This window comes from Exiguobacterium sp. MH3, from assembly GCF_000496635.1.
GTDB lineage: Bacteria > Bacillota > Bacilli > Exiguobacteriales > Exiguobacteriaceae > Exiguobacterium_A > Exiguobacterium_A indicum.
Genome location: NC_022794.1, coordinates 519044 through 576044 on the forward strand (window position 1 = coordinate 519044; position 57001 = coordinate 576044).

At 44.3% G+C, this 57001-nt stretch carries 63 protein-coding genes, 2 tRNA genes and 1 riboswitch (2 of these 66 cut by a window edge); of the genes, 41 read left to right on the forward strand and 24 right to left on the reverse strand.

From position 1 onward, the window contains the following. The 4 genes from U719_RS02605 to yhfH form a co-directional block, all read right to left on the reverse strand. On the reverse strand, positions 1-715 hold the 5' portion of the coding sequence (locus tag U719_RS02605; protein WP_023467141.1) for a DMT family transporter. 188 nt of this gene lie to the left of the window's left edge; only the first 715 of its 903 coding nucleotides appear in the window; it begins with the start codon at positions 713-715; its stop codon lies beyond the left edge, outside the window. Between the two features lie 100 nt (positions 716-815). Beyond that, positions 816-1457, reverse strand: a complete 642-nt coding sequence (locus tag U719_RS02610) for a YkyA family protein (protein WP_023467142.1) — start codon at positions 1455-1457, stop codon at positions 816-818. 15 nt (positions 1458-1472) lie between these two features. Then, positions 1473-2180, reverse strand: a complete 708-nt coding sequence (locus U719_RS02615; protein ID WP_235147618.1) for a polysaccharide deacetylase family protein — start codon at positions 2178-2180, stop codon at positions 1473-1475. A 329-nt stretch (positions 2181-2509) separates the two neighbouring features. After that, positions 2510-2656, reverse strand: coding sequence for a protein YhfH (gene yhfH / locus U719_RS16575; protein WP_064505459.1), 147 nt, complete (start codon positions 2654-2656; stop codon positions 2510-2512). 185 nt (positions 2657-2841) lie between these two features. Here yhfH and U719_RS02620 point away from each other — a divergent pair, with 185 nt between their 5' ends. Further along, complete coding sequence (locus U719_RS02620; RefSeq protein WP_023467145.1) at positions 2842-3468, forward strand: nitroreductase family protein; 627 nt, start codon at positions 2842-2844, stop codon at positions 3466-3468. Positions 3469-3607: 139 nt separating this feature from the next. Then, a tRNA-Val gene (locus tag U719_RS02625) sits at positions 3608-3680 on the forward strand. 46 nt (positions 3681-3726) lie between these two features. Here the strand turns inward: U719_RS02625 and U719_RS02630 are convergent. Next, positions 3727-4281 (reverse strand): YdhK family protein, encoded by a 555-nt coding sequence (locus tag U719_RS02630; RefSeq protein ID WP_023467146.1) that lies wholly within the window; start codon positions 4279-4281, stop codon positions 3727-3729. Positions 4282-4434: 153 nt separating this feature from the next. Here U719_RS02630 and U719_RS02635 point away from each other — a divergent pair, with 153 nt between their 5' ends. Genes U719_RS02635 through U719_RS02645 form a run of 3 tightly spaced genes read left to right on the forward strand, consistent with a single transcriptional unit; the run spans position 4435 to position 7019 of the window. Further along, a complete protein-coding gene (locus U719_RS02635) occupies positions 4435-5784 on the forward strand; it encodes a HAMP domain-containing sensor histidine kinase (RefSeq protein WP_023467147.1) in 1350 nt (449 codons plus the stop codon). 1 nt (position 5785) lies between these two features. Beyond that, entirely contained in the window at positions 5786-6436 is a 651-nt protein-coding gene (locus tag U719_RS02640; protein ID WP_023467148.1) for a response regulator transcription factor, read from the forward strand. Positions 6437-6452: 16 nt separating this feature from the next. Further along, positions 6453-7019 carry a histidine phosphatase family protein gene (locus tag U719_RS02645; RefSeq protein ID WP_023467149.1) on the forward strand — a complete coding sequence of 189 codons (567 nt, stop codon included), beginning with the start codon at positions 6453-6455 and terminating at the stop codon, positions 7017-7019. Between the two features lie 59 nt (positions 7020-7078). Here U719_RS02645 and U719_RS02650 read toward each other — a convergent pair whose 3' ends face one another. After that, the gene (locus U719_RS02650) at positions 7079-8566 is read right to left on the reverse strand and encodes an NAD(P)/FAD-dependent oxidoreductase (RefSeq protein WP_023467150.1); all 1488 of its coding nucleotides are present in this window, start codon (positions 8564-8566) and stop codon (positions 7079-7081) included. A 16-nt stretch (positions 8567-8582) separates the two neighbouring features. Next, entirely contained in the window at positions 8583-9128 is a 546-nt protein-coding gene (locus U719_RS02655) for an isoprenylcysteine carboxylmethyltransferase family protein (RefSeq protein WP_023467151.1), read from the reverse strand. A 237-nt stretch (positions 9129-9365) separates the two neighbouring features. Between U719_RS02655 and U719_RS02660 the strand changes: the two genes are divergently transcribed. After that, positions 9366-10175 (forward strand): M15 family metallopeptidase, encoded by an 810-nt coding sequence (locus U719_RS02660; RefSeq protein WP_144080714.1) that lies wholly within the window; start codon positions 9366-9368, stop codon positions 10173-10175. Positions 10176-10240: 65 nt separating this feature from the next. After that, on the forward strand, positions 10241-10717 hold the full coding sequence (locus U719_RS02665; protein ID WP_023467153.1) for a hypothetical protein: 477 nt from the start codon (positions 10241-10243) through the stop codon (positions 10715-10717). A gap of 62 nt (positions 10718-10779) precedes the next feature. On the opposite strand, the gene U719_RS02670 is transcribed toward U719_RS02665, so the two are convergent. Then, positions 10780-13920 (reverse strand): efflux RND transporter permease subunit, encoded by a 3141-nt coding sequence (locus tag U719_RS02670; protein ID WP_023467154.1) that lies wholly within the window; start codon positions 13918-13920, stop codon positions 10780-10782. A 185-nt stretch (positions 13921-14105) separates the two neighbouring features. On the opposite strand from U719_RS02670, the gene U719_RS02675 reads away from it, so the two are divergent. Further along, a tRNA-Val gene (locus tag U719_RS02675) sits at positions 14106-14178 on the forward strand. Between the two features lie 97 nt (positions 14179-14275). Here the strand turns inward: U719_RS02675 and U719_RS02680 are convergent. Next, a complete protein-coding gene (locus U719_RS02680) occupies positions 14276-15298 on the reverse strand; it encodes a PTS transporter subunit IIC (RefSeq protein WP_029340800.1) in 1023 nt (340 codons plus the stop codon). A gap of 360 nt (positions 15299-15658) precedes the next feature. On the opposite strand from U719_RS02680, the gene U719_RS02685 reads away from it, so the two are divergent. Then, entirely contained in the window at positions 15659-16393 is a 735-nt protein-coding gene (locus tag U719_RS02685) for a metallophosphoesterase (RefSeq protein WP_023467157.1), read from the forward strand. A gap of 35 nt (positions 16394-16428) precedes the next feature. On the opposite strand, the gene U719_RS02690 is transcribed toward U719_RS02685, so the two are convergent. After that, on the reverse strand, positions 16429-16707 hold the full coding sequence (locus U719_RS02690; protein ID WP_023467158.1) for a hypothetical protein: 279 nt from the start codon (positions 16705-16707) through the stop codon (positions 16429-16431). A gap of 125 nt (positions 16708-16832) precedes the next feature. Here U719_RS02690 and U719_RS02695 point away from each other — a divergent pair, with 125 nt between their 5' ends. After that, a complete protein-coding gene (locus U719_RS02695) occupies positions 16833-17468 on the forward strand; it encodes a sterol desaturase family protein (RefSeq protein ID WP_023467160.1) in 636 nt (211 codons plus the stop codon). A gap of 16 nt (positions 17469-17484) precedes the next feature. Here the strand turns inward: U719_RS02695 and U719_RS02700 are convergent, their stop codons facing one another. The 3 genes from U719_RS02700 to U719_RS02710 all read right to left on the reverse strand — a co-directional run bounded on the left by U719_RS02700 (position 17485) and on the right by U719_RS02710 (position 21462). Next, on the reverse strand, positions 17485-18039 hold the full coding sequence (locus U719_RS02700) for a TetR/AcrR family transcriptional regulator (protein WP_023467163.1): 555 nt from the start codon (positions 18037-18039) through the stop codon (positions 17485-17487). Next, the gene (locus tag U719_RS02705; protein ID WP_023467164.1) at positions 18026-20344 is read right to left on the reverse strand and encodes a YhgE/Pip domain-containing protein; all 2319 of its coding nucleotides are present in this window, start codon (positions 20342-20344) and stop codon (positions 18026-18028) included. Before U719_RS02705 ends, U719_RS02700 begins: the two co-directional genes overlap by 14 nt. Positions 20345-20496: 152 nt before the next feature. After that, a complete protein-coding gene (locus U719_RS02710; RefSeq protein ID WP_023467165.1) occupies positions 20497-21462 on the reverse strand; it encodes a quinone oxidoreductase in 966 nt (321 codons plus the stop codon). A 104-nt stretch (positions 21463-21566) separates the two neighbouring features. Here U719_RS02710 and yidD point away from each other — a divergent pair, with 104 nt between their 5' ends. Continuing rightward, positions 21567-21851 carry a membrane protein insertion efficiency factor YidD gene (gene yidD, locus U719_RS02715; protein WP_023467166.1) on the forward strand — a complete coding sequence of 95 codons (285 nt, stop codon included), beginning with the start codon at positions 21567-21569 and terminating at the stop codon, positions 21849-21851. 108 nt (positions 21852-21959) lie between these two features. On the opposite strand, the gene U719_RS02720 is transcribed toward yidD, so the two are convergent. Both U719_RS02720 and U719_RS02725 read right to left on the reverse strand, forming a co-directional pair. Continuing rightward, positions 21960-22349, reverse strand: coding sequence for a tautomerase family protein (locus tag U719_RS02720; protein ID WP_023467167.1), 390 nt, complete (start codon positions 22347-22349; stop codon positions 21960-21962). A gap of 56 nt (positions 22350-22405) precedes the next feature. Continuing rightward, complete coding sequence (locus tag U719_RS02725) at positions 22406-23890, reverse strand: aldehyde dehydrogenase family protein (RefSeq protein WP_023467170.1); 1485 nt, start codon at positions 23888-23890, stop codon at positions 22406-22408. A gap of 181 nt (positions 23891-24071) precedes the next feature. On the opposite strand from U719_RS02725, the gene U719_RS02730 reads away from it, so the two are divergent. The 6 genes from U719_RS02730 to U719_RS02750 all read left to right on the forward strand — a co-directional run bounded on the left by U719_RS02730 (position 24072) and on the right by U719_RS02750 (position 28707). Further along, entirely contained in the window at positions 24072-25301 is a 1230-nt protein-coding gene (locus tag U719_RS02730) for a DUF2254 domain-containing protein (RefSeq protein ID WP_023467172.1), read from the forward strand. 37 nt (positions 25302-25338) lie between these two features. Then, positions 25339-25821, forward strand: coding sequence for a DUF456 domain-containing protein (locus U719_RS02735; RefSeq protein WP_023467174.1), 483 nt, complete (start codon positions 25339-25341; stop codon positions 25819-25821). A gap of 192 nt (positions 25822-26013) precedes the next feature. Continuing rightward, a complete protein-coding gene (locus tag U719_RS02740; RefSeq protein WP_023467176.1) occupies positions 26014-27351 on the forward strand; it encodes a hemolysin family protein in 1338 nt (445 codons plus the stop codon). A gap of 176 nt (positions 27352-27527) precedes the next feature. Beyond that, the gene (locus tag U719_RS02745) at positions 27528-27962 is read left to right on the forward strand and encodes an organic hydroperoxide resistance protein (protein ID WP_023467178.1); all 435 of its coding nucleotides are present in this window, start codon (positions 27528-27530) and stop codon (positions 27960-27962) included. Between the two features lie 32 nt (positions 27963-27994). After that, positions 27995-28168, forward strand: coding sequence for a hypothetical protein (locus U719_RS16905; protein ID WP_023467179.1), 174 nt, complete (start codon positions 27995-27997; stop codon positions 28166-28168). A 26-nt stretch (positions 28169-28194) separates the two neighbouring features. Continuing rightward, a complete protein-coding gene (locus tag U719_RS02750; protein WP_023467181.1) occupies positions 28195-28707 on the forward strand; it encodes a type 1 glutamine amidotransferase domain-containing protein in 513 nt (170 codons plus the stop codon). 61 nt (positions 28708-28768) lie between these two features. Here U719_RS02750 and mce read toward each other — a convergent pair whose 3' ends face one another. After that, complete coding sequence (mce, locus tag U719_RS02755) at positions 28769-29179, reverse strand: methylmalonyl-CoA epimerase (RefSeq protein WP_023467183.1); 411 nt, start codon at positions 29177-29179, stop codon at positions 28769-28771. Positions 29180-29442: 263 nt separating this feature from the next. Between mce and U719_RS02760 the strand changes: the two genes are divergently transcribed. From U719_RS02760 to U719_RS02790, 7 genes are all read left to right on the forward strand, one after another. After that, positions 29443-30882: a murein hydrolase activator EnvC gene (locus tag U719_RS02760; protein ID WP_023467184.1), complete on the forward strand. Its 1440-nt coding sequence runs from the start codon at positions 29443-29445 to the stop codon at positions 30880-30882. 200 nt (positions 30883-31082) lie between these two features. Then, positions 31083-32360 carry a murein hydrolase activator EnvC gene (locus U719_RS02765; protein WP_023467186.1) on the forward strand — a complete coding sequence of 426 codons (1278 nt, stop codon included), beginning with the start codon at positions 31083-31085 and terminating at the stop codon, positions 32358-32360. A gap of 65 nt (positions 32361-32425) precedes the next feature. Next, positions 32426-32536, forward strand: a riboswitch (TPP riboswitch). 115 nt (positions 32537-32651) lie between these two features. Further along, positions 32652-33455 (forward strand): bifunctional hydroxymethylpyrimidine kinase/phosphomethylpyrimidine kinase, encoded by an 804-nt coding sequence (gene thiD / locus U719_RS02770; protein ID WP_023467188.1) that lies wholly within the window; start codon positions 32652-32654, stop codon positions 33453-33455. Continuing rightward, positions 33436-34203, forward strand: coding sequence for a hydroxyethylthiazole kinase (thiM, locus tag U719_RS02775; RefSeq protein WP_023467190.1), 768 nt, complete (start codon positions 33436-33438; stop codon positions 34201-34203). Before thiD ends, thiM begins: the two co-directional genes overlap by 20 nt. Continuing rightward, positions 34193-34831, forward strand: a complete 639-nt coding sequence (gene thiE / locus U719_RS02780) for a thiamine phosphate synthase (protein WP_023467191.1) — start codon at positions 34193-34195, stop codon at positions 34829-34831. The genes thiM and thiE overlap by 11 nt, the downstream gene beginning before the upstream one ends. An 11-nt stretch (positions 34832-34842) precedes the next feature. Then, entirely contained in the window at positions 34843-35286 is a 444-nt protein-coding gene (locus U719_RS02785; RefSeq protein WP_235147619.1) for a hypothetical protein, read from the forward strand. A gap of 55 nt (positions 35287-35341) precedes the next feature. Next, positions 35342-35710, forward strand: coding sequence for a metalloregulator ArsR/SmtB family transcription factor (locus tag U719_RS02790; RefSeq protein WP_041254995.1), 369 nt, complete (start codon positions 35342-35344; stop codon positions 35708-35710). A gap of 370 nt (positions 35711-36080) precedes the next feature. Here the strand turns inward: U719_RS02790 and U719_RS02795 are convergent, their stop codons facing one another. Beyond that, positions 36081-36719: a hypothetical protein gene (locus U719_RS02795; RefSeq protein ID WP_023467194.1), complete on the reverse strand. Its 639-nt coding sequence runs from the start codon at positions 36717-36719 to the stop codon at positions 36081-36083. A gap of 191 nt (positions 36720-36910) precedes the next feature. Then, positions 36911-37777: a YitT family protein gene (locus U719_RS02800; protein WP_023467195.1), complete on the reverse strand. Its 867-nt coding sequence runs from the start codon at positions 37775-37777 to the stop codon at positions 36911-36913. A gap of 136 nt (positions 37778-37913) precedes the next feature. Here U719_RS02800 and U719_RS02805 point away from each other — a divergent pair, with 136 nt between their 5' ends. Next, complete coding sequence (locus U719_RS02805) at positions 37914-38516, forward strand: hypothetical protein (protein ID WP_023467196.1); 603 nt, start codon at positions 37914-37916, stop codon at positions 38514-38516. A 183-nt stretch (positions 38517-38699) separates the two neighbouring features. Continuing rightward, positions 38700-39536 (forward strand): formate/nitrite transporter family protein, encoded by an 837-nt coding sequence (locus U719_RS02810; protein WP_023467197.1) that lies wholly within the window; start codon positions 38700-38702, stop codon positions 39534-39536. Positions 39537-39571: 35 nt separating this feature from the next. Here the strand turns inward: U719_RS02810 and U719_RS02815 are convergent, their stop codons facing one another. Further along, entirely contained in the window at positions 39572-39991 is a 420-nt protein-coding gene (locus U719_RS02815; protein ID WP_023467198.1) for a YkvA family protein, read from the reverse strand. A gap of 98 nt (positions 39992-40089) precedes the next feature. Here U719_RS02815 and U719_RS02820 point away from each other — a divergent pair, with 98 nt between their 5' ends. Further along, a complete protein-coding gene (locus U719_RS02820; RefSeq protein ID WP_023467199.1) occupies positions 40090-41313 on the forward strand; it encodes an aminopeptidase in 1224 nt (407 codons plus the stop codon). 55 nt (positions 41314-41368) lie between these two features. On the opposite strand, the gene murB is transcribed toward U719_RS02820, so the two are convergent. Continuing rightward, positions 41369-42280, reverse strand: coding sequence for a UDP-N-acetylmuramate dehydrogenase (murB, locus tag U719_RS02825; RefSeq protein WP_035398835.1), 912 nt, complete (start codon positions 42278-42280; stop codon positions 41369-41371). A gap of 247 nt (positions 42281-42527) precedes the next feature. Between murB and U719_RS02830 the strand changes: the two genes are divergently transcribed. From U719_RS02830 to U719_RS02845, 4 genes are all read left to right on the forward strand, one after another. Further along, a complete protein-coding gene (locus tag U719_RS02830; protein WP_023467201.1) occupies positions 42528-43043 on the forward strand; it encodes a GNAT family N-acetyltransferase in 516 nt (171 codons plus the stop codon). Between the two features lie 47 nt (positions 43044-43090). Continuing rightward, positions 43091-43543, forward strand: coding sequence for a GNAT family N-acetyltransferase (locus tag U719_RS02835; RefSeq protein WP_235147620.1), 453 nt, complete (start codon positions 43091-43093; stop codon positions 43541-43543). A 28-nt stretch (positions 43544-43571) separates the two neighbouring features. Then, a complete protein-coding gene (locus U719_RS02840) occupies positions 43572-43931 on the forward strand; it encodes a hypothetical protein (protein WP_023467203.1) in 360 nt (119 codons plus the stop codon). A 112-nt stretch (positions 43932-44043) separates the two neighbouring features. Next, a complete protein-coding gene (locus U719_RS02845) occupies positions 44044-44979 on the forward strand; it encodes a hypothetical protein (RefSeq protein WP_023467204.1) in 936 nt (311 codons plus the stop codon). Here U719_RS02845 and U719_RS02850 read toward each other — a convergent pair. Beyond that, complete coding sequence (locus U719_RS02850; protein WP_041255290.1) at positions 44968-45807, reverse strand: GNAT family N-acetyltransferase; 840 nt, start codon at positions 45805-45807, stop codon at positions 44968-44970. The two genes, U719_RS02845 and U719_RS02850, sit on opposite strands and share 12 nt — an antisense overlap. A 128-nt stretch (positions 45808-45935) precedes the next feature. Here U719_RS02850 and U719_RS02855 point away from each other — a divergent pair, with 128 nt between their 5' ends. Continuing rightward, entirely contained in the window at positions 45936-46199 is a 264-nt protein-coding gene (locus U719_RS02855; RefSeq protein WP_023467206.1) for a hypothetical protein, read from the forward strand. A gap of 88 nt (positions 46200-46287) precedes the next feature. On the opposite strand, the gene U719_RS02860 is transcribed toward U719_RS02855, so the two are convergent. Then, positions 46288-47199, reverse strand: a complete 912-nt coding sequence (locus U719_RS02860) for a hypothetical protein (protein WP_023467207.1) — start codon at positions 47197-47199, stop codon at positions 46288-46290. Between the two features lie 144 nt (positions 47200-47343). Here U719_RS02860 and nfsA point away from each other — a divergent pair, with 144 nt between their 5' ends. The 5 genes from nfsA (at position 47344) to U719_RS02885 (ending at position 51362) form a co-directional block, all read left to right on the forward strand. Continuing rightward, positions 47344-48090, forward strand: coding sequence for an oxygen-insensitive NADPH nitroreductase (gene nfsA / locus U719_RS02865; RefSeq protein ID WP_023467208.1), 747 nt, complete (start codon positions 47344-47346; stop codon positions 48088-48090). A gap of 15 nt (positions 48091-48105) precedes the next feature. Next, entirely contained in the window at positions 48106-49347 is a 1242-nt protein-coding gene (locus U719_RS02870; RefSeq protein WP_023467209.1) for an LCP family protein, read from the forward strand. A gap of 155 nt (positions 49348-49502) precedes the next feature. Next, positions 49503-50213 (forward strand): NAD(P)H-binding protein, encoded by a 711-nt coding sequence (locus U719_RS02875; protein WP_023467211.1) that lies wholly within the window; start codon positions 49503-49505, stop codon positions 50211-50213. Positions 50214-50361: 148 nt separating this feature from the next. Continuing rightward, positions 50362-50907: a TlpA disulfide reductase family protein gene (locus U719_RS02880; RefSeq protein ID WP_023467212.1), complete on the forward strand. Its 546-nt coding sequence runs from the start codon at positions 50362-50364 to the stop codon at positions 50905-50907. Between the two features lie 2 nt (positions 50908-50909). Beyond that, positions 50910-51362: a hypothetical protein gene (locus tag U719_RS02885; protein ID WP_023467213.1), complete on the forward strand. Its 453-nt coding sequence runs from the start codon at positions 50910-50912 to the stop codon at positions 51360-51362. Between the two features lie 91 nt (positions 51363-51453). On the opposite strand, the gene U719_RS02890 is transcribed toward U719_RS02885, so the two are convergent. Continuing rightward, positions 51454-51663 (reverse strand): DUF3006 domain-containing protein, encoded by a 210-nt coding sequence (locus tag U719_RS02890; RefSeq protein WP_023467214.1) that lies wholly within the window; start codon positions 51661-51663, stop codon positions 51454-51456. Positions 51664-51922: 259 nt separating this feature from the next. Beyond that, positions 51923-53299 carry a Na+/H+ antiporter NhaC gene (gene nhaC, locus U719_RS02895; RefSeq protein WP_023467215.1) on the reverse strand — a complete coding sequence of 459 codons (1377 nt, stop codon included), beginning with the start codon at positions 53297-53299 and terminating at the stop codon, positions 51923-51925. A 507-nt stretch (positions 53300-53806) separates the two neighbouring features. On the opposite strand from nhaC, the gene argC reads away from it, so the two are divergent. The 4 genes in view from argC to U719_RS02915 are tightly spaced (at most 30 nt apart) and all read left to right on the forward strand, a layout consistent with a single transcriptional unit that may run on beyond the window. Continuing rightward, positions 53807-54838, forward strand: a complete 1032-nt coding sequence (argC, locus tag U719_RS02900; protein WP_023467217.1) for an N-acetyl-gamma-glutamyl-phosphate reductase — start codon at positions 53807-53809, stop codon at positions 54836-54838. 30 nt (positions 54839-54868) lie between these two features. Next, a complete protein-coding gene (gene argJ / locus U719_RS02905; protein WP_023467218.1) occupies positions 54869-56086 on the forward strand; it encodes a bifunctional glutamate N-acetyltransferase/amino-acid acetyltransferase ArgJ in 1218 nt (405 codons plus the stop codon). Continuing rightward, positions 56083-56856, forward strand: coding sequence for an acetylglutamate kinase (argB, locus tag U719_RS02910; RefSeq protein WP_023467220.1), 774 nt, complete (start codon positions 56083-56085; stop codon positions 56854-56856). Before argJ ends, argB begins: the two co-directional genes overlap by 4 nt. Next, positions 56822-57001, forward strand: partial view of an acetylornithine transaminase gene (locus U719_RS02915; protein ID WP_023467221.1) — the beginning only. Its footprint extends 966 nt past the window's final position; the window shows 180 of its 1146 coding nt (coding positions 1-180); the start codon lies at positions 56822-56824; the stop codon falls past the right edge of the window. The genes argB and U719_RS02915 overlap by 35 nt, the downstream gene beginning before the upstream one ends.

Here is a 57001-nt window from a genome sequence, read left to right on the forward strand (position 1 = left end):
TGGCTGGGGAGAGATGAGGCGCGCCAGCAGCAAATAAGAGCGGTGGTAAAATCAATGCGAACAGACCGAGCGGAATCGCGTATAACAGAAGTCCATTTTCGAAGTTCGCAGAGGACAAGAACGTTGTCGGTGGATACATCGTCATGACGAAAGCAAGACCACCTGTCATCATGTAAAAACTTTTCTTAATGACGGGTAAATGATTGGCGATGCGTCCGCTGGCGAGTAAGAAAATCGAGAAGCTGACAGCCGCTCCAAGACCGAATAATGTTCCACGCAGGTCGAGTGGACTCGAGTAAGCCGCACTCGCAAGAATGGCTCCACCAATCAATAGAATCGCAGACAAGAAGTGTGCGCGAGATGGTAAGCGTCTGAATGCGAGCGCATCGATGATGACTCCGATCCAAGTAAATTGGAATAAGAGAATAATTGCAACGGACGCGGATACGGTTTGAAGACTTTGATAGTACAGATAACCAGTTGTACCACTTGAGATACCGATCAGCATGAGAAGACCAGCTGTTTTGAGATCGAGACGAAGATTTTTCGTAAATAAGGCAAGTCCGAAAATCATCAGCCAGCCGAAGAAAAATTGACTACCTGAAACGGCTGCTGAGTTGAATCCAGCAGCATAAGCGAGTTTGACGATCGTTGAGAGGACACCATAACTGATAGCGCCGATGAGAACGAATAAAGTGGCTTTTGAGCGATGCATGAATAATTTCCCTCCATTTTTAGTAAAAACCACACAAAAAAGGTTGCAACGGGGCCTTGTCCAGGTTTTTTGGACAGGGTTTGGTTGCAACCTGTGTGATTTATTGAGTTGATGTGTCGAGCAAACGATACAGCCGGGTTTTCGTTTGATTATACTGAACGGTCAGCGCATTCCACTTCTTTAATGACGCGGTAGCTTTCCGTGTTAAACGATTTAAATCCGCTGTTGACTCATCAATCTTAACGAAATCCGGTTTTTTCGTCAAGCGTGAAAGCACTTTCTTTTCAGCGTCCATCGCTTGTCGATACGTTTTCGAGAACGTTTGAAATGTCTGCTCGCGTTCCTTGATGATTGTCACTAAGGCAGTTCCCTCTGTTTTTGCTTTACCATCAAGTTTGTTGACAGCATCCTTCAATTCTTCAAGATCGAGTGCAGCGTACGTTTCCTTACGTAACGTTTCTTCTTGTTTCAATAAAGCAAGCCGTTCGTCATTTAAGGCTTCTAATTCCTCTCGTTCATTTTGAGAGCGTTTGATTTCTTCAGCACCTGCATCAAGAACGGCTTGGTACGTATTAACTGAAATTTCATCCTTACGAGCACGTTGATCAGCTAGCGTGAATGCTTTCTCTTCACCTTTCACTTGTTGCTCTAGCTGTTCATGAAGAGAGGCTGGTGAATCGTTGGAACAGGCAGCGAGTCCAAAGCTCGACAGGAACAGTACTGCTACGAATGTTTTTTTCATCTGGATAGTAACTCCTTATAAATTCGAGTGTTGCGTGAAGTTGTACGGAATATGGAAATCTTCATCATAAATCGCGAATTGATAGCCTTTTTTCTGAAGTCCGGCAACAATGGCTGGAAGTGCTTTGATGGCTTGTGGTTGTTCATGTAAGAGAATGATTTCAAATGGACGCTCTGCTCGCCGAATGACCGTATTCGCTACTTCTTTTGCACTATCTTTGTAATACCAGTCCATTGAATCGATTGACCAGTCCCACACGCGGAAGTCTGCTGAATGAATGGCAGATGCCATTTTTTTCGTGATGCCGGGATCAGAGCCATAAGGTGGTCGTGTCAAATGTGGTGTTAGCTTCGTCAACTCATGGATTTTCTTCTGAACACTTTGCATCTCTGAGACATACTTTCCTTTTTCGTACAATGTATCGTAATCGTGTGTTTCCCCGTGTAATCCGATATAGTGTCCAGCTTTAGCAGTAGCTTTGACTTCTTGCGGAAAAGCTTCTACTTGTGATCCGAGATAAAAGAAAGTAGCACGAGTCTGAAGTTGATCCAATGTTCGAAGTAAGTCCGGTGTTAATGCGGATGGACCATCCTCGAATGTTAAATAAGCGACTTTTTTCGTCACACCATTCCATTTTTCCACGCGTGCTTTTTCCATATTGACGACAGGTACTTCAGTAATGGATTTGCCTGTCGTAATGGATTGTTGTTCAGGAGTAAACACGTATCGGTAAGCGACATATCCCCCAACTCCGAGAAAGACAAGTGTGAGAAGTAAGAAAAACCGAGGTAAAAACTTTCTTTTTTTTGTACGCGGTCGTGGACCGAGTTCGCTAGCGTGGCTTGAGGTAAATGGATCCATCGTTGTCTGTCGCTCCTTTTGTCAAAAATATCATATACAGATAATGTAACATTCTGACTGTTTCTTTTGTAACAAACAGATGACAAAAAGATGACGAAAAATCGATTTTTCTAAAAAATACTGATTTATTTAGAAAGAATTTAAAAGAAATAAAAAAACAACCACTAAGTAAGTGATTGTTTCATGTGTTATTAGTGTTCTGTTACAGCACACTCATCGCATTCCGTTTGATAGGATTCACATTGTTCATCCATCTCTTTTCCGCAATGGGCACACGTCTTGACGGGAAGCTCACGATAGAATGCAGCAGATGCTTCTTGGTAAAGGGGTTGTTCCATGTGTTTTTCCTCCTTCAAAGTAAACGCAATGATCTTTTTTCTTGATTTTATTGTATTAGTACAGAAGTTGAATGTCAACTGTTGTTTTATAACAGTTAATTCATTTGAAGTACTGATAGAGGACAATGAAAAAGAGACATGCTACGATATCTAAGTAATCTGATAATGATAAGGGGGATTTATACATGACACAGACAACACTTGATACAATGCGTGTCTTAACAGAAAGACGTTCCGTTCGTCATTACGACGAAACGTTCAAGCTTTCAAAACAGGAAGTAGAAGAACTATTAGAATGGACGACAGCGGCGCCGAGTGCTTGGAATTTGCAACATTGGCATTTCACGGTCTTTCATTCGGAAGAAGCGAAGCAACAGCTTGCACCGATCGCATACAATCAGCCGGCTATCACTTCGGCTTCAGCAGTCATTGCGATCTTAGGTGATGTTCAAGCTAATCGAAACTACAATCCGGTGTACGGTCCAGCAGTAGAAGCAGGTGGCATGACAGAGGATTTATTTGATTCGATCAAGGCACAGGTAGAAGGTGCTTATCAAAGTGAAGCCTATGGGCGCGATGCGGCAATGTCGAATGCGAGCCTTGCTGCGATGCAATTGATGCTTGCGGCAGAAGCGCGTGGATTATCAACACTCGCAATGGGTGGATTCGATCATCAACGTTTTGCGGAAACGTTCATCACCGAGTCACGGTATGTACCGGTCATGTTGATTGCTGTCGGAAAAGCGGTTGAAGATGCGAAAAAGCGTCCGGCACTACGTTTACCGATTGATCAAGTGTCGACCTTCCTGTAAGTCATTCAAAATGGAGGAAGCGGGGTTCAATTCCTCCATTTTAATTTTTTTATTTTTTTTCAGAAAAAGACTTGTCAGCCTTTTAGTTTCTTGATATATTAATACATGTCCTAGCAAGTACATAACGTACTGCAAACATGATTCTGTAGCTCAGCTGGGAGAGCGCTACCTTGACAGGGTAGAGGTCGCTGGTTCGAGCCCAGTCAGAATCATACCGAAAGCCCGCTTTTCCTTTATAGGAAAAGCGGGCTTTTTTTATTATTTCTTTATCTCATCTTCTGTGACCCATTTATGGTTTTTCACCATCTCTCCACCGTCCGTCGGTTCATAGTTCACCATGTAGACCGTCGTTTCCTTTACTTCATCAATCGTCACTTTTGCTCCATCCATACCCTTCATATGATCCGCTTTGACAGTCGTTTCATCACCAACTTGCAGTGGCTTCGTTGGAACGGGATCGAGTTCTTCCTGAATGACCCATTTATGATTTTTCACCATCTTTCCACCATTGGTCGGTTTGTAACTAATCGCATAGACGACGGTATCATAAGCTCCCGCAATCGTTGCTTTAGCTCCGTTCATTCCATCCATATGATTCGTCGTCAACGTGACGTTGCTTCCTTTCGGATAAGTCGGATCACTGGCTTCCTTTAGACCAGACGGTATCTTTCCATCACTCGAATGCATCATATCTCCATGAGACATGTCGTGTGAGTCGCTATTGCTTCCTTCGTCATTTGAAGCGGATCCGCATGCACCGAGCCAAAGCGTAGAACTAAGAGCCAGTGCGGTTAACGTCAATGATTTTTTCATATTAAAATCCTCCTGAATTCACAATTCACTAGTCTTTATTACTATACCCAGCGTATGTGCAAATCGTGTGCAGATGAGGTGACAGTTTTGTTTGTCAGCGTCGATCGTGTTTTTTTTCGCTATACTAAAGTGAAGAGAAAGGGAGGAAATGTCATGCGTCGTATTTCATACTCGGTCGGAGGAATCGTGCTTGCGGCATTTTTAATTTGTGGCAGTGTGTTGTTTGGGACGTTGTATTATCAGTTATCTCAAACACGAACGCAGGAAGTAGTGGACGGTTTACTGAACCGAGGAAATACCCATCGTGATGTCCTTGTCGATTCCTATGACCAAACGACAATGCGCCATGTCAGCATGATGGAAGCAGATTCATCGTTTACTGTGGTGATCACTGATGCAGATGGAAAACAACTCGAAGCGTCACGACCTTTGTCGAATGAGATGAAAAGTGTGCTAGAGCATACGGATTTCGATTACCGTCAACAAGGAAAAATCGTGACGATGCGTGACTTTTTAATGACGGACAGTCCCATTACCATCGACGGGAAACATCGGGGGCATGTCTTCATGTTCGCTTCTAAAGCAATCGTAGATCACGTACTTGATCCGTTGAAACAGCAGTTTTTCCAAGTGGGTCTGCTCGCACTATTATTAGCAGGTGCGGCAAGTATTTGGACGACCCGACTCATCTCTCGTCCGTTGATTCAGATGGAAAAAGCGACGGCACGCCTATTAGATGGAGAAGGTGGAGAGTTGCCGATTGATCGACAAGACGAACTGGGACAATTGGCGCGTTCGATTCAGCAATTAAAACAGGATCTCGATTTTTTGAATCGAGAACGATCCGAATTTTTAGCAAGCGTATCTCATGAATTACGCACACCATTGACATATATAAAGGGATACGCGGATATTCTCGAACGCCAAACGTTGACGCCGGATGAGCAACAACGCTACATTACGATCATTCGAGAAGAAAGTCAGCAAATGAATGAATGGATTGAGCAATTATTTTGGCTAGCACGCATTGATGCGAATGCTTTTATGATGGAACGAAAACCTGTCGATGTCGAAGACTTGATTCATCAAGTGATACGATTGATGCGCCTGGACATCGAACAAGAAAATGTTTCGTTCGAGATAGAAGGTGAGCGATTAGAAGTGATGGGTGACGCTCAGCAGCTCCGTCAGATGATCGTGAATATCATTGAAAATGCACGACGACATACGACGTCGGGAAAAATTATCGTTCGTTATGGTGTCAACGCAGTAGGGGCTTTCATTCAAATCGAAGATACAGGAGAAGGGATCGCTGCAGAATCTTTACCTCATGTAACGAAACGGCTCTACCGAACGGAAGCATCTCGTTCTCGAAAACATGGAGGAACTGGAATCGGACTCTCCATCGTTGAAGCAATTGCTCAGACACATGGAGCAGAATTGAACATCAAGAGTCAGCTTGGACATGGAACACAAGTGACACTGCAGTGGAAGGAGAAATAAAATGCCGCATGTATTGATCGTAGATGATGAACCAAGAATGCTTGAACTGCTCAAACTGTATATTCAGCCGTATGGGTACACGTGTCAGCTTGTGGATTCTGCGCAACAAGCTCTTGATCTCTGCCGTCAGCACGTATTCGACCTGATTTTACTAGATGTCATGATGCCGGATATGGATGGCTGGACATGTTGTCGTCTCATTCGAGAACACTCTAACATCCCAATCTTGATGGTTACGGCTCGGAATCAGCGGGAAGACATCATTCGGACACGAGAAGTAGGAGCGAATGATTACATATCAAAACCGATTCAAGAAGGGGAACTGATCGGGCGAATGGAAGTTTTATTACAGCAACAGTATGATGGTCTATCCTATGACCGGGAAAGCTATCGTTGTAGTTACCTCCAACAAAAGATTTCGTTAACGAAGACGGAGTTTGAGTTGTTAGGTGTATTTTTAGATTCTCCACGACGTGTTTGGACACGCGATCAACTAACGACGATGTTATGGGGAGCGGAAGCGTCTGTAGACGAGCGGACGATCGACTCGCATATCAGACATTTAAGAGAAAAACTACGTGTTTGCGGTTTTCCGATTGAACAGCATCTCGAAACAGTTCGCGGAATCGGATACCGATGGACACACCAATAAAGGGGAAAATCAAAACATGACGACACTCTATTTCGTACGGCACGCACACTCGACATATTCACCAGATGAACGGAAACGGCCACTTTCCGATAAAGGACGAGCAGATGCGATACGTTTACTTGAAACGTTTCAAGAAATTCCAATCGACAGGTTCTACAGCAGCCCGTATCAACGGGCGATCGAGACGATTGCACCGCTTGCGGAGGCACGTCAACAACCAATCATTGAGGTAGAGGAACTACGAGAGCGATTGTTAGCACCGGGAGAGCTTGACGATTTTCAAGCAGCGGTCACATATGTATGGCAACATCCGAATGAAAATCCGTATGGAGGCGAAACGAACAACGAAGCGTCGCAACGCATTCGGCCATTCATCGACGAACTAGTGGAGAAGCATCCTGACGAAATAGTCGTTCTTGGAACACACGGAAACATCATGGTGTTACTCTTAGAAACATTTGATTCGACGTTTGATTACGCATTTTGGAAATCCTTACCAATGCCAGCCGTATGTCGAATGGATGTGAGATTAGGAGAAAAGGCGGACATTCATGTCGTACCACTTTTGACAAATACAAAGTAAAAAAAGAGACGGAACTGATGAGTGAATCAGTTTCCGTCTCTTTTGTAATTGGAGAAATCTTAAGGCGTAGGAACAGCACCTTCATGTTTTCGGATCAAATCAGCTGTTAATTGACCGGACAAGGTGACCATTGGTACACCGCCGCCTGGATGTGTCGACCCACCAACGAAATAAAGTCCTTCGTACAAGTCACTCTTCGATGGAATCTTGAATCCACCATTTTTCTTCCGATCGGCTGCGACACCATAAATCGATCCACCGTTTGGACCGTATAATTCTTTCAAATCCTCTGGGGTAAAGCGATATTCAAACTCGATCGATTCCCGAAGTCCATGAAGTCCCATCCGCTCCAGTTTATCGAGAACGACTTCGCGGTACGCATCCCAGTCGACCTCACCTTTTTGAAGTGTTAGCGGTGGAACGTGTGTCAAGACGAATAAGTTATCCTTCCCTTCAGGAGCTTGGGAAGCGTCGGATTTTGACGAGACACCGACATAAATCGTTGGATCCTCTGGAGGAGTACCTTCTTTGAACATTTGGGCGAATTCACGCTCTGGATTTTCTGAGAAAAAGAAATTATGATGCGCTAGCCCGCGATACTCACGATTTACACCGAGCAATAGGACAAGACCTGAAACGGAAGGGGCAAACGACGCTTGTAATTTTTTTGCCTGTTTCCGGGCTTTTTTCTCCGGAACGATCCGTTCGTAAGTCGGGATGACCTCAAGGTTTGAGACGACGATGTCGGCTGCATGGAATGTTCCGTTTGATAGAACGCCCACCGCTTTTTTATTTTCAAGGACGATTTGTTCAACGGGGGAGTTGAGGTGAACTGTGACACGGAGCTCATCAAGTAACCGTTTCATGGCACGCGCGATTTGGTACATCCCACCTTTGACATAATAGATACCGAGACCCATTTGAACATAAATCATCTGATTGAAGACAGCAGGTGCCTGATATGGGTTGGAACCGACATACATGACCATATAGTTGAATAGCTGTTCGAGATACGGATCATTGAGATGTTTTTTGGTTCCGGTCGCAACGGTATTCATCGGGTCCATCTTTAATAAATCAGACATCGTATGGTATTTTTTTAAGTCCTTTAAATCTTCAAGACTGTATTTATAAAAACTGTCGAGGCACAAGTCGTACATTTGTTTGGAGTACCGGAACAATTCGACAAAATCAGCCCGTGACGAGACGTGCTCGACTTCTTCGAGCATTCCAGGTAAGTCACCTTTGACATCGATTTTTGTTCCATCCTCAAAGAATGTACGCCATTGCGGTTCAATGCGCTCGATTTCTAAGTAATCATCCAAGTTACGATGAACGCTTGAGAAGAGTTGTTCGAGTACCCAAGGCATCGTTAAGATAGAAGGACCTGTATCGAAAGTAAATCCCTTTCCACTACGTTGATTCAGTTTCCCTCCAACGTTCGCATTCTTTTCAAGCATCGTGACTGCATAACCATCTCCAGCCAAACGAATGGCAGCAGACATACCAGCAAGACCAGCTCCAATGACGATTGCACGTTTCTTCAAATGGATCACTTCTCCTTTAGTAGATGAATGGAATCAATCGTTTTCGTTTTGCAGCCCATACCGTATAGGCGGGTCCAAAACCTTTCGTTAACATCGCTTCTTCGATTCGAATCCGGTAGAGCAAGAAAATGAACATCAGAAGTCCGGAGAGAATGAAAAGTCCGAACTGACCGGTGAACAGGGGGAAGCTCATCGTAATCAACAACAACCCACTGTATAACGGGTGACGTAAAAAGCGATAGGGACCGCTACTGACGAGCTGATCACCAGACGCCACGACGACATGACGAGTGAACTGTTGTTTTAAGTGGAGAATTCCCCATAGGCGTAAGGAAACACCACACCATAATAAAATGCATGAAGAGATGCGCATGACAGAAGAAACAGTTTCATTCGCAAAGAGGAAAGCGCAGACGATCGTTCCGCTTAGGACAAGGAAAATCAAATAAAAACTAACTTGTTCTGCTGCGCCTGACTTAGACTCGGAGCGATTCCGGAAACGAATCATCTCGCCAATCCAGCAGATGCTACCGATACTGAAAATCCATTCCCAAAGTGACACGTACGCTACTCCTTTCTACATCAGAATCATGTTTCGAAAACGCATACATCGTTATTTACCCATTGTAATTCGTCCTTAAGCTACATTTAGAAAACTTCAGAAATACTTCATTTTCATGACAAGCATTCCGAAAGAACCATGTTTGAAAAAAAGAATGGTATTCTAATCTAAAATATGGAATGTAAATATTATTAGATGGAGTGAAAATCGAAAATGAAGAGAAAACAGATATTCATCATGACATTGGCAGTGATAGCTACGGTTACGTCCACGACGACTTACATACCAGCAGTCGATGCATCAACATCTTCTTATCGTCAAGCCAAGACATCCCTTCATTTACGTCAAGGGGCATCACTCGAGCAACCGAGTCTTACGGTTATTCCAACAGGGATCTATGTGACGGAACTGTCGAAAGTCGGTACCTGGTCAAAAGTACAATATGGTACGAAGATTGGTTATGCGAGCACAAAATATCTACTAACGGATGAACAAATCGGTGGAAAACGGATCGGTCATACTCTCATCGCGAATAAGAACTTAACGCTCCGCTCGACATACGCTCCTGGTGAGAATCAACAAGCAAGAGAAGCGTTTGAGAAAATGCGTGTAGCGGCTAAAAAAGAGGGAATTACGCTCGTTGCATTTAGTACTTATCGCTCCTATGCCTATCAAAAAACGTTGTTTGATAAATATGTTGCGCGTGATGGATATGAGAAGGCGAGTACGTATAGTGCGGAACCCGGGAAAAGTGAACACCAAACAGGTCTTGCGTTTGATATCGGAGGCGCTGATTCAACAAAATACGCCACGTTTAGCTTTTCCAAAACAAAAGAGGCAAAATGGTTGTTTGCGAATGCTCACCGCTACGGTTTCCATCTCCGCTATCCTTCTGGTAAAGAATCTTGGACGGGGTATACGTATGAGAGCTGGCACTATCGGTATGTCGGAGCAACGCTTGCCGCTCGTCTAAAAGTCAGTGGATTAACAATGGAGGAGTATTTCCACCTCGCACCATGGAAACCAGTAAAGGTTTCGACTCCTTAAAAACATGGTAAATAGAGGATGTTGGCTTAGTCGGTTATTCGTCTCAGGTGAAAGAGGTGGAACGAATGGCAAAAAAAGATGCGAAACATCACATCATGACGTTTACGTTCAAAGAAGAAGCGACATCCTATCAAGTGTTCAGTGAATTGAAGAAATATCATGCGCGAGGTCAAGTCGATTTCGAACAGATTGCCGTCATCAAGCGAAATGAGAATGGTGCTTTTTCGTTTGAAGATGCTGTGGATCTAAGTGGATCGAATCGCGCCGTCAAAGGTTCATTGATCGGAATGGCCGTTGGTATCTTAGGTGGACCATTCGGCATCTTACTTGGTTCGATGACGGGTATGCTGATTGGTGGATCAAAAGACATGAAGGAAAATCAAGAAATCCAAGAAACATTCAAACGAACACTCGGTGTCATTCCGCCTGGACAAACAGGAATCATCGCGATCGGTGAAGAGTTTGAGCCATCCGTCCTCGACGGATTAGTGGCGCAACATGATGGTACGTTGGAACGAACGGATGAACAGTTAGAGTCGTAAGGTCTTATAGAATGAAAAGGAGCCTATCGCTTGGATCGCGATAGGCTCCTTTTCATGTGCATTTACTTAGTCGTACGTTCTTTTTTTGCTTTCTTGAAGAAGAACAATTCATAGACGACAGGAACGATGATAAGTGTTAACAACGTAGAGGTCGTTAATCCACCGATGACCGTCAAGGCAAGACCTTTTGAGATCAATGTTCCTGAAGAAGTCGTTAATGCGAGTGGCACCAATGCCATGATTGTTGCAAATGCGGTCATCAGGATTGGGCGTAATCGCGTTTTACCAGCTTCAATCAATGATTCTCGAATCGGCATACCACGTCCGACGTTTTGACCGATGCGGTCGACGAGAACGATTGCGTTCGTGGTGACGATTCCGATCAACATCAAGAAGCCGATCATGACACTGACAGACAATGGTTCATTCGCAAGGAAGAGCGTGACGAGTGAACCGATCGGAACAAAGATCAGAGAGGACAAGATGATGAATGGAATCCGAGCTTTTCCGAACGTAATCAACATTGTCAGGTAAACAAGTCCGATTGCAACGACGATCGCAATTCCAAGTGATTGGAAGATTTCAACCGTATCGTCATTTCCGCCACCACTTGTCAATGAGACACCGTCTGGTAAATCGATTTTTTCGACGTCAGCTTTTACGGCATTCGATACGTTTTGAACGTCGTCTCCTTTGACTTGTCCAGATACGCGAGCATATACTTTTCCGTCGAGTTTCTGAATCGATGTGAAGGTCTCGACTTCATTGACGTTCGCGACATCTTTCAATGCGACAGGACCGTTTGCTGAGAAGAGTTGGACGTCTTCGAGATCTTCTTTCGAGACGAGTCCTTCTTCATAAGATAATTGTACGTCTTGATCCTTATTGTCGAGATTGAGCGTTCCGACCGTAACTGGCTTCGTTTGATCGTTAACGGTACCGAGAATCTGGAAACCAGATAGTCCGCGATCACTTGCTTTCTCAGGATCGATTTCTACGAGATACTGCTTTTGTTTTTCGCTGAAGTTGTTCGTGATATATTTCAAATCATTATTTTTCGACATGTTATCCTCGACGAGTTTTGCCGCCTCTTGAAGGGCTTCGAGGTCGTTCGAGAACAAGTCGACATCGACGTTGTTATTCGACGGAGGACCACCTGTTGATAGTTCAGCCACACTGATTTTGACATCGACGTTTTCATCTTGAGCGATGTCTTCCATCTGTGTTTCAAGTGACTTGATCGTTTTCTCGACGTTTACACCGTCTTTTAGATTCAAGAAGTAACTTGCTTTATTATCGAGACGTAAGCCTGTCGTAAAGTCACGCGCTCCGACAGAAGTCGTCACGTCAGCAATGGCTTTTTCTTTATCAAACATTTTTTCCATCTCAAACGAGACGTCACTTGTTTTTTCAAGTGATGTGGCAGCCGGAAGTTCAAGCGATGCCGTCAAGGTCTTCGATGCTTCGTTCGGAATGAACGTAAAGCCGAGACGCGGTACGATCGCAAGGGAACCACCGAGAAGGATGAACGATACGACCAAGATGATCGCCTTGTGCGAGAGTGATTTTTCAATCAGCTTGCCGTACCAACGTTGGAGAGCGCCTTCTTTTTCTTCCGCTGGTACCTTCTTGAATGCAAACTTCGCGAGAATCGGTACGATCGTGATCGCAACGAGTAGTGAAGCAAGTAATGAGAAAATAATCGTCAAAGCGAACGGTAAGAAGAACTTACCAGTAATACCACCGACAAATCCAATCGGTAGGAAGACGACGACGGTCGTCAGCGTCGATGACGTGATTGCTTTTAGAATCTCTTTTGTCGATTGTTCGATGATCTCATCCGTCATACCGGATTCGGATTTTCGGACGCGCCGGAAGATGTTCTCGATGACAACGATACTATCATCGACAACACGACCGACTGCAACAGCCATCCCACCAAGTGTCATGATGTTCAGGGAGATATCTTGCCAGTTCAAGAAGATAGCGGCGATGAGTAATGATAATGGAATCGAGACGATGGCGATGATCGTCGCGCGGATATTCCGCAAGAATAACAGAACAGCGAGTGATGCGAAGAGGGCACCAAGTAATCCTTCTTTGACGAGTGTCGCAACGGACTCCTCGATATCCTTCGCTGAATCAATCCCAATCGTATAGTCGACTTGGTCGTCATATTTATTGAGAATCTTCGTGACTTCATCTGCGATTTCGACTGTATTGGCATCTTGTTTTTTCGTGATTGCCATCGATAAGGAATCTTTTAAATCGTAACGCGTTTTTTCACTTTGTTGTGAGACGGCTTCGATTTTTGCGATATCCTCTAGGCGAATCGGTTCTGCAGGTTCAGACGCCTGATCTGCAGCTGCTCCACCTGTTGTACTTGGTGGACTTTGCGTTGCACCTTGTGGTGGACCGCCAGCAGATGAACCACCTGTTTGACCGTTACTTGATGAACTAGTCGCACCTGCAGCAGGTGTCAATTGTAGATTTTTGAGTTTATCTAGATTTTCTAGTTTTTCCTCAACGCGAATCGGAATTTTCGAATCGTTTTCTGATAGCTGACCAGATGGGAACGAGACATACTTTCCATTGATTTGTTCCTTGATGCTCGAGAGCGAGAGACCCGCTTCCGTCGCTTTCTCCTTATCGACGGTGATTTGAACGAGATCATCCTTATAGCCACCAACCGAAACGCTGTTGATTCCTGGAATCTTATTAAGTTCAGGTTCGATATCTTCCTTTAGGATTTTTTCGATGTCTTTACCATCCTTACTAAAGAAAGAGATGTTATAGATTGGGAATGAACCAAATGACAAACGATTCAATTTCGTCGTTGCTTCCTCCGGTAGATTCGCATCTTGGATGGCAGCATCGATTTGTTGTTCGACCTTATCCATATCAGTATCGAACGGGAATTCGATGTTTAAGATACCGATACTTTCGTAAGAAGAACTTGTTAGCTTGGTAGCCCCTTCAATTCCTTTTAGAGAAGTTTCAAGCTTTGAGACGACTTGTTTATCGACATCGTCAGGTGATGCACCAGGGTAAACCGCTTCGATTGAAATCTGAGGAAACTCGATTTCCGGGAACTGGTCGACTTTTAATTGTGAGAAGGAATACACGCCTCCTAAAATCAATAGGATTGCAATGATGAAGACAGCAACCGAGTTCTTCAAACTAAATCGGGTTAAAAAGTTCATATGAACGCTCCTTTCTTTTTATATGTGCTTATTTACATAGTAGAGGACACTCATAGAACCCGCAACTTTAAAACTGTTTTTATTTAAAAAGATCTTTTTGAAAAAAGATAATTTTTTTATGAAAAAGGCTTTACACTTTTCGATATGCTGCTATAATAAAAACATACCCAGTAACAACACAGCATGATTCTGTAGCTCAGCTGGGAGAGCGCTACCTTGACAGGGTAGAGGTCGCTGGTTCGAGCCCAGTCAGAATCATACCGAAATCGTTCCTTTTCGAAGGGACGATTTTTTTTGCGTTAAAAAAACTATTCCCGAAATCAATCAGGAATAGTTGGAAGGGAGGTAAATTGTTTTATTGAATTTCGAGGTGAAGATCGCCACGCTTCGTCCACCCTGCGACGGTCGTCAATCGATAGAAGACGAGCGTCAAGACGCCAGGTAGAACGACACCAGTCAAGAAGAAGACGAGGAACGCCTGAGGACCTTGGTTGACGAAAATATTGAGTGGGGCAATCATCGAATTTAATCCAAGTCCTGCGAGTTCGTACGGTACTTTCAAAGAGAGAAGAAGCGTCGCGACAGGAGCTGAAATCATCGCTGCGAGAAACGGTGCAACGACAAGACGTGGATTTTTAACGATATTCGGGAATTGTACTTTAGGTGTTACAAAGAATGAAGCAATCAAACCACCTGGATCCGTCTGACGGTATGCCATCAACGTGAAGCCGACGAATTGAGCGGAACAGCCAATCAGTGCAGCGGCACTTGCTACAGGATCAAGTTGCAAAGCGATAGCGAGTGCAGCGGACGAAGCAGGAGACATCAATAAGACACTAAAGATGAGTGCGATGACAAGAGAAGTTGCGATTGGAGATGATTCAACGGATGCTGTGATCATGGCACTGAATTTTGTAAGGAGTGGTGTCGTGACGGCAGCAGCACCGATTCCAGTCACGCCGCCAGCAAGGACAGCACTCATCGGGATCACCATCATGTCAAATTTCGTTTTTCCAGTCATGCGTTTTCCGACGTATACAGCGACAGCAGCTGCGAGTAACGCACTGATTGGCTGACCGGGTACAAGAACGAGTCCAGAAGCAGTCGATTGAAGAGCGGCACCACCAATCGTCGCTGCGATCATCGCGCTGAACAGGACAAGTGTGTTTCCTCCGAGCTGAAAGGCAATACCGGCACCAAGCGCAGGGGCGAGTAGTACTTTTGCGACACCACCAATCGTCAGTAGCATTTGGATATGTAGAAGATTTCCGAGCGTCTCAATCAGGAGTCCGACACCGAGTGTTACAAGAACGGCATTTGCCATTCCAGCTGATACTTTTACCATTCGATCCATCGCATATTCTTTCAACGTTGTCATCCTCTCTATCTATCTCTATTTTTTGCCATGAAAAAAGCCTATCCGTTTTTGGGATAGGCGCCACTCATTCTGTGCGGGCGCCTCATTCGATGCATCGAAAGAAGGGCCCAAAAATCATTTCCGTTTCATCATCGGAAAAGTTTTCAGTCCCTCATGCATAGAATAATCAGTCGGCCGACTTGGTTAAATGGCTGTTGCGTCGGAATCATTCGATCGTGCCCCTCTCTGTGAATTTTTCTAAGCCTAACATGCTCTTGATTAATAATCAATATTTTCTGACAATTTATTTTTTCCTGAAATCTGACAGGAATTCACGGTATCATCGGGAAATCCTAATGTACCAACAATGGAGGCGTTTACATGAAAGTGATGCTTTTTACAGATATTCATGGTAATGCATCAGCATTACGTGCAGTATTGTCCTATCTTGATCAACAACCAGAGATCGATGCCGTCTATTGTCTCGGTGATCTTGTCGGCATTGGACCAGAGCATAATGAAGTCATTGATCTATTGAAGCAACGACCAGATATTCAAACGATTTCTGGGAATCATGATGAATGTGTCCTTGCTTTAATCCATGGGGAGAACTATCCCGATAGTTACCGCCATGCGAAAGAGCACCATCAATGGATTGCGGATACGTTGACGCAAGAAAATCAAAAGTATTTGGAACGTTTACCGCGTGTCTTAAATATCATGCATCAGGAACAAACGATGCACCTGACGCACTATGCTTATGCCGACCAGACGAAGAAGATTGGTGAAGAGCCGTTAAAGCAAGCGGTGGATGGAACGAAAGAAAACTTATCCGTCCTGTTTGCTGGAAGTGAGGCGCGGATCATTGGTTTCGGTCACCATCATCCAGCGCAACAAGTCGAGACAGAGCAAACGCTCTTTATTAATCCAGGTGCACTTGGATGTCAGGAAACAGCTATTGCTCCAGTAGCAATCATCGATTGGGAGAAGGGCCAAGTCCGTTCAGAAATCCTGAAGCTTTCATATGATGATCGACCATTTTTAGACGTTCTCAAAACGACGGAGATGCCGGAACGTGAGTTGATGCGCCGACTCTTCTTCGGTAGTAGGACATGAAAAAACCTTCATGAGTAGTTCATGAAGGAATTCAATCAAGACGACAATTTTGTCATGATTGAGATAAGACAAACGACAATCAGTAACACGATACCGATGTTTCGTTTCAATGGATGGCGTGACCAGTAAAAGAATAGCGCAAGGACAGGGGCCACAAAAAAGGCAACGATGAGACTGATTAATGTTGCAAGAAATAATACAAACATCCAAAGCTTGCTCGTTATCCGGTATACCTGCCACATGTCGTAAAGCGACATGAGTGTATAGGCGAGTAACACGAAGATGATTCCGGTCGATAAACTCAAAGTGATCATCACTCCATTCTCTATTTAGTATAAGGGAGGGAGCGAGAATGACTACACGACTTGAAGTAAAAAACGTGACGAATCGATGAACGTGCGATTATACGCTGTAACGAAAGAGAAAGGGGAAAGCACCAATGTCAAATATTTATCGTCGTTTTTTTCTGTTTCCGGATATTTTGATGATGCTCGTATTACTGATTGCGGTCAGTAGTTATGTCCTTGCTCAGCCGTTTCATTGGACGACTATATTATTCTTTTGTCTTGGACTGATCGTATTTAGCTTCAGTGAATACTTGACGCATCGTTTTTTGTTTCATTTACCACCGCCTAAAAATGTGCTTGGACGAAAATTGTTGAAACGACTTCATTACGATCATCATGCGCATCCGAATGAACTGCATCTGTTGTTTTTACCGGTCTGGTATTCCTTGCCGAATCTTGGTTTCTTTGCTGCTCTGACCTATTTTCTGACGCAATCTGTCGTTTCGACAGCGGCAGCCGCGAGTGGATTGATCGTCATGCTGCTTGTGTATGAATGGAAACATTACGTGGCACACGTTCCGTTGAAACCGAGAACACGCTTTGGAAAATGGATGAAAAGAACGCATCTATTACATCATTTCAAAAATGAACACTACTGGTTTGGTGTGTCAAATCCGGTGGGAGATTGGTTGTTTGGCACACTGAAGGATGAAAAAACAGTTACTTCTAGTCAAACGGCACGGAATTTAGAAAAGAATCGAGAATATGAAAAACCGCCGATCCACTGACCGGCGGTTTTTTGATTCATAAAATACGTAGCATGGCACGACGAATCGTATCGAGCTCAAGTGGATGCGCAATCGATGGCCATTCGGCAATCAATGCGATATACGTCCGGAAAATCAGAAATGCTGTGACATCTACTGGTACGTCACGATCATTTTGTCCAAGGCGAGTCTCAAGGAGCGTTTTAAGATATTCGACGACATGCCGTTCGATACGTGTCCGTAGTTCCTGCATTTCTTGTAATTTGAGATTACGTGTTTCTTCAATGATTTGAAGAATGAACAAATGTTGTTGCTGATGATAGACGATAGCATCGATCATTGCTTGCTTATTTTCTTCTACCGTCGCATGTTCGACGTAAGCGCGTTCTGCTTCTTCTTTCATCTCTTGCAGCACACGGGTTACGAGCGATTCGAACAAGTTGAGTTTACTTTCAAACAGTTGGTAGACGGTCGGTTTTCCGACGTGAGCGCGTCGGGCGACACGCTCGATCGTCGTACCCTTATAACCAAGTTCAGAAAAGCAAGCCATCGCTGAGTCTAGTATCAGTGTTTCTTTATCAGACTGTGTCATGTTGTTTTCGTCTCACTTTCGTTGAGAGTAGAATCCGCTTGGCTCCGAGCCCTCCAACGAAGCTGATGATCAATGCGACGACTAGGATGGTCGCGAGGACTTGACTATTTGAGATGAGAGTGTCCGTCACACCGAGTCCAAGGGCTTCACGGAATCCACCGACTGAATACGTCATTGGTAAGAAGGCGTGAATCGCTTGGAAGAAGCTTGGCGTCATCTCGACTGGGAACGTACCGCCACTACCACCGATTTGAAGCAGAAGTAGTAGGAAGGCAAGGAATTGTCCGACGCGACCGAGTAGCATCGCGAGCGTGAACAGAATCGTGATGAACGTCATACCTGTTAAGGCGGCGAATCCGTAGAGTGCAGGAACGCTCGCGACATCAGAATCGAGAACATAGACGATGGCCGTAGCCGCTGCGACACCTTGTAATGCGCCGATCGGTAAGATGAGTGATAATTTACCGACAAGGAAGCGCCATGTCAGACTCTCACCATGTTCTGGACGAATCTGGTAGACAGACGAGAACATCAAGGCACCTGCGAATAAGGCGATACTAAGGATGTAAGCTGATAAACCAGAACCGTAGTTGTTGACCGTCGAATAGTCATGTTCTTTTAAGACGACAGGTTCTGCGAGCATATTGTCCCGCTCTTTCGTTGGCTTGACAGTGGCGTCTTTAGCTCCTTTGCTAAGCTCGTCCTTCAACGTTTTAGCCCCATCTTCAAGTTTCGTATTGGCATCCGCGATTTTTGAAGCCCCATCGGTCGTTTTACCGATACCGTCTGTAATCGTAGTTGAACCAGATGCCAATTGACCTAACCCGTTAGTTAACGCGCTAGCTCCTGTTTGGAGTTGGTGTGTGCCATCTGAAAGTTGATTAGCTCCGTCAGCCAGTTGTGTACCGCCTGTTGCCGCTTTATGCACGCCTGCAGTATATTGACCGAGTTTTTCATTGAATGTCTTTTGTCCGCTTGCTAATTGTTGTGCGCCAGATTCGACTTGCTTCGCACCGTCGACGAGTTTTACTTGACCTGCGTTCAGTTGCGATACGGCGGACTCGACTTGCTTACCGCCAGCAGCAAGTTGACCGATTTTTTTCGTCGCTTCGGTTGCTTGAGCAAGACTTTGATCGATTGCCCCTTCTTGCGCAGCGAGGCTTTTAATATTTTCTTCTAACGTTCCAATTGTTCCAAGTAACGTTTGTTTCTCCTCATCTGATAATTGATCAGAAGCGGAAATAACTTGTTTTAGTTGAGCGGCATTTGCTTCAAGCGCTTCTCGACGCGCACGTAGATCTTGTTTAGATTGTGCAGCATCTTGATTCAATTGATTTAATAATACATTAGCTGCCTGAGCTTTCTCGTCCAGTTGATTTAATCCGTCCGTCAACTGAGGAATTTTTTCGTTGAGCTGAGCCGTACCCGCAGCCAGTTGCTCTGCCCCTTGACGGACTTGTGTCGAGCCACCGCTGAGTTTTGTTGCTCCGTCTTCTAGTTGCGCGGCACCGGCTTGCAACTTACCACCATTTTCGTCTAGCGTGTTCAACCCAGAAGACAACTCACCCGTTTTTTGAGCGAAGAGAGCAGTTTTTTCGTCGAGTGTCGTGACACCGTCACTGAGTTTTTTTGAACCTTGATTTGCTTCCCCGAGCTTTTCAGATAGTGTCAGACTGCCATCCGCAAGTTTTCCGAGGTTCGTAGCCAGTGTTTTAGCACCATCCGCTGTTTTGTGGTTGCCATCTTCTAGTTTAGAAGAACCGTCCGATGCCTTTTCCATACCGTTTGCAATTTTCTTTAACGCACCGAAGATCGCACTACTGTATTGTTTTGTCACGGATTTACGGATCTTTTCGTTTAATTGTTTGGCAGCCGTACTCGAAATTTGTGTGCCCGAGTAGTTTTTGGCTGGGTTCAAGTAATATTCCAACTCAATCTTTTTTGGATGATCATCGAGTAGTGTCGTTGCATTTTTAGAGAAATTCTTCGGGATGACAACCGTCATGTAGACTTTTCCGTCGCGTAGTTCTTTTTCGGCTTTGTCCTGAGACAAGAACTGCCAATCAAAATCATCATTTTTTTTGAGTTTGTCGACGAACTGATCCCCGATGTCGACTTTTTCTCCTTTAAACTTCGTTGCTTTGTCTTCGTTGACGATAGCAACCTTAATATCTTCTGTACGACCGTATGGGTCCCAGAATGCAGATAAGAAGATGGAGTTGTAGAGAAACGGTACGAGGATGAGGGCGAGAATGACGACGATCATCATCGGACTCTTCAATTTCTTCCATTCTGAGCGAAACATAAATACAAATCCCCTTTCTAAAACTCAAAACTAATTTGAGTTTTAGGTTTTGATGAGGTTTACTTTACTCTCTTCATTAAAAAAAAGCAATCGATAATCTTGATTTCACATAAAAAAGACGACTCGCAGGGAGTCGTCTCGAAAAAAGCGAGTTAAGGGAGCAAAAGTAGTTTTCCTGTGCTGCGTCGGCTTTCCAAAAAGTCATGTGCTGCTTTGCCATCAGATAATCTGAATGTTGTAGGCGAAGACAGGGTGAGATGGTCGGATAGAATCCAATCAAACAGTTCACCCGATCTACGGATGCGTTCTTCAGAAGATGTTAATACGTTCCAAAGATCACCACCCGTCAATGTTTTGGACGTATCCATCAAAAAGCGGGGATCAACAGGTGCAGGATCACCGCCTGCCATACCGTAGAAGACAACTGTCCCATGGACTTTCGTGATATGGAAACTATCCATTAAGGTAGAACCGATAGACTCATAAACGACATCGACCCCTTTACCAGAAGTTTGCGCGAGTACGTGCTCGACCCAGTTCTCTGAATATAAATAGACAGATTCACAGCCAGCAGTTTTAGCGATCCGTGCTTTCTCAGGAGAAGACGTCAATCCAATCGGAGTTGCCCCAAGCAAGCGAATGAGCTGTGTCAACAACTGCCCAACGCCACCGGCAGCGGCATGCACTAAGACGACATCTCCCGGTTGGACATGATAGCTATCTCGAGTTAAATAATGCGCTGTTAACCCTTGTAATAAGACAGAAGCTGCTGTTTCGTATGAGATACCATCAGGAAGCGGAATCAATTTATCAACGGGTGCTGCGACGTACTCAGCATTCGCAAGCGGGACATCCGCAAAAGCAACTCGTTGACCTACGTGGAACGTTGAAACAGCAGCACCGATTGCGGTGATGACTCCTGCACCTTCATACCCTAAAATATAGGGAGGCTGTCCTTCTAAATGATAGTTTCCTTTTCGGCGATAGATGTCTGCAAAATTCAAACCGATCGCTTTCATTTCAATCAGAACTTCCTGTTCAGTAATTGTTGGCGTTGGCACGTCTTCGAAGCGTAATACATCAGAACCTCCAAATTCGTGGAAAGTTAATGCCTTCATCTCAACACATCCTTCTTTTAAATCTGCTTTTAGTATAAGGCAGAACATCTGAAAATGATGGACAGATGCGTTACACTAGAAAAAAAGAGGAAAGAAGGGACGTTATGAAACGTGTCTTAATGGGAGGAATTCGTTTTTATCAGAAAGTCATCTCTCCCATGAAGCCAGCCACATGTCGATTTTATCCAACATGCTCCCATTACGGGATGGAGGCGATTGAACGTCATGGTGCAGTAAAAGGGAGTTATTTGACGACGCGTCGATTGTTACGGTGCCAACCGTTTCATCCAGGTGGTCTCGATTTCGTTCCAGAACCTGATCAATTTAGTTGGAAAGCACCGCTGCAACGGGAAAATCCGCGGGAGAAGGCGGAAGAAACGAAGGAGTAAGTCATGTGAAGGTTCTCTTTTGTTTAATGAAGTAAGAACAAATAAAGGGACGTATGTTACCGGAAATTACCGATAACATACGTCCCTTTTTGTTCTATTTACAGACGATCATAGTTTACCCGTTAAAAACTGTGCTTCGCCAAGACCGAAGCTCCAGTCGGCTGCATCATTTTCGACGATCGACACCATCAAATCAGTCGGTGCGAGTCCGCAGTTTGCTTGTAAGCGTTCGGCGAGTAATTGGTAGAGACGTTGTTTTTTCTCTTCCGTCCGCGTTTTACTCGTTACACTAATAAGAACGATATCTTTACTCCGTTCAAATCCGAGTCCAGTATCTTGAATGATCATCTCATGCGCTTTATGCGTATGCACGATTTGATAACGATCGCGCTCCGGCACATCAAATGCTTCGACCATCGCATCGTGTGCGGTGTCGAGTAACGTTTTCAACTCTTCTTCTGAACGTCCTTCAATGACGTCGAATCGTAATAATGGCATGTGAAATCACTCCTTAACAAAATTATGTAGAGTAGGGGGAAAACCCTACTCATATATTACTCGAAGAATGGTTTGTATTGACGACGATCGTGCATGACAGACAACCATTGGACAGTCGAGAATTCTTCAAGTACCCACTCACCGTTGAAGCGACCGAGTCCTGAATCTTTTTCACCACCAAATGGCATATGTGGCTCATCGTTGACTGATTGGTCGTTGATGTGAATCATACCTGTCTCGACTTCAAGCGCAAAGGCAGTCGCGCGTTCAATAGAAGAACCATGGACAGCGCCACTCAATCCGTATGGAAGTGAGTTCGCGATTTCGAGTGCCTCTTCATCCGTATCGAACGGGATGATGACAGCAACTGGTCCAAAGATTTCATTTTTAGCAAGTGGCATATCGTTCGTAACACCCGTGACGACAGTAGGTGCGATGACATTATCTTTTGCTTCGCCGCCGACACGAACGGTTGCACCCGCAGCTTTTGTTTTCTCGAGATCTTCAAGAATCCGTTCAACTTGTGATTGGTTGATGAGTGGTCCGACTTGTGTCCGATCATGTGATGGATCACCGTATTGTAGCTCTTTTACACGAGCGACGTATTTTTCGACGAATTCATCATGTATCGAAGAAGCGACGAGAATTCGGTTCGTCGACATACAAATTTGACCTTGGTGATAGAACTTGCTGTAGACAGCAGATTCGACCGCACGATCGAGATCAGCATCATCAAGTACGACGAAGACGTTGTTTCCGCCAAGTTCAAGCGCTGTTTTCTTCAGGTGTTTACCAGCAAGTTCACCGATATGACGACCAACTTCAGTGGACCCTGTGAATGAAATCAAGCGTGGTACAGGATGTTCGACGATAGCATCACCGATTTCTGAACCACGACCGACGATGACATTCAAGACACCTTTTGGTAATCCAGCTTTTTCAAATAGACTAGCAAAAATCAATCCACCTGAAACAGGTGTGTCCGTAGCTGGTTTGACAACGACTGCGTTCCCGATGGCAATGGCAGTAGCGATCGACCGTACAGCTAAGTGGAACGGGAAGTTCCATGGACTGATGACGCCGATGACGCCAAGTGCTTTACGGTAAATCCGGTTTTCTTTGCCTGGTACGACCGATGGACGAATTTCACCGTGCATCCGAAGTGGGAAAGTCGCAGCTTCCTTGACGATCAAGACAGAAGCAAGGAATTCGCCTTCCGCTTTAATGCGTGTACTTCCAGACTCTTTGATCAACCATTCGATTATCGTTTCTTTCTCTTCGTACAAGACTTTCAAGAAGTTTTCGATCAAGCCTTGACGTTTTAAGGCAGGAACTTTCGCCCAGTCTTTTTGAGCGACTTGAGCCGCTTCATAAGCGTCATCTAAATCTTGTTGATTCGCTGCAGAGATTGTAAAGAGCTCTTCACCCGTAAAAGGATTCGTGTTCGTCATGTTGCTGTCACTTGCGCCTGTGCGCCACTGACCATCAATGTAAATCTTCGTGAAATCTGTATGCAATGTTGCTTCGTTTTGTTGAGCCATATCATTTCATCTCCCATTCGTTTTCATAACAATTAAGTTATTCACGTTATGAAAAGAAGTAAAACACATCCGTGCACTTCGACCAAATATATTGCTCAAAATCAGTCAGGCAGATGGGTTTTAAAGCGCTTTAAATCAGGAATTCAATCAATATAGTGCTATAAAAAGGAGGGATTTTATTTTGAAGAAGCTGAAAGTCCTGTCTCGAGAAATCAACTGGTGGTGGCCATTGTTATATGGTCTCATTGGGATTGGATTAACAGGGATTGTGACGTGGTTGGATGTGTATGTATCGGACTGGTTTCCAAAAGAGTGGCAAACGACACTTGGCTTAGCACAGACGATCCATAGTTCGGTTTTTACCGGACTGCTCGCCATGATGACGTTCACGTTCTCGACCATTCTTGTCGTATTGACGACCTATTCATCACAATTCTCACCTCGGACATTGCCTAACTTCATCGAGAATCGGCAAGTGCAACACATCTTCGGTATATTCATTGGAGCGGTCAGTTACTCGATGACGATGCTCTTTTTTCTTCGTCCGGCTTTGAAGACGAGTGTCGTCGCTTCAACAGTAGCGGTTCTCGTCGTGTTGATATCGATCGTGGCATTCGTCGCATTCATTCATATCGTCAGCCAGTCGATTCGCGTGACGACATTACTGGATCGATTACACGAAGAAGGGAACGAATTATTGAAACGGCAAGTCGAACATCTAGAATCGGGAGAACAAAAGATTACTGAAAGAAAGATGACGACAAATTATCCACATCTTATTCAGGCAACTCGAACCGGATATATTCAAGCAGTCGATTATGATGCTTTTGATCAGAAAGACCGCGTGTATATTGATCGAACGGTCGGCTCATTCGTAACAGAGGGAGAAGCCATCGGACGGGCGACTTGCCGGGATATCAATGAAAGTATCTTAATTGGACCGACGAAATCTTCAGAACAGGATTTTGCATTTGTTCTTGAAAAATTAAGTGAAGTTGCTTTACGTGCGATTTCTCCAGGAATCAATGATCCGAATACAGCGAGACATGCGGTTCGGATCATTGGTGACTTAATGCGACAGTATGCCGTAATACCAGATGGTGTACTAGTTGTTGGAAAGGACCAGCAACATATCGTCGTCAGGGAAACCTACCAACAATTGTTGTACACGACGTTTTATCAACTCCGACATTACGGAGCAGAGGATATTTCAGTTCTCGCGACGATGCTCGAGTCGCTTGGAACGATGAAGCGACAAGCCTTACCTGCTCACTATGAAACGATTCAACGATTCATTCCATACATCTGTTCGGAAGTACATTTTGAAACAATGAACGACTGGGATCGTGATTTTTTACAAAATCAAATCCATCGGGCGTTGAATGAAACTTTTGTCTCCCCTTCGACGTAAAAAGGGCAAGAGAATCAAAAGAAGGGAGGAATAGAAAGTGACAATCTTGTTATGGAGTCTGATCGTCGTCTGTTTTCTAGTCGCTTTTGCAGGTCTCGTGTATCCGATCATCCCAAGTGCGCCGATTTTAGTAGTTGGTTTTTTGATTTATGGATTCGGATTCGGGTTCTCTGAACTATCGATTAGTTTTTGGGTGATTCAAGCGATTTTCATCATTCTCTTATTTACGCTCGATTATCTCGTCAGCGCCTACACCGTCGATCGACGAGGAGGCTCACAAGCGGCTAAGATTGCAACGACAGTCGGATTGATTGCGGGACCGTTTATTTTGCCAGGTATCGGATTATTAATTTTCCCGTTTGTCTTTGCCATCTTGACGGAAAAAATCATTAGTAAAAAAACATGGCAAACCTCGGTTTCAGTTGGGATCGGAACAGTCCTTGGTATCTTATCAAGTGCCTTATTAAAGGGAATCGCGATGTTACTCATGATCGTAATCTTTATTCTCTATGTCGTCTGACGGTCTGAAATGATGTCTTCAAGTACACATTTTATGAAAGTTCCGTTATAGTATGAATATGAAAAAGTAGGGAAGCTTTGAAAGTCTGAAGCTTCTTTTTGCTGTAAACCACCAGATGCCTCGGCATCTGGCTTTATATTAATGGAGGTGAATCCCCTTTCTTCGGGGAAACGATTGGACAGTACACACTCAATGGAGACATTCGACACGACGACGATCATCATTCGGCTACTCGTCATTGCACTACTCATCGTCTTAACCGCTTTTTTTGTAGCTGCCGAATTTTCGGTCGTCAAAATGCGAATGTCTCGAATCGATCAGTTGATTACAGAAGGAAGCAAGACTGCGAAAGTGGCGAAGAGGCTACTTGAGAATTTGGATTATTATTTATCGGCCTGTCAACTTGGAATTACCGTGACAGCGCTTGGTCTCGGGTGGTTAGGAGAATCAACGGTAGGTGCGATTCTCGGTATGTTGTTCGAAGAGATTGACATTCCGAACTCCGTCTCGACGATCATTTCGTTCGTTCTTGCATTCTCGATTGTAACGTTTCTTCATGTCGTGCTTGGAGAACTTGCTCCAAAATCTTTAGCGATTCAAAAAACGGAAGCGATCACGATGTTACTCGCGCCACCACTATATTGGTTCGGTAAAATCATGAAACCTTTCATCTGGACATTGAACGGTTCAGCACGAATCATTCTTCGGTTGTTTGGCGTCGAGCCAGCGGGACACGAAGAAGTCCATTCTGAAGAAGAGATTAAAATCATCATGACACAGAGTTATAAGAGTGGAGAAATCAACCAGACTGAGCTTTCCTACATGCAGAACATCTTCTCGTTCGATGAGCGGATCGCGAAAGACATCATGTTACCGCGGACGGACTTAATCACGATTTCGAACGATGCATCGATGGAGGACATCATTCGCCTCGTTGAAGAGTATCAGTTCACACGTTACCCAGTAGCGGAAGAAGGAGATAAGGATAAAATCCTTGGCTTCATCAATGCGAAACAATTATTTACGGATCATATGGCGAATAAAGGAAAAGCATTAAGCTATTACATCCACAACTTGCCGATTGTATCCGAATATTCGCCGCTTCAAGATGCCATGCTGAAAATGCAGGTGGAACGGACACCGATGGCACTCGTCATCGATGAATACGGTGGTACGGCTGGTGTCATCACGATGGAAGACATCTTGGAAGAAATCGTCGGAGAAATCCGAGATGAATTCGATAAAGATGAGAAAGCAGATATCGAACAAATTCATGAGCGATTATACCGCATCTCAGGCCGTGTCTTGATTGATGACCTAAATGAACGCTTTAACTTAGGAATCGAAGAAGAAGACATCGATACGATTGGTGGCTGGGTCATGGCACAGGATACGGAAGTGTCGAGTGGTCAAGAATTCCGCTATCAGGAATACACGATCAAAGTCATGGAAGTCGATAATCATCAAGTGAAATCGATTTATCTTCAATTGCCTGATCAAGAAGAAACTGCAACAGAAGAGATTGGATAAGAAATAGAATGTGCAAGACGATGAACTTCGAGTTCATCGTCTTTTTTTGTCTACTTAAAAAATGATTAGCTAAGGTGATAGACACATCTTGTGTTTATCTCCCTCAGTGACGGGTATTACTGTCTATGTGGCAAAAAAAGCATTTTTTAATTCAACAGGAAAAGGGGTTTTCTATCATGTCAAACGTCATTCTTACTTCACGTGCATCTGCAGTCGGTGGTCGCGACGGGAAAGTCGCTTCAGACGATAACGTCATTAATCTCGATTTAGTCATGCCAGGAACAAAAGGCAAAGAAGACATTCCGACATCAAACCCGGAACAGTTATTCGCAGCAGGATATGCCGCTTGTTTTGATGGTGCCTATAACTTAATGGCGCGCCAAGCAAAAAAACGAGTCGAGACGCGGACGAATTCAGAAGTCAGCCTCTTACAGGATGAAGCGGATAACGGTGTAAAAATTGCAGCGAAACTCGTCGTCGAGGTCGTTGGCGTATCACAGGAAGAAGCCGAAGACTTACTAGAGAAGACACACAATTTCTGCCCGTACTCAAAAGCGACACGTGGCAACATTGATGTTGATCTTTCTGTTAAAGTCGTCGATTCACTATAAGCATAATCGACGAATCATAAGGAGGGTTTTCCATGGCACCGAAAGAAACCGATCGTCCAAATGAAGAGTTTGAAGATGAACGGGATCGTCTGTCGGATAAAGAACGGAAACTGACAGAGGAGCAACAAAAGGAAATCCTAAAAGGAAAAGACGAAATGCCAGATGATACGGTTTCTCCACGAGATCGCGGAGAAGATCCGATTTAAATCAAACAACTTGGGGGATGAATCACATGTCTAAAAAAGTAGCAGTCGTACTCGCCGATCATTTTGAAGATGTAGAATTCACAGGACCGGTTGATGCATTAAAAGAAGCAGGGCACGAGATTACTGTCATTGGTGCTAAAAAAGGTGCAGAACTCGTCGGCAAACAGGAAGAGGCAAAAGTAAATGTTGATCTCTCGATTGATGAGACTTCAGCAGCAGACTACGATGCTCTCCTGATTCCAGGCGGTTTTTCACCAGATTTACTTCGAGAAGACGAGCGTTTTATCTCATTCGTCGAAGAATTCGATATGTCGAAAAAACCAATTTTCTCGATCTGCCATGGACCACAATTGATGATTAATGCAAAAATCGTCAAAGGAAGAAAAATGACAGGTTATAAATCAATTCGAATTGATTTAGAAAATGCTGGTGTGGACTTTGCAGATGAAGAAGTCGTCGTCGACGATAATTTCGTCTCAAGTCGTCAACCAGATGATATTCCTGCATTCAACCGGGAAATCGTTGCAAAACTTGGCTAATGGTATAGAACAAAAATCAGCACTGCGATAACGCAGTGTTGATTTTTTTTTTTTTTTTTTTTTAGGGGTTTTCTGGATAATCACAGAGTTCCGTAATGACGCCGTGTGAATGACGAGGATTCATATAAATTAGTCGTCGTCCGAACGGCGTCGTTCGATACGTATCTTCTAAAAATGTTAAGCCTCGTTGTTTTGCTTCTTCAATCGCCTGATCTAAATTCTCTACGCGATAAGCAATATGGTGGACACCTTTCCCACGTTGTTTTAAAAAACGAGCGATTGGACTATCCGGACTTGTTGGCGTTAACAACTCGATGTGCGCATCATCGAACTCGATGACCGCAATATTGGAAGCAACACCAGGCGCAGGATTCGAGTACTCTTTTGTTAAGGTTCCTCCAAGTACGTTTGTATAAAATGAAATGGCTTCCTGCATGTCGCGAACGGCAATTCCAGTGTGGTCTAATTTCATATGACATCCTCCTTCTGTTCGCTTCAGTTTCCCAAAAACACTCCAAAGTTGCAACGATGAGTTACCTTCCAAATGTTTCTATTACATAGAAGAGGAAAGATTTATTTAAATTGAAATATCACTGAAATATTATGGAAGAGGAATGAATGCTATAATCAAAAACGTTCTTATAAAAAAGAAAAAAGATTACAGAATTTAAATTTAACTTAAATATTCTACGATAAATCATAAAACATATACTACAGAAAAAGAGGGAATACTACATGAAAAAAACGTTCGCGTCGCTCATCGTTTCCGCACTGGTTCTTTCATCAGCACCTCATTTTGCAGCAGCAGACGATTTAAGTGAACAGAAAGCCAAAAACGAACAACAGCAACAAGACAATGCTAAAAAGCAAAAAAACTTAGAGTCTTCTGTTAATCAAGAAGGTAAAAAAATCTCTAAAACACAACAAGAAGTCAATCGACTAGACGAAGCGTTGAACGAAAAAATCTTTGCTGTCGAAACAAAAGATCGTCAAATCAAAGCAACAGAACGTGAAATCGTGGAGCTTGGAAAAGAAATCGAGAAATATAAAGCGAAACTAAAACGCCAAGAAAAACTACTCGGTGATCGTCTTCGTGTCATGCAAGAGAATGATGGAAACTCAATCAAATGGGAAGAAGTCATCTTTGGCGCTAAAAACGTTGGTGACCTCGTAAGCCGTGTCATGGCAGGGAAATCCATTTCAAAACAAGATGATAAAATGATTACGGATTACCAAAATACGCAAAAACAATTAGCGGATGCGCAGCAAAAAGTAAAAGAAAAGAAAGCGCAGTTGGTCGTTGAGAAAAAAGAATTAAAACGTCAACAAGCGGATCTTGAATCACAATTAAAAGAGCGGAACAAACGCTTAAAAGAACTACGTAAGAAAAAAGAAAAGTTCGAAACACAATTGATGGATGCAAAAGAAGTCCAGCAAATTTTGATCGCTCAAGAAAAAGCGATTGCAGCTGAAAAAGCAGCGCGTGAACGTGAAGCACGAATCGAAAAAGAACGTCAAGCTCAAGCGGCGCGTGAAGCAAAAGCACGAGCAGAAGCTGAAGCAGCTCAAGCAGCAGCTCAAAAAGAAGCGGAACAACAAGCCGCTAAAGAAGCAGCAGCTCAGCAAGCAGCACAAGAGAAGGCAGCGCAATCAGCAAAACCTTCTGGTTCGACGAAACAATCGGCACCAAAACCATCTACACCAGCACCAACTGCGCCAGCACCGTCAGCTCCTGCGACACCTAAACCGTCACCATCATCAGGCGGACTCTTCATTCATCCAACTGCTGGTGCTGTGACACAAGGGTATGGTTCTGCAGGCGGAGAAAACGGTTATACGTTCCATAACGGGATTGACTTCGGTGGTCCAGTTGGCACGCCGATCGTTGCAGCTGCAACTGGTACAGTCATTACAGCATCAGGTGGCGGCCCTTACGGAAATCACATCATGATTGCTCACCAATTGAACGGGAAGACATATACGACAGTCTATGCACATATGAGTTCATTGAACGCTAGTGCAGGTCAACGCGTCAGCCAAGGTCAACAAATCGGTACACGTGGTAGCACAGGAAACTCAACAGGTCCACACTTGCACTTCGAAATTCACGTTGGTGGATACAGCTACAGTGCAACAGGTCCAGCTAACTCAGTAAATCCAATGACTATGTTTTAAACAGTGAAGAATCGTTGCATATGCAACGATTCTTTTTTTTATATTTGATAAGAAATATATATATTACAAAAAAACGTTTTCACTTGAAATGTAAATGAAATTTTTTTGAAACGATTAGGGTGCTATAATCTATTTCAGATATGAGAGAAACTTGAATACTATAATAAAAAATGAAAATACATAAGTGAGGAAAACGATATATGCTAAAAAAACTAATTTCTACCATTGTTTTAGGGGCATTACTTACAACAGGTACACAACCGATCGCGGCAGCAACGATTAAAGAAAAAAAGGCAGAAAATGCCGCTGAACAACGTAAATTAGAAAAAGAGATTAAAAAGCAAGAAGCTAAAATTTCAAAAGAACAACGTCAAATCAATCGAATCGACGCAGCGATTAACGAAAAGATTTTCCAAGTTTCCGAAAAAAATAAACAAATTAAACAGTTAAGCAATCGAATCGATGAGTTAAAGGCAGACATCGTTCGTTACGAGGAGATGCTACAGAAGCAGGAAGAACTTCTCGGTGATCGTTTACGTGTTTTCCAAGAAAACGATGGAAACTCGATTAAGTGGGAAGAAGTCATTTTTGGATCAAAGGATTTAGGTGATTTATTCAGCCGAGTCATGGCGGGTAAAAAGATTGCTGAACAAGATGATAAAATGATTTCAGATTACATCGCGACACAAAAAAAATTAGCAGAAGCAAAACAAGCACTCGTTGAGAAAAAAGCGGAGCAAATGCAAGAAAAGAAAGTATTGCTTGAACAAAAAAAAGCGTTGAAAGCTCAAATGAAAGAGCGTAGTGCTACACTCAAAAAATTACGAAAAGGGAAGACGAAGTTTACGACAGAACTGTTAGACGCAAAAGAACTGCAAGCGACTCTCGAAGCGCAAGAACGTGCGATTGCGGCAGCGAAGGCAGCGGCTAAAGCAGCGGCTGAAAAAGCAGCAGCAGAGAAAGCGGCAGCTGAAAAAGCTGCTAAAGCAAGTGCTCAAGCAGCAAAACAAGCCAATAAGAATACAGAATCAACAAGTTCAGATACAACACCAATCGCTTCAGGTGGTGGGAAATTTGTCCGACCATCTTCTGGTGGGGTATCACAAGGGTTCGGACCAGCTAGTGGAGCAAACGGTTATACATTCCATAATGGCGTCGATTTCAAAGGTCCCGTCGGATCTCCGATCGTCGCAGCAGCAGCCGGAACCGTCATTACAGCATCAGGTGGTGGACCTTACGGAAACCACGTCATGATTTCGCATTTCTTGGATGGAAAAGTCTATACGACGGTTTACGCTCATATGAGCTCATTATCTGTTCATGCAGGACAAACGGTCTCTCAAGGTCAGCAAGTCGGAACACTTGGTAGTACAGGAAATTCAACAGGACCACACTTACATTTCGAACTACATGTCGGAGGTTATCAATATAGTGCTTCTTCTCCTCTGAATGCAGTGAATCCATTGGCATATCTGTAATCAAAAAACGGGCTTCGGCTCGTTTTTTTTTTGCTGCTGTGCTACAGTTAAGGCGAAACGAATACTTGAGCAACTAGGGGAGCTGGAGGAATCCGGCTGAGAGGAAAACCAATCTGTTTTCGACCCTATTACCTGAACTGGATAATACCAGCGTAGGAAAGTTGAGCCGAACGGATACCGGAATGCGTGTATAACGCTTTCGTATAGCGTCGACTGCTTTTTTACAGCGGTCGACGCTTTTTTTGTCGGTCACGACTCCCTTACATTGCTCGATGGGAAGGTGAAAAGAACATGAAACATGTACTGACGATTGCAGGATCCGACTCCGGTGGTGGAGCTGGGATTCAAGCAGATTTAAAAACCTTTTCGGCTTTAGGCGTTTATGGAATGAGCGTCCTGACAGCTGTCACGGCGCAAAATACGTTGGGTGTTCAAGCGGTGGAAGAGTTATCTCCAGAAATCGTAGATGCCCAGTTAACGTCGATTTTTTCAGACATTCGTGTCGATGCGATCAAAATCGGAATGGTCTCGAATGCGCAGACGATTCGTGTCATTGCTACACATCTCCGCAAACAGACAGTTCCGATCATATTAGATCCCGTCATGGTCGCTAAAGGCGGTCATGCCCTATTGCGGACGGAGGCTGAACAAGCATTGATTTCGGAGCTTTTACCGCTTGCGACACTCGTCACACCAAATTTACCGGAAGCGGAGCGTTTAACAGGACGATCGGTCACCAATCTAGATGAAATGCGACTGGCGATGCATCAATTAGCTACACAGACAGGGGCAGTATTACTAAAAGGTGGACATCTCTCAGGAGCTGCGACGGATTTGTTGTTTGATGGGGAAGTAGAACACCGCTTCACATCGGAACGGTTAGACAATCAACATACTCATGGAACTGGTTGTACCTTATCTGCGGCGATTGCGGCGCGGATGGCGCTTGGAGAAGATTTGACAGATAGTGTAAGACAAGCAAAGAGCTATGTCACGGAGGCGATTCGTCATGGATTTGCTCTCGGACAAGGTATTGGACCGACACATCATTTTCATTCACTTTGGAGGGATACACATGTTTACGACCATTCTTGAACACAAACCACTCATTCACCATCTGACGAACACGGTGACGATCAATGACTGCGCAAACGTCACACTCGCTGTTGGAGCATCACCCGTCATGGCGGAAGATATTCGCGAAGTAGAAGAAATGGTTAGACTCGCGCAAGCCCTTGTCTTAAACATTGGTACGATCGATGCAGACATGCAAGCAGCTCAACGACTTGCAGCCGGTGAAGCGGGACGTTTAAATGTCCCGATCGTTCTTGATCCAGTTGGAGCAGGAGCAACGACATTACGTACTGACTTTTCTAAAGAACTCATTGATCTCGGGTGTACGGTCATCAAAGGAAATACTTCTGAAATCAAGACGTTACTTGGGGAAGACGGACGAACTAAGGGAGTCGATGCTGCGGGAGATGCAATGATGGATCGAGAAAGTATTCGTGCATTCGCTCGCAAACACAAATCTGTCCTCGTCGTGACAGGTCCGAACGACTATATCACGGATGGAACGCGCGAAATGGAATTACATGTAGGAACACCTCGTCTAGGAGACATCACGGGTACGGGCTGTATGACGGCCTCCTTGATTGCGAGCTTCCTCGGTGCAGGATATACAGCGTTTGAGGCGGCTGTTCACGGAACATTCGTCATGGGAAAAGCAGGAGAACAAGCAGCCTCCGCGCAAGGTCTTGGTGATTTTAAACGAGAGTTGTTCAATGCAATCAGCCTCATGACGGTACAAGATCTGGTGGAGGTGACAGAACGTGTCAATTGATTACTCCATCTATGCAGTGACGGATCGTCGGTACCATCCTGGAGTCGCGATCGAGACGGTCGTTGAGGAAGCCATTTTAGGTGGGACAACGATCGTGCAACTACGGGAAAAAACAGCGCAAGGAAAGGAATTCTTCGATCAGGCAGTTCGGTTGAAGAGACTGACGGATCGACACGACATTCCTTTGATCATCAATGACCGGATTGATATCGCGTTACTCGTCGGAGCTGGTTTGCATATCGGACAAGAAGACATTCCTTTAACCGCAGCACGTCGCCTTTTACCAGATGCCGTGATTGGTGTGTCAGTAGCCACTGTTGCACAAGCGATTGAAGCAGAACGAGACGGAGCATCTTATTTAGGCGTGGGGTCTCTATTTGCGACGTCATCCAAAGCGGACGCTGATTCCATGTCGCACACGATGCTTCAGGCAATTCGAGAAGCCGTACGATTACCTCTAATCGGTATTGGTGGAATCACAGCAACGAATGTCTCCTCTCTGCCTATCCCGCTAGAAGGGTATGCCGTCATCTCAGAAATTTTTGCTAAAGAAGATCGGCAACTCGCTGCGCAGCAAATGACAGATGCTGTGCGTGAATGGCATCAATCACTTCAGAACAGGGTATAATCCGTTCAGAGGTGATTGTATTGAAATGGCAGACGATCCGTTTTCGCGGCTATTGGATTCGATATCGGTTAGAACCACAAATCATTCGAGTCGATAATCAGGGGATCTACCATCTAGGAAAAGTCTTATTTCCGCGTCCTAATCGTATATCTTATGAGATGGCCCTTTTATTGAAAGAAAAGTATGAAAGACGCTACAAACGTCCGTTGTATATTAAAACGAGCTCGATTGCGACGGAAATTTGGGGACATACTCATTTAGATATTTATTACCGGGCACTTCTTCATCTACCGATTCCGACGCGACTTCGTCAACGTTATACGAATCGATTAGAAAGCACGAAAGTCATTGACATCGGCGTACGCGCTGTCGATCAAAATCGAATTGTCTGGGATATTGGAGATTACGTAGGAGGATGGTTCGTGTTTTGGCTCATTCGCAGACGAATGCGCTGAACTTGCAATGTCCCGTTTCTCATGGTGCAATATAGGTAGAAACGAGGTGACGGACATGGACATTCCCCGTTGTGAAACGATTGCGATTGACGAACAACGTGCGTCTGAAATCGGACAAGTCGTGGATACGATCCCAACACTTGAAATCGGAAAGCTATTTAAGATTCTTTCGGATGCGACACGACTGCGAATCGTTTATGCGTTGACGATTGAAGAAGAACTATGCGTTTGTGATGTCTCAGCCTCTGTCGACTGTTCGATTGCGACGGCGTCTCACCATCTTCGGTCTTTGTTGAAACAAGGACTCGTCAAGTTCCGAAAAGAAGGCAAAGTCGTCTATTATTCCCTGGATGATCATCATGTCTCATCGCTTGTGCATATGGCTATGGAACATGTGCATGAGGGAAAAGCAGTACGTGAATGATTCTTTAGAATAACGAAAAGCGTAGCTATTGCTGCGCTTTTTTTGTTCATCTCGGATCGTTTTCCTAGGACAAGCATCGACCTCGTCCTGTCAATCAAGATGACGCCTCTATAATCTGAAGAGGCTGACTCGAAAAAAGAATAACTCATCTTTTCAGACCCTTTCCTCAGGCGAGACACAAGCTGGCTTTCTTGCTTCATTCCAGCAGAAAAGCGGGTCTCGTTCGTCTCTGATAGCGCAAAATCGCGCTTGTTCCTGTAGAAGTGGCGTGTGACGCGTCATTCTTTTTGTTACGAGATAAGGGTGGCAGAATGATGATCTGCCACCCTTATCTTTGTAAAGACTGACTTTTGAGTCAGCTCCTTTTTGTTTATTCTTGTGCTGATTTCTCTGATATGGCAGGAACGAAGCGATGGAAGAAAAAAATCGTTGCACTAATCATCAAAAAGGACAGAATTGACAGGCCGAGGCACATCCATTTATATGTAGCAATTAACGCATCCGATTGTTGTAATTTTGCCTGAAGCGTTCGATATAAATCATCTTTTACACGTGATAAGTCTTCAAGGATCGTCTGAGTCGTTTGAGTCGATTGTCTGGCGAGACGTTTTGCTGCTGCTGGACTTTGGCGTTCATATACGACGAAAACCCGTTCGATTTCTGACTCCCAGACATTGTTGCGACGAAGAAGATCTTTAATTGTTCCTGGAGTAGTCGAAGATTGATTCAGACTATTACGTAAGTCATGAATTTTCGAAGTCGAAAAATAATATTGTTCAATATAACGATTATCTTCGTACAATAAGAGGCCGCGGACTGCGTTTGCTCGATCTCGATTATGTTCAACCAACTGATCGACTTGATTAATTAACGGTATATCATGATCCTTCATCTGCGCTGTCATCGAAGCAATTGTCCGATAACCAGATAAGGCATAAATGATTGGTATAGAGGCAAATAAACTGATCAAAAGAATCAGCAGAACACGCTGACGCCATAGTGAGTGCATGCAATCATTCCTTTAAATAAAAAGACATGTCATTAGCTTAACTACTATTACAAGAAAAGTGAAGCCTGTCTATTTTTTGAATAGGGATAGGAAAGTAAGAAGTCAGTATTCTGAATAAAAAAGCAGGAAAGCTAGTGCAATCCGAGAAGCTGTTTTATGTAGAAGAAAAAGCGCAGCTTGGCTGCGCTTGGTTAAAACGAATAGGAATGTTCCTTATAGTTTCCGAAAACCGTATGAATTTCTGAGAATGTAACGAATGCATTTGGCTCAACGGAAGAGACGATCTCTTGCAAACGGACGATTTCATTATTTTGAACGACGACATAGACCATTTTTTTCGTTCGGTTGGAATATCCTCCACGTGCATCGAGAATCGTGACACCACGACCGAGTTCTTTTGTAATGACTTCATTGATTTCATCTGCTTTCTCACAAATGATGATACATTGCTTAGAAGCAGAATAGAAACTGTAAACCGTCTGAAGGGCTTTGGCGCGAACGAAGCTCATGATGAGCGCGTACATAACGTGTTTTAAGTCAAACACCCACCAAACAAGGATGTAGATGACAAGATCTTGCATCAGAAATATGCGAGGAAGTGGCCAGTTATGAAAACGAGCGAAGAAAAATTTTCCAAGAATATCAAGCCCTCCAGTTGAAGCACCACCGAAGAAGATCAATGCCATCGCAAGTCCAGAGACTAGACCGGCAAAGATGGAGGCGACGAGCGGATCATTTAAAGATTCCGGAACAATTTGAGTCGGAATCCAGTCGATTAAAAAAGAGGAAGCAACGACGATGATGCCGGATAAGAACATGAACCGTTTACGCAGAAAACGAAAACCTAAAAGGAAGAGTGGGATGTTTAAAAGCAATTGCGTTAAACCGATTGGCGTGTGGAAGAGCTCTTGGATGATGAGTGTGATCCCCATGATACCGCCTGATCCGATATCATTTGGAGATAGTAGTAAACTGATGTAAAGGGAATAAAGCAATGTACCGATGATTAAAAAACTAATTTTTTCAACTCTCTTTTTCTGTGGGTGTGTTGTAGTCATGGCAATATGATGAGTGACCTCATGCTCCTCCTTCTGTGAGTATCTGCCTGCAAGAGTACGCCCATATGCATAAAATTTCAACCCTTCTTATGAAAAAAGATGAAAAAGGGTACGTTTTTTTAGGAAGGTGATGAAAATGAAAAAAACGTTCTTGCTTATTGGTTGTATTTGTTTAGTAATACTAATTGGTATTCGCATTTTTCAACCATCGGATGAAGAAAATCGAACGTCTATTTGGCATGATGGAGATCTCGTAGCGAGACAAGTGGGTGCTTCGATGATGAATACGGTAGCGGTTCGTCAATTAGCCGAACAACTTCCGTTCTCATCAGAATTAAAACAGGTAGATGTCGAAGGGGAATCGTTGCGGCTTGTTTATGAGGTTACAGGAAAAGAGCGACAAGCCTGGATTGGTACCGATACTGGAACACTACAAGTGAATCAGGATTTTTTGAAAGCTCGGTTATCTAAAGTGCTGATGCATCATACACTTGTTTTATTTTCAACGATTCCTGATTTGACCGATCTCGAAATTTACTACACGGATCCGTATTCAGGTGCAGATTTTACGATGGACCGGAAAACATTCGACACCTACACTCCGACCGATATTGAACGAGCTACTTCCTCTTCTAGACGCTTTAATCGGGTCGTCATTGATGGTTATGTGCTCGATGCATCAAGGCGAAATACTTTCTTTGAACGCTTCGCATCACGACTACGAATTCAAACTAATTAGTTGTATAAAGCAAGAAAAGGCATTTTTCACAATCTCGACACAATGATATCGTTTACATCTCGTTCTTTTATAAAAACGATAAAACAGGTCTATTCAATACTTGAACATCTTTTAAGATGGAAGTATGATAATAAATGAACAAACATTGTGAAGTGTTGAACAAAAGAAAGAGAGGTTTCTACGATGAACGAGGTAGAAGCATTAGAAGGATTACGGAATAAAGCAATCAAGTCGACGCGCATGCTACAAATGCGTCCTCTCGAGTACTTAGTTCGTGCCATGCTAGCAGGGATTTTCATTGGATTTGCAATTATTTTTACCTTAAAAGCAATTAACGGTCTATATATGGCGGAGTCACCTGTTGCGACACTTGTTGGTGGACTGACCTTCGGAGTGGCACTCGTCCTGATCGTTTACGGTGGGGCAGAGCTGTTCACAGGAAATACGATGTATTTCACGACGGCGACGATGCGCGGCTATACGACGAAGATGGATACGATGAAGGTCTGGTTGATCTGTCTGATTGGAAATGGACTTGGAGGATTAGCATTTGCGCTACTCTTTTCTCAAACAGGAATCATCCAAGAGCTTGGTATGAACAACTGGTTATTTTCTGTCTCAGAAACGAAGATCCACCATACGACGTGGGAAATCTTCACACGAGCTATCTTCTGTAACTGGATGGTCTGTTTAGCGATTTTCATTCCAAAGAACATGAAGAATGAGTTGGCGCAGATCATGATGATGATGGTACTGGTCGCAGTCTTCTTCGCATCTGGATTTGATCACGTCATCGCCAATATGGCCTTGTTCTCCATTGCGTTAGTCGTACCACATCCGGATACGATCACATTTGCCGGAGCGATGCACAACCTGTTGCCAGCTTTAGCCGGTAACATCATTGGTGGAGCAGTCTTCATGGGAATGATCTATACGTGGCTGAATAAAGAAAAATTAGAAGTAGATGAATCACGTCAATCCACGACACCTGTTCATATTGCTTCGAAACAAAATGCATAAAAAAGAGCAGCTGTCGCGACAGCTGCTTTTTTCATTCATTCCATATGTTGAAAGCGATCGACGTCTGCAGCCAGTTCTTCGTAAATCGTCTCGACGATTTGTGCATCATCGAAGAGCCCGAGGACGTTATCGTCCGGTAAGGCGTCAACAGGAGACGTGAAGTACAGAACGGCCGTCAATAACAATTGTTCCTGCTCCGCATGCATTTCGAATTTTTTCTGATAGAGAGCACGAAGCATTTCAAGCAGTTGTTTTAATTGAAAATAAAGGACGAGTTCTGCCTCGCGTTCGATGTCCGAGCTTTCTGTAGACGCGATATCTTGCGTCAAGTGCGCAAGTCCGATTTCTGCTCGAACTAACAATTCTTGCTGTGCTTTTTCATCACCAACGAGGTCGAGTGCCTGTCGGTGAAAATACGTATAAGCCGATTTAAAATCGCCGGGTGTGAATTCCATGGTGATGCCTCCTTCTCTTCTCTTTCTAGTTTCGCCTTATTTCTTGCAAAATTGCAACTATTTCGTGAAAATAAAGATACAAGAAAGGGGATTACATAATGCCGACACAAGCAGAATTACAACAATACGCGTCTTTAGCCGTGCGTACGGGAATTAATCTACAACCAGGACAACAACTCGAGGTGCGTGCAGGAATCGAAAATTTGCCGCTCGTTCGTGAAATCACGCGTGTCGCCTACGAAGTAGGAGCTACGCAAGTATATGTACAATGGTCAGATGATGAGATGACGAAAATCCGTTATTTCGATGCACCGGAAGAGTCGTTTGATACGTTCCCGGATTGGTTAAAAGCACGTTACGACCAACTGGCAGAAGAAAAGACAGCGTTCTTATCGGTCGTCAGTGAAGATCCAGATTTATTGAATGGCGTGGACTCGAGCCGAATCGCACGTGCGAATAAAGCAGCCGGTGTCGCTCTTGCTAATTGGCGGAAGTTCGTCATGAGTGACAATGTCAGCTGGTGTGTCGTAGCAGCACCTTCTGAAAGCTGGGCGAAGAAAGTATTCCCTGATTCAGAGAATGCTGTTGAAGAGCTCTGGTCAGCTATTTTAAAGGCTACACGTGCCGATCAAGCGGATCCGGTCGCTGCATGGGCGGATCATGATCAGAATCTGCGTTCAAAAGCAAAATTCCTGACAGAGAAGAAATACAAAACATTGCACTACACAGCTCCAGGAACAGAATTATCAATCGAATTACCAGAACGTCATGTTTGGTTAGGTGGCGGTGGTCCGAATGCAGATGGTGTTGATTTCATCGCGAATCTGCCGACAGAAGAAGTGTTCACGTTACCGAAAAAGACAGGAGTCAACGGACACGTCTCGAGCACAAAACCGCTTAGCTATAGTGGGAACTTGATTGATGAGTTCACACTCTGGTTCGAGAACGGAAAAATCGTTAAAGCGGAAGCGAAACAGGGTCAAGAAGCATTAGATGACTTGATTTCACTTGATGAAGGTGCACGTTATCTTGGAGAAGTTGCGCTCGTGCCACACCGTTCGCCGATTTCTGACTCGGGTATCCTATTCTATAATACATTGTTTGATGAAAATGCTTCATGCCACTTAGCGATTGGTCGTGCGTACTCGACGTGTCTCGAAAATGGTCCTAGCCTTTCAGCAGAAGAACTAGAAGCACAAGGCGCGAACGACTCGATGACGCATGTCGACTTCATGATTGGATCAGCGGATCTATCGATTGAAGGAGAACTTGCAGACGGAACGCGTGAATCAGTCATGCGTGACGGAAACTGGTCAATCTAAACGAACAAAAAGGTGAGTCCGAATACGGAGCTCACCTTTTCTTGTAAGATTCTTGTTATGCTTCTTCACCGATAATTTTCACTTCTGTCTCAAGTAAGATACCGAATTTTTCTTGAACCGTTTCTTGGACATGACGAATGAGCGCGATATAGTCGGATGCAGAGGCATTCTCGACGTTGACGATGAAACCAGCGTGTTTCTTGGACACTTCAGCGCCACCGATGCGTGTTCCCTGTAAGTTGCTATCTTGAATCAGCTTCCCTGCAAAATAGCCTTCTGGACGTTTAAAGACGCTACCACAAGAAGGGTACTCGAGTGGTTGTTTCGTTTCTCGCTTATGCGTCAAATCATCCATGACTTCCTTGATTAGTGCTGGGTCACCCTCTGTTAAGGCAAATCGACCTTCGAGGATGATGTATTCTTTCTTCGAGAAGCAACTTGTCCGGTATCCCAGTTCGAGTTCATCATGCGAAATGTTCAACAGTTCTCCTTGTCGTGTCAATACAGTAGCGCTATGGAGGCAATCCTTGACTTCACCACCGTATGCTCCCGCATTCATGATCAATGCGCCACCAATCGTTCCTGGAATCCCACAAGCGAATTCAAGACCGCTGAGCTGATGCGCGTAAGCTACACGAGACGCTTCGATGATTGCTGCACCACTTTGAGCAACGAGTTCATGTCCTTCAACCGAGATATCGGTTAACTTCTCAAAGGAGAGGACAATGCCACGGATGCCGCCGTCACGTACGACAAGATTCGATCCGTTTCCAAGCAACGTCAAGGGAATACCTTGTTCGTAAGCATATCGGACGACAAAAGCCGTTTCTTCATAAGAGGTTGGAATGATGAATAAATCCGCGATTCCTCCCATTTTTGTATACGTATGATATTTTAAAGGTTCATTGATTAGTACGGACTCTTTTGAAATGCCTTCATACAGTCCCGTCATTACTTGTTCAGTCATTATGGTCTCAGTCCTTTTCATGAATTCCTACCAGCGCTCATGCGCTCAAAATATATTTTAACATTAATCGTGCGGTCGTTGTTCAACATACTGTTCCCAAAATACCGACTTATGCCGGGAATTGCAAGCACTAGGGAGTGAATGTCATCGATTAGTAATGAAAAATGTCACAAGGAAAGCAGAGTCAGGAAGAGGAATGAAGCGAAAAGAACTCGGGAAAAGAGAAGTATAGAAGGAGGCGATGACGATGGAAAGTGAACGTTTATGGATGCGACCGTTCGAAGAAGAGGATTTCAGTTTTTATAAGTCGCTTGTCCAAAATGAGCAAGTCATGCGTTATATCAATGGAGGTACTGCCCTGAGTGAAGATGAAGCACGAGAGTGGTTCGAACGGCAATTGGAGCGATACTCGGATGAGCGACAAACTGGTTTTTTGCTGTTATTCAAAAAAGAAACGAATGAACCGATTGGTTTCGCCGGATTATTGATGCAGGAAGTGGATGGAATTGAAGAATTAGAAGTCGGTTATTGGCTCGAACCGAAGCACTGGAAAGTCGGTTATGGTCGTGAAGCAGCGAAACAACTAATGATGGAGGCGTTCAACCGAGGGCATGATCGAATCATCTCGATCATTCATCCCGATAATCATGCTTCGCAAAATGTCGCTCGCGTAAACGGGCTGAACTGGGAAAAAGATACGGTGTTTAGAGGCATTCCTGTCACGATTTACGCTGGACAACTATCACGACTTTGTCGTAACTAAAGAGGAGAGTTTTTATGTACGAATTTAACTTCGCGTCTTTTCACTCCATGACACCTGATACCTTATATGCACTTTTGAAATTACGGACGGATATCTTCGTCGTCGAGCAGGAGTGCGCGTATCCGGAGCTAGATGGTCAAGATCAACAAGCGACACACCTAATCGTCCGGAGTGAGAGTGGTCAAATCGTCGGATGTCTTCGGATGTACGATCACCCGACAAAAGGAGTCGCGATTGGACGGGTAGCCGTTCATCGTGCACACCGGTCGGTTGGGTTAGCGAGACAAATGATGGAGAAAGCGATGGTTCATTTGCAGAAAGAAGCTGCGATCTACTTACAGGCACAAGCACACCTAGAAGGGTTTTACGGATCGTTTGGTTTCGAAACCGTATCCGACCCTTATTTAGAAGATGATATTCCACATGTGGACATGCAGTTTCACGCAAAGGATTCAAAAAAAGACTTCACGTCGACGATCGATGAACCGATGAATAAGTAGAATGAACTTTTTCGGAGGTGGATCAGTCATGAAGAAAGTGCTGGTCATTTTCGCTCTTAGTCTAATTGGTATCCTATCTTTAGGAGTCGGTATTTCGTATGCTCAATTGCAGGGGAACTATCGTGACTCTGAAAAAGAGTTGATGACGATTTTAGAGCGGCAACATGATTTATCAGCTTCCTCCTTTCTTGAAGTGCGCGCATCATTCTCTTTACGACATCGACAAATCATACACGTTCGACTTCGGGGTGAACCTGCCGTCACATATGAGTTCATTCAGCCAAAGGATGAAATCGAATACCTGGGGTCTGTCGGAACAAGTGTTGAAAAGACAGGAAAACAAGATGCCGTCTTTCGAAACGCTCATTTAAAAGTCGGTAAAAAATAAAAAATGGAGGATCTTCCTGAAACGACGGAAGATTCTCCATTTTTTGCTTTCAAGACGATAGGATATTGCGTACACTACGAAGAGATACTGGAATGAGGAGGTCGAGGGAATCATGTGGAAACCCTTTATAAAAAATCAATCAATTGCACCGGCGTTACAAGCCTTCCGGGAACTTGACATCGAAATGTTTCGGACACATGTTGCCCAACTGAACGATGCGGAACAACAGGCCTTACAATTCATTAAGCGGGCGCTAGAGCAGGATTCACCTGCTCATTTAAAAATAGCGCTTGAAATGAAACAACCACTCGTCGAAGTCGATCGTCTGTTTCAAACACTCGTCACGTGTCAAAATCGTCAGCAGTTACTCGAAATGCTGCTAGCATACGGTCTAGACGTCAATCAAGTCTATACACTTGAAGGGCATCGATCGATCGTCCGCCAACCCCTTCACTTTCCGGTAGGTCTATATGCGGCGCGCCATTCCGAGTTGTGGGCACTTGTTGCTGAAAAGCTGGACTTTACTTATACGATGCATCTTCAACGCAGTGATCAATTCATGGAGACGCATGAATTGAATCTACTTGATCTCGTCTTATTGCTCGATATCGAAGAGGAGTTGACGGTTCGAGTGCTGGATCAGCTGTGCGAATGCAAGGCGACCGTTGGACTTGCAGAACGATTACAACGTCCCGCTTCACCATTGTTACTAAAGACGATTGAGGCGGATGCCTATCTAGCGACGTTTGTTTATGCTAAACATTATTTCCCGTTTTATGCGCTGATCGGACGACAAACCGTACTGTTCCAATCTTTATTGAACCGTGTGATGCAAGCGTCCATTGCTTCTGAAATGATTGAAGATGCCTTGCTTGCTTTTCATAACCATCAACCTGGACTTGCTTTGACATGGGGAGACGCCTACATCGAACAATTATACGAGATGGGGCTAGTGCTTCTTAAAACGGGTCATGTTGATTTTCGAGAAATGGATGCGGAGTATGTGTTGCCTGAATACGATGAAGTGATTGAACGATTACGTGGTTAACGATTTATTTTGAACTTGAAACGTATGCCAATGAGAAAAAAGTTGGATATCGCAAAATGTACTTTTTTGGTATAGTCTCAACACATCTAAGTTTGTGGAATGAAAAATGGTTTCGAACGTCTTGATGTTTGCTTTACACAATTTGGCTTGAAAGGTATCTAAAATTCGCCGACCGTAACCTTGATATTTCAACTCGGGCAAACACGTGATTTCAAGGAGACGAATCGTACGACCATATTTTTGATAGAGCAGTGTACCGATCACTAATTGTTGGTCGTATATTAAATAAGGTGATGTGTTTGAATGGCTGAATTGTTCATAATGTTCTTGATGATATGGAAAAAGATGATCACATCCTTTTATAGAGTGATTTCGAAGAGTGAGGTATAATTCTTGATTACGGGCATGTATAGGTTGAAAGCGTAAAGATGATACACGGTCATTTGAAATTCCGATTAAGCGAAATTGTTCAGCAGAAAGTGTATATCCGAGTGTTTTCCAAACCGATGATAGCGCACCATCTTGAGGCGGAACGACCTGTACTTTAATTTGTTGGGCACCTTGACGAACAAGATACTCATGTAAGTGTTTCGCAAGAAGGTGAAATGCGGAGATATTTGAGTAGGCACCGTTCATCAGACAAGTCATTTCATTTGAAATACGATAACCAAGAGTCGCATAGACTAGATCATGTTTGAGATAAACGAATTGATGACCTTCAAGTAATTGAAAAAAAGGAATGTCGTGTGCCCATTGATTATGTTGTAATAGTTGGTGAACATGTAGTTTTTGATTCCGTGACAGTTGATTATAATGTACGATAGACAAAATCATAGTCCTCCCTTAATTATATGAAGTTTATTCACCTATTATTTTACAGTAAATTAAAGGTATTTATATATTGTTTTTGAAACGGAAAGTAGATGGATTATTTAAGAAAATGAGGTTAATTGATTATGAAATATCTTTGGGGCGTGATTGGATTAACACTCTTTTTACTTCTCGCTGATGCGACAGTAGGAGAAGCAAAGGATTATGACGAGCCTGATATCAGTATGTCTACGACATACGGCGATTATGGAGCACAAAGTCATATTATCGTCGATCGAAAAGAACCGATCTATGAAGGGTTCGATTCACCGAACGACATGGCATTCCTATTCGCTTGTATTGCATTACTCGCAACAGTTGGACTTGGCATCGTCAATGCCTCCGATTGAAATGAATCTGACTAATAAAAGGCAAGTGACGAATCCATCGTCACTTGCCTTTTATTGTCTACTACGTGTGATCAAGAAGAATCTACTCTTAGAAATGAATTCGTTTTTTTCGACCAACGCGTGCCATTCGTTCGTGTTCTTGTTCGAGTCCGGCTCGTTCGAGGAGATCGAGGTAATAGCGAAACGGAGTCGAGCGATGCGAAAAATATGGGATATATTCAGTGAAAAGCATCGTCTCCGCTCGATCTAACGCGCGTAGGGAAATGAGAGCATGTAGCTCTGCGAAACGAATTTCTTGATAGGTGGATAAAGCGTCTGCATCAATCCGAACATGCGACTGTAGTTTTTTAGCATGCGCATTCAAGCAATGGATATATGCTTCTTGATGTTCGGGTTTCTCGCAATGGGCAAGTACGGCAAGCAAAAGGTCACTGCGCTCGGTATCGACGTCCATCGGAACCTTCAACGCTGTATAGAGGGCGCGTTCCATCCACTCGACACCATGACTATCATTTTTATAATAGCCGACTAATTCTTGAAAAAAATCGACTTGCGAGACTTTCAATAATCGAAACGGATCATTACTTAAAAATAAAGGTTCTTCCCCGGCAGCCGACGAAAGAAGAAAGAAAAATTCCTCAAAGGCAATCCGGGTTCCGTTTTTACGATGAGCGTAATGGCGTAAATGCTTCAACAGGCGTTTTGCGGTGATATACCAATTCTTTTGTTCGCGAAGCGGTACGATCGTATTTGGCTCAAGGTACTGGAGATCGTATGCTAATTGAATAAACCGTTCCGTCTGAGCAATCGTCTGTTCGACGGTCGGTTGTTCCTGTTCTTTTTGCAAATCCTTATACTTCACGAACTGTGTCAACATGGCGTCGAACTCTTTCTCTTCGATGACTTGTCTCGGGAGTTGACGATAGATTTCGACGATGATATCGCGAAGGGTCGTATCGCCATATTGTTCTAGTAAGAGTCGCAGTTTCCGTATTCTCATGATCGCCCTCCTTCGCAAGAAAAGCACAGTACAACACTATTCAATTCCCGCTTTTTTCATAAACCGAACCTCTTCATTTGCGCTTTTTAGTCAGAGACGACTATCTTAAATAAGAAGACTCATTACAGAAGGGGACGATTACACATGAATGAAACCATTCAACATTTACTCAACCACCGGTCAATCCGGAAATTCAAACAACATCAATTAGACGAAGAGACGATTGAAACACTCATAAAAGCCGCACAAGCTGCCTCGACATCCTCTTATCAGCAAGCCTATGCGATCATCGGTGTCGAAGACGAAGGATTGAAACGACAATTAGTCGACGTTGCAAGTGGTCAACGATATGTGGCAGAAAACAGTTACTTCTTCGTCTTTTGTATGGATTACCACAAACATACGTTAGCGGCAGAACTAGCAGGAGGCGACGTGAGCCGGACGATCGAGACGACGGAAGCGCTTGTCGTAGGGGCTGTCGATGCGGGACTTGCCGCTCAAAATTTAGTCGTAGCTGCCGAGTCGCTCGGCTACGGAACGGTCTACATCGGTTCACTACGAAATGATGCTCGTCGTGTCAGCGAACTCTTACAACTTCCAGATCACGTCGTACCATTATTCGGAGTCGCGGTCGGTCTTCCGGATCAACAACCGGGTAAAAAACCCCGCCTTCCGATGGATGCGGTCTTCCACCGGAATACGTATACTGATGACGATACGATGCGTGAGTTACTGACAGGATACGAAGAGTCAACGTCATCGTATTACGGAGAACGGACCGGTGGTCAACGGACAGAAGGGTGGGTCAAACAGATGGCTGCCTCGATGCACGAACCGAAACGGACGTATCTCCGCGAGTTCTTGAAAGAGAAACAGATCGCAAAAGATTGATACGGAGGTATCTGAATGGCAGAACATCAACCACACCGCTCTCGCTTGGAGCGACGACGTATGCAGTTAGAAGAGCAAGCTAGACAAGAAGAAGAGCAGGCTAGGCAAGAAGAAGCTTTTTCGAAAGCGTACGCGCCGGACGAATCATTTTCTCAACAATCCTTTGAGAAGCAGCAAGAACCGGCTACGTATCATCGATATGTCGAAGAGCAACCGCGAGATCGAAAAAGTACATCGCGTCGTTCCGGAAGCGGCATGCTTAAACAGGTCGCACAGATGATCGGGGGTGCCGGATCACGGTTGTTTGCTAATCGGGAACGCTCGAGACGCCCGAGGAAGGCGGGGCGATCAGAGCAATCGGTACAGCAGAATCCTGACGTCTCTTCACGCGAAGCTCATCCTAAAAAAATCAAGAAAAAACGTCGTTTTAAACGAAAGCTTCTTGGACTATTTTTATTGTTGCTCATCGCATTCGTTCTTTTTGCTTCACAACCATTCACGTTCTTATTGATCGGTAGTGATGCACGACCTGGAGAGTCGTTGCGTGGATCACGTTCAGACTCCCTGTCGGTCATGCAATTCATTCCACTTTCTCGAACGATTCAACTGACGTCGATTCCTCGAGATACGTATACACCGATTTCCTGTGAGAATGGAAAGAAGGATAAAATCACACATGCCTTTGCCTTCGGTGGAGAAGAATGTACGCAAGATGCTGTTTCGGGTCTACTCGATGAAGAGATCGATGGAAAGATCGTCATCTCCTTCGATAGTTTCATCGGATTAGTGGATCAAATCGGCGGAATCGACCTTGTCTCGACAGGAACATTCTCCGAGCAGGATGCGAGTGGGAAAGCAAATCAGTATTCATTCCAAAAAGGGAAGGAATATCATATGGATGGCGCGATGGCACTTGCCTATTCGAGACATCGAAAAACGGATAATGACGGAGCGCGCGCGAATCGTCAGTCGGAAGTCATCCAAGCCGTCGCGACACACTTGATGAAGCCGACTGGATGGTCGAAAATTCCAGCAGCGCACACGTATATGAAAGAAGAGATGAACCTTGATTTAAGTGTCCGCGAGATGGCGACGGCAGGGTTATCGATTGCCTTGATGTCAGAACGAAAACATTATGAAATCGAAGCCGTCAGCCAACGACTGAACGGGATTTTCTATGACTTACCGAATGAGAAGGCACTGCAAGAACTACGTGATCAGCTCGATACGACGTTTTATGGCACATTGAAGAACTAATGGGGAGGGGTTTCCTTCCGTTCATTGCGGGTATAAATTGATGTACGTTGCTCCTTTGGTGGATTGTTTTAGGTTATCTCTGAAATCGACGATTTTTGGACATGACATCATGACATTCCACGAAGGTGACTAACTTATCGAGGAGGGACCCCCATATGAAAGTACTAGTCGTAGGTGCATCCGGTACGATTGGAGCGCGCGTCGTCAAATCGCTTGCCAAGGGTCATCAGGTCACGGTCATCGTTCGTCATGAACATCTGGTGGAACGATTCGAAAAACTCGGTGTCAAGGCGCATTACGTCGATATCGAAACAGAACTCGAAAAAGTCATTGAGCACGGAGTCGCAGGGCAGGATGCAGTCATTTGTGCGGCGACCGCAGGAGTAGACGGCGAAGCAACTGAAATAGAACTGCTGGATCGAACAGTCGCTTTGAAAACAATTGATGCAGCTAAAAAAGCGCGAGTACGTCATTTCGTGCTACTGAGCGCTTATGGTGCAGATCGACCTGAGCAATTCAAGAAAGATGTCTATCCGTTCTACGCTGCTAAGAATGCAGCAGAGGAACAGATTGAACATAGTGGTTTGACGTATACGATCATTTGTCCGGTTGCCATCACAACAGGTGAAGGGCGTGGCTTGATTGAAGCCGATGAAGATTTGAAGGACACGAAGGACGCGACGATTTCGGAAACGGATGTCGCATCGATCCTCGTTGCTTCTGTCGATAATCGATCGGTATTCAATCGACGTCTAGAAGTCAAGGAAGGGAAGACTTCCTTGAATGAGGCCTTAGGGGGAGCGGAAGCTGTCGGTAGCGTTAAAGATAACCGTCAAGTCAAAAAACAATTACCACGTTTTAACTAACTGTTTGTCTCGTTAAAACGTGAATTCTCTAAAATGAAGCGAACTCATTTCCGCGTATAAGACGGAAGAGTTCGCTTTTTTGTTGATAAAAGTAGATAGTCGAAAAGAGGAAGTCTGCTACACTGAACAAAGAAGGAGGGGGTTAGATGTGAAAAAACCGTTGATCTATCTGATCCTAGCGATTGCTATTATCGGCATTGCCTATCAAGGTTATCAAACATATGATGCAAAACAAAAAAAAGTGGAGCAACAACAAAAACAAGTATCACAAGGTGGTCTCGAAGTAGGGATGAAAGCCCCGAACCTATCCTTGCGTCAAGAAGGAAAAACCATTGATCTAGACGAAATCAATCATGATGTCTTTGTCATTAATTTTTGGGCAACGTGGTGTCCACCTTGTAAACAAGAGATTCCAGAACTAAATGCCTTTGCACGACATACAGATGTACCCGTTTACGGGATCAATGTCACGACATCAGAACGACGTGTTTCGGATGTTGCCGATTTTCTGAAGCAGACACCTGTTGAATATCCTGTGTTATATGACCGAATGGGAACGTCAGAAGATGCTTATCGTCTCGTAGCAATGCCAGCGACTTATGTATTAGACCGGAAAGGAAAGATTCTTTCGAAGCACATCGGTCCTGTAACGGAACAGATGTTAAAAGAGATGGTGAAACGAACAGGAGGATGACAATGGAACTCCTATGCCACAACTGCTCCTTTCAACAAACATTCCAACTCGGTCAACTAGATGGTTGGCCGACATTTCCTGCTGTCTTGACGCAAGGGGTCGAAGCGTTCATGACAGGTCTCCCGCTTTGGTTCGTTCCGTCGATGCATGAACCGATTTTACAGCGGACGTATGTAGACGACTGGAATCGATTTCGATTAATTCAGCACTATCAGCTTTATCAGGAGGAATTAGCGGATGGTTGGGTACCGTATCAATTGGATTTATACCACTGTCCGACTTGTCACCGATTTTCGAATCGGTTTTGGTGTGCCCTATTTTTACAACTAGATGTCGTTCAACCACTTTACGAATGCCCACATGATCAGACGATACTAGAGCGAATCGAAATATCCGATATCGATCACTTTTCCTGCCCATCGTGTCATGGTCACTCCCTATATGTGCGTAGATAAAGCGAAAAAGCCATTCATTTCATGAAAGACTGATGAGAGAAACTCCTTCTCTATAGTCAATTCATGGTACTGAATGGCTTTTTATCGATCATCAACCCATTTGCCGAAACGAAAATGTTTGAAAGGAAGAGGGTGATGAATTACTGACATCTAACGTATAGGTTGTACCGTCAAAAATAATCGTATCGCCTAACCTTGCTTCAGGTGGTAAATAACGTCGTGGAATGAAACTTGAACCATTTTCCCATAGCAGGACAGCATATTTGCCGTCAAGTCGCTCCAGCGTACCACGTTTGATCATATTAACTCCTCCCACAAATTACATCGAAGTCATCCCTTGGTCGATCAGGAACGTACTCTCTCTCTATCATTCTTTGTAATTTTTAATCTTATGTTTGGTATATTCCCAGTTCATTTCATCTTTACACATGATTCTTTAAAAAAACGTGATTCCAAGCCGTTTTCGTCTTAAATCTGACGTATTTAACAGGAAATAAAGGAGATACTGGTAAGAAAAAAAGACCCGATAGGACATATCGGATCTTTAATATGAAATAGACTCAAGAAGCGAGAGATTGTTTTGTTTCGATTTTCGTTGGACGAAGAAATGCGAGTAAAAACGTAAACAATGGTGAAAGGAGTAAAAAGAATGCGAACGGGATGTATTCAGTTACCGGGACACCAAGAGTAGAAGCAAAGAATGCTCCAGAAACTCCCCACGGAATGAGTGGGTTGACGAGTGTTCCTCCATCTTCGAGTGAACGAGAAAGGAAACGCGGATCAATCTGACGCTCTTCAAAGATTTTCTTGAATGCTTGACCCGGAAGCAAGATGGACAAGTATTGCTCTCCAGCCATGAAGTTAACACCGATCGATGATAAGGCAACCGATGAAATGATGCTGCCATCGCGCTTCAATCGGGAAACCGTTCGTTCAATGACGACATCGATGACACCGATACCACGCAAGACGCCACCGAAAGCGAGCGCGAGCATGACGAGTGAAACGGACCACATCATCGATTGCAATCCACCTTTACTAATGATGGATGTAACCGTCTCACTAGAAGATTCTAGTTTTAATCCGTTCTGAATGACTGCCATCCAGTTCGAGATATTCCAGTTTCCTTGTACAAGACCTGTTAACAACAATCCACTTAAAACACCAGCAACAAGTGTTGGGATGACCGGCATCTTACGTAATGCTAACACCATGACGAGCAACGGTGAAAGCAACGTCCAAGGTGACAAGTCGAACAAACGAGCTAACTCCTGCTGTGTCGTTTGAACAACGGATGAATCAACATTTCCACTACTACGTCCGAAAATGAAGAATAAGATGAATGTGATCGTGATAGCGGGAATCGTCGTTCCCATCATGAAACGAATATGATCGAACACAGACACATTGACGATTCCGGGCGCGAAATTCGTCGTATCTGATAAAGGTGACATCTTATCTCCGAAACAAGCTCCACTGATGATGGCGCCTGCTGCAAGTGCAGGATTGACGCCCAGTGCGATTGCGATACCCATCAAGGCAACACCGACCGTACCGATCGTTGTAAACGAACTACCTGTAAAGGTCGAGACGACCATCGCAATCAGAAGAGCGCTCGGTGCGAACCAAGTCGCTGAAAGGGTCGATAACCCGAAATGGAGAAGGGTCGGCACTGCGCCACTCATCATCCAGACCGCGATTGTCATACCAACGAGCAACATGATCAAGATCGGTTTAATCGCTTCCCGAATACCTTGAATCATATGGTGTTCGACGTCCTCGAACTTAAAACCGCGGTAAACGGCATATCCTGAGACGAAAATAAGACTAGACAAGATGGCAAGATGCGGTTCGGCTTTAGCACCGAATAACGCGGACAATAAGATGATGATACTGATTCCTAGGATAGCTGCGGATTCACGGAATGACATGCGCATGCTTCCACCTCCTTATATGAATATGAGAGTATGATAACGCTCTGTTGCTAACACGCTTTTATGCACAAAAGCATTGAACAAACGTAATACTAACGAATATTATGGAGGACGTCAACCATAAGAGTGTCGATAAAAAATATAAAAAAATAGAAATGTGACGATTTTTTGTCGTAAACGCTTTCTTTTTTTGTTCAAATCTTGCACAATAAGAAGTATCAAATGACATTTTTGTGAACGATGAGGAGGATACATATGTTTACATTGATTTTTGTAGTGGTCGTCGCGATCATGGGTGCAGGCGTATTTGGGATTGATCATCTCGTAGCGCAACGTGCGGAAAAGCGTTAAGTAGATGCGTGTAAAAGAAGCGTTGAAGGGACTGTCTTATAGAAGACAATCGCTTCAACGCTTCTTTTTTTGTATAAAAACTAATAAAAATTCAATTGACAGTATAAATATACATATGTTTAAATCGATATAACATTCTTTGAAGGGGAGCGTACTGATATGAAATGTACCATCATCGGAGCAACAGGATACACCGGAATTGAACTGATTCGCCTACTAGAATCACATCCTTCATTTGAGATCATATGCTTGATGAGTGACTCGATGGCGGGGGAATCCATGCATGACGTATTCCCATTTATGAATAAAAAAACATATTCCTCGTTATCTTCCTTTTCGGTGGATCATTTGATGGAAACCGATACGGACATGGTGTTCTTAGCGACACCGAGTGGGATTTCAAAGCATTATTTAGAACAACTTCAAAACTGGTCCGGTTACGTCATTGATTTAAGTGGCGATTTGAGACTTCCAGCTGAAGCATATGCAATGTGGTATGACAAGGAACCCATTGATGCCCAGTTGCAACAAAGAGCAACTTATGGATTACCAGAATGGAATCGTCAAGCTGTTACTGCGAGCAAATGGATTGCGAATCCAGGCTGTTACGCGACAGCAGTTTTGCTTGGACTAACACCATTCTTAAAAGAGAAAAAAATCGATCCATCTCAAATCATCATTCAGGCTTCTTCTGGTCTGACGGGAGCAGGGAAAACGTTGACGGCACAAACGCATCATGTCCATTCAAGCGAAAACGTTCGCTTGTATAAAGTGAATCAGCATCAGCACATCCCGGAAATTGAGCAGGCGCTTTTCGAATGGACCGGATCATCGCATCCGATTACGTTCTCGACCCAACTACTACCGATCAATCGAGGCATCATGGCGATTATGACGGTTCAGCCGTTGATCGATTTATCGGAAACGGAGTGGCGATCTTGGTTGACGGACCAGTATGCAACGGAACCATTCGTCCGAATCCAACAGGCTGATCCGGAAATCAAATCCGTCGTCGGGAGTAATCACTGTGATTTGACCGTTTATAAGGATGATCGGACAGGGCGAGTGACCATCGTTTCAGTCATCGATAACATGCAAAAAGGAGCTGCCGGACAAGCCGTTCAAAATGCCAACATTCTAGCTGGTTTTGATGAGACATCCGGTTTAACGCAACAGCCGATCTACATTTAATCAAGAGAAAAAGAAAGAGGAGGAACGCCTGTGTGGCAAGTACAAGTAAAGACCCCATTGACGATCACGACACCGAAGGGATTTCAAGCATCGGGAATACATGTGGGTCTGAAACGAAAGCGGAAGGATTTAGGTCTGATCTGGTGTGAAGTAGGAGCAAGCGCTGCAGCTGTCTATACGACGAATCAGGTGCAAGCAGCACCAATCACCGTGACGAAACAAGCGATTCAGGCGTCACAAGGTCGTATTCATGCCGTCCTCGTTAACAGCGGGAACGCGAATGCGTGTACAGGGAAACTAGGGTTATCCCATGCGTATATGTCGCAACAAGCGATGGCGAAAAGTTTAAATGTTGCTCCAGAACAAGTCGCGATTGCTTCAACAGGGATCATCGGTCAACCGTTAGCCATTGATACGTTACTGGCAGGTATTCCACAGCTGATGCCTACAAATGACAAGGATGCCGCGGATGATTTTGCTCATGCGATCCTGACGACCGATACTGGTACGAAAACAGCTGGTCAACAATACATGCAAGGGGATGTCCAAATTTCAGTATGTGGCGTGGCGAAAGGATCAGGGATGATTCATCCGAACATGGCGACGATGCTTGGTTTCTTGACGACCGATGCAACGATTGAACCGGATGTCTTACAGACGGTGTTGCGTCGGACGATTCATCGGACGTTCAACTGCATTACCGTAGATGGAGACAGTTCGACAAATGACATGGTCATGATTTTAGCGAGCGGAGCTGCAGGGGGCGCAACGATCGTTGAAGGCACGGACGAAGCGTTGGCATTCGAACAGGCGATCGAAACGGTTTGCCAAGATTTAGCGAAACAGATTGCGCGGGACGGGGAAGGCGCGACGAAGTTGATTGAGGTGACGGTAGCGGGAACACAAACCGATGAAGTAGCACGAATGATCGCCAAACAAGTCGTCGGATCGTCTCTCGTCAAAACAGCCATCTTTGGGGAAGATGCGAACTGGGGACGAATCATCGCTGCTGTCGGAAGTATTAAGGAGCCACTCGATGTATCAAACGTTGACATCAAAATTGGTTCGCAGTGGGTGTTGCAACAGAGCATGCCTGTCTTATTCGATGAAGCAGTTGCATCGCAGGAACTGGCAAAGCAGGATGTCCATATTCATATTGATTTGCATGATGGAGTAGGACAAGGACACGCTTACGGCTGTGACCTGACGTACGATTACGTCAAAATCAATGCGAGTTACCGGACATGACGAAACGAAAAGTCATCAAACTAGGTGGTAGTGTGTGGGAGCAACTGGATGCGCGGTATTTCGAGGAATGGAAAGCGTGGGTCGAAACCGGTAACGAATTATTGATCGTCCATGGAGGTGGTCCTCTTCTATCGAGTTACTGTGAACAAGAGGGAATCAAACCCGTGTTTCGAAACGGTGTCCGTGTAACGACGGATGGTGTCTTACTCGGGGCGCGACGAATCTTAGCAGGGGAAGTTCAATCCGGTATCGTCCAGCAGTTGAATCAAGCGGGGATTCCTGCCGTCGGGATGAGCGGGTTAGACGGCGCAAGCGTCCATGGTAAAACGATCAAAGGACTCGGGGCAGTCGGTCAGATCACGCACATTCATCCACGATTATTCACGGTGTTGAGTACGAATGGTTATGTGCCTGTCGTCACATCCCTTGTCACAGGGGAACAAGGTGTATTGAACAGTAACGGGGACGCGTGTGCGATTGCTGTCGCGAAAGCTTGGTCTGTCGACCGATTTGAATTGTTGACGGATGTTGAGGGTGTAAAAGTAAACGGTGACTATCAATCAGAAATCACGTCTGCAGCCATCGAAGCTGCGATAGCGTCGGGGGAAATCTACGGAGGAATGATTCCGAAGGTCGAAGCGATGATGCAGGCCACTCAGCATGGTATTCCAGAGGTCGTCATTCGGTCTGGGAAAAATGCGTTAGCTGCAGGGACACGAATCAAGGAGGAATTACATGAGTGCACTACTACCCACTTATCAACGTACTGATGTGGAATTGGTCAAAGGACAAGGGTCGATCGTAGAAGATGCGACAGGCAAGACGTATCTTGATTTCATCATGGGAATCGCTGTATGCAACACAGGACACCGTCATCCTTATATTCAGCAACGGCTAGAGGAACAATTGAATCAA

Excerpts from the sequence above, each read along its gene's own strand:
- U719_RS02610 (WP_023467142.1), bottom strand. The coding sequence starts at position 1,457 with ATGAAAAAAACATTCGTAGCAGTACTGTTCCTGTCGAGCTTTGGACTC.
- yhfH (WP_064505459.1), bottom strand. The coding sequence starts at position 2,656 with ATGGAACAACCCCTTTACCAAGAAGCATCTGCTGCATTCTATCGTGAG.
- U719_RS02620 (WP_023467145.1), top strand. The coding sequence starts at position 2,842 with ATGACACAGACAACACTTGATACAATGCGTGTCTTAACAGAAAGACGT.
- U719_RS02630 (WP_023467146.1), bottom strand. The coding sequence starts at position 4,281 with ATGAAAAAATCATTGACGTTAACCGCACTGGCTCTTAGTTCTACGCTT.
- U719_RS02635 (WP_023467147.1), top strand. The coding sequence starts at position 4,435 with ATGCGTCGTATTTCATACTCGGTCGGAGGAATCGTGCTTGCGGCATTT.
- U719_RS02640 (WP_023467148.1), top strand. The coding sequence starts at position 5,786 with ATGCCGCATGTATTGATCGTAGATGATGAACCAAGAATGCTTGAACTG.
- U719_RS02645 (WP_023467149.1), top strand. The coding sequence starts at position 6,453 with ATGACGACACTCTATTTCGTACGGCACGCACACTCGACATATTCACCA.
- U719_RS02660 (WP_144080714.1), top strand. The coding sequence starts at position 9,366 with ATGACATTGGCAGTGATAGCTACGGTTACGTCCACGACGACTTACATA.
- U719_RS02665 (WP_023467153.1), top strand. The coding sequence starts at position 10,241 with ATGGCAAAAAAAGATGCGAAACATCACATCATGACGTTTACGTTCAAA.
- U719_RS02670 (WP_023467154.1), bottom strand. The coding sequence starts at position 13,920 with ATGAACTTTTTAACCCGATTTAGTTTGAAGAACTCGGTTGCTGTCTTC.
- U719_RS02680 (WP_029340800.1), bottom strand. The coding sequence starts at position 15,298 with ATGACAACGTTGAAAGAATATGCGATGGATCGAATGGTAAAAGTATCA.
- U719_RS02685 (WP_023467157.1), top strand. The coding sequence starts at position 15,659 with ATGAAAGTGATGCTTTTTACAGATATTCATGGTAATGCATCAGCATTA.
- U719_RS02690 (WP_023467158.1), bottom strand. The coding sequence starts at position 16,707 with ATGATCACTTTGAGTTTATCGACCGGAATCATCTTCGTGTTACTCGCC.
- U719_RS02695 (WP_023467160.1), top strand. The coding sequence starts at position 16,833 with ATGTCAAATATTTATCGTCGTTTTTTTCTGTTTCCGGATATTTTGATG.
- U719_RS02700 (WP_023467163.1), bottom strand. The coding sequence starts at position 18,039 with ATGACACAGTCTGATAAAGAAACACTGATACTAGACTCAGCGATGGCT.
- U719_RS02705 (WP_023467164.1), bottom strand. The coding sequence starts at position 20,344 with ATGTTTCGCTCAGAATGGAAGAAATTGAAGAGTCCGATGATGATCGTC.
- U719_RS02710 (WP_023467165.1), bottom strand. The coding sequence starts at position 21,462 with ATGAAGGCATTAACTTTCCACGAATTTGGAGGTTCTGATGTATTACGC.
- yidD (WP_023467166.1), top strand. The coding sequence starts at position 21,567 with ATGAAACGTGTCTTAATGGGAGGAATTCGTTTTTATCAGAAAGTCATC.
- U719_RS02720 (WP_023467167.1), bottom strand. The coding sequence starts at position 22,349 with ATGCCATTATTACGATTCGACGTCATTGAAGGACGTTCAGAAGAAGAG.
- U719_RS02725 (WP_023467170.1), bottom strand. The coding sequence starts at position 23,890 with ATGGCTCAACAAAACGAAGCAACATTGCATACAGATTTCACGAAGATT.
- U719_RS02740 (WP_023467176.1), top strand. The coding sequence starts at position 26,014 with ATGGAGACATTCGACACGACGACGATCATCATTCGGCTACTCGTCATT.
- U719_RS02745 (WP_023467178.1), top strand. The coding sequence starts at position 27,528 with ATGTCAAACGTCATTCTTACTTCACGTGCATCTGCAGTCGGTGGTCGC.
- U719_RS16905 (WP_023467179.1), top strand. The coding sequence starts at position 27,995 with ATGGCACCGAAAGAAACCGATCGTCCAAATGAAGAGTTTGAAGATGAA.
- U719_RS02750 (WP_023467181.1), top strand. The coding sequence starts at position 28,195 with ATGTCTAAAAAAGTAGCAGTCGTACTCGCCGATCATTTTGAAGATGTA.
- mce (WP_023467183.1), bottom strand. The coding sequence starts at position 29,179 with ATGAAATTAGACCACACTGGAATTGCCGTTCGCGACATGCAGGAAGCC.
- U719_RS02760 (WP_023467184.1), top strand. The coding sequence starts at position 29,443 with ATGAAAAAAACGTTCGCGTCGCTCATCGTTTCCGCACTGGTTCTTTCA.
- U719_RS02765 (WP_023467186.1), top strand. The coding sequence starts at position 31,083 with ATGCTAAAAAAACTAATTTCTACCATTGTTTTAGGGGCATTACTTACA.
- thiD (WP_023467188.1), top strand. The coding sequence starts at position 32,652 with ATGAAACATGTACTGACGATTGCAGGATCCGACTCCGGTGGTGGAGCT.
- thiM (WP_023467190.1), top strand. The coding sequence starts at position 33,436 with ATGTTTACGACCATTCTTGAACACAAACCACTCATTCACCATCTGACG.
- U719_RS02790 (WP_041254995.1), top strand. The coding sequence starts at position 35,342 with ATGGACATTCCCCGTTGTGAAACGATTGCGATTGACGAACAACGTGCG.
- U719_RS02795 (WP_023467194.1), bottom strand. The coding sequence starts at position 36,719 with ATGCACTCACTATGGCGTCAGCGTGTTCTGCTGATTCTTTTGATCAGT.
- U719_RS02800 (WP_023467195.1), bottom strand. The coding sequence starts at position 37,777 with ATGACTACAACACACCCACAGAAAAAGAGAGTTGAAAAAATTAGTTTT.
- U719_RS02805 (WP_023467196.1), top strand. The coding sequence starts at position 37,914 with ATGAAAAAAACGTTCTTGCTTATTGGTTGTATTTGTTTAGTAATACTA.
- U719_RS02810 (WP_023467197.1), top strand. The coding sequence starts at position 38,700 with ATGAACGAGGTAGAAGCATTAGAAGGATTACGGAATAAAGCAATCAAG.
- U719_RS02815 (WP_023467198.1), bottom strand. The coding sequence starts at position 39,991 with ATGGAATTCACACCCGGCGATTTTAAATCGGCTTATACGTATTTTCAC.
- U719_RS02820 (WP_023467199.1), top strand. The coding sequence starts at position 40,090 with ATGCCGACACAAGCAGAATTACAACAATACGCGTCTTTAGCCGTGCGT.
- murB (WP_035398835.1), bottom strand. The coding sequence starts at position 42,280 with ATGACTGAACAAGTAATGACGGGACTGTATGAAGGCATTTCAAAAGAG.
- U719_RS02830 (WP_023467201.1), top strand. The coding sequence starts at position 42,528 with ATGGAAAGTGAACGTTTATGGATGCGACCGTTCGAAGAAGAGGATTTC.
- U719_RS02835 (WP_235147620.1), top strand. The coding sequence starts at position 43,091 with ATGACACCTGATACCTTATATGCACTTTTGAAATTACGGACGGATATC.
- U719_RS02840 (WP_023467203.1), top strand. The coding sequence starts at position 43,572 with ATGAAGAAAGTGCTGGTCATTTTCGCTCTTAGTCTAATTGGTATCCTA.
- U719_RS02845 (WP_023467204.1), top strand. The coding sequence starts at position 44,044 with ATGTGGAAACCCTTTATAAAAAATCAATCAATTGCACCGGCGTTACAA.
- U719_RS02855 (WP_023467206.1), top strand. The coding sequence starts at position 45,936 with ATGAAATATCTTTGGGGCGTGATTGGATTAACACTCTTTTTACTTCTC.
- U719_RS02860 (WP_023467207.1), bottom strand. The coding sequence starts at position 47,199 with ATGAGAATACGGAAACTGCGACTCTTACTAGAACAATATGGCGATACG.
- nfsA (WP_023467208.1), top strand. The coding sequence starts at position 47,344 with ATGAATGAAACCATTCAACATTTACTCAACCACCGGTCAATCCGGAAA.
- U719_RS02870 (WP_023467209.1), top strand. The coding sequence starts at position 48,106 with ATGGCAGAACATCAACCACACCGCTCTCGCTTGGAGCGACGACGTATG.
- U719_RS02875 (WP_023467211.1), top strand. The coding sequence starts at position 49,503 with ATGAAAGTACTAGTCGTAGGTGCATCCGGTACGATTGGAGCGCGCGTC.
- U719_RS02885 (WP_023467213.1), top strand. The coding sequence starts at position 50,910 with ATGGAACTCCTATGCCACAACTGCTCCTTTCAACAAACATTCCAACTC.
- U719_RS02890 (WP_023467214.1), bottom strand. The coding sequence starts at position 51,663 with ATGATCAAACGTGGTACGCTGGAGCGACTTGACGGCAAATATGCTGTC.
- nhaC (WP_023467215.1), bottom strand. The coding sequence starts at position 53,299 with ATGCGCATGTCATTCCGTGAATCCGCAGCTATCCTAGGAATCAGTATC.
- argC (WP_023467217.1), top strand. The coding sequence starts at position 53,807 with ATGAAATGTACCATCATCGGAGCAACAGGATACACCGGAATTGAACTG.
- argB (WP_023467220.1), top strand. The coding sequence starts at position 56,083 with ATGACGAAACGAAAAGTCATCAAACTAGGTGGTAGTGTGTGGGAGCAA.